The organism is Lysobacter sp. P5_B12, assembly GCF_056400425.1.
In genome coordinates, this window is record NZ_JBFULG010000008.1 from 1 (window position 1) to 55,203 (window position 55,203).

The 55,203-nt window shown below is 67.2% G+C and carries 51 protein-coding genes, 9 tRNA genes and 1 other RNA gene (1 of these 61 only partly in view); 41 read left to right on the plus strand and 20 right to left on the minus strand.

Going from position 1 to position 55,203, the window contains the following annotated elements:
- Positions 1-75 precede the first annotated feature (75 nt).
- The 3 genes from nfi to AC1DOM_RS12750 form a co-directional block, all read right to left on the minus strand.
- Positions 76-759 carry a deoxyribonuclease V gene (nfi, locus tag AC1DOM_RS12740; RefSeq protein ID WP_498963869.1) on the minus strand — a complete coding sequence of 228 codons (684 nt, stop codon included), beginning with the start codon at positions 757-759 and terminating at the stop codon, positions 76-78.
- Between the two features lie 80 nt (positions 760-839).
- Positions 840-4,340, minus strand: a complete 3,501-nt coding sequence (mfd, locus tag AC1DOM_RS12745; protein WP_498963871.1) for a transcription-repair coupling factor — start codon at positions 4,338-4,340, stop codon at positions 840-842.
- 79 nt (positions 4,341-4,419) lie between these two features.
- Complete coding sequence (locus tag AC1DOM_RS12750; protein WP_498963873.1) at positions 4,420-4,998, minus strand: GNAT family N-acetyltransferase; 579 nt, start codon at positions 4,996-4,998, stop codon at positions 4,420-4,422.
- A 126-nt stretch (positions 4,999-5,124) separates the two neighbouring features.
- Between AC1DOM_RS12750 and AC1DOM_RS12755 the strand changes: the two genes are divergently transcribed.
- Entirely contained in the window at positions 5,125-6,072 is a 948-nt protein-coding gene (locus tag AC1DOM_RS12755) for a cation diffusion facilitator family transporter (RefSeq protein WP_498963875.1), read from the plus strand.
- 1 nt (position 6,073) lies between these two features.
- On the opposite strand, the gene AC1DOM_RS12760 is transcribed toward AC1DOM_RS12755, so the two are convergent.
- On the minus strand, positions 6,074-6,928 hold the full coding sequence (locus AC1DOM_RS12760) for a 23S rRNA (adenine(2030)-N(6))-methyltransferase RlmJ (protein ID WP_498963877.1): 855 nt from the start codon (positions 6,926-6,928) through the stop codon (positions 6,074-6,076).
- Positions 6,929-6,966: 38 nt separating this feature from the next.
- Between AC1DOM_RS12760 and creB the strand changes: the two genes are divergently transcribed.
- The 3 genes from creB (at position 6,967) to creD (ending at position 10,479) form a co-directional block, all read left to right on the plus strand.
- Positions 6,967-7,632: a two-component system response regulator CreB gene (gene creB / locus AC1DOM_RS12765; RefSeq protein ID WP_498963879.1), complete on the plus strand. Its 666-nt coding sequence runs from the start codon at positions 6,967-6,969 to the stop codon at positions 7,630-7,632.
- Between the two features lie 6 nt (positions 7,633-7,638).
- The gene (gene creC / locus AC1DOM_RS12770) at positions 7,639-9,054 is read left to right on the plus strand and encodes a two-component system sensor histidine kinase CreC (protein ID WP_498963881.1); all 1,416 of its coding nucleotides are present in this window, start codon (positions 7,639-7,641) and stop codon (positions 9,052-9,054) included.
- 87 nt (positions 9,055-9,141) lie between these two features.
- On the plus strand, positions 9,142-10,479 hold the full coding sequence (creD, locus tag AC1DOM_RS12775) for a cell envelope integrity protein CreD (protein ID WP_498963883.1): 1,338 nt from the start codon (positions 9,142-9,144) through the stop codon (positions 10,477-10,479).
- Between the two features lie 240 nt (positions 10,480-10,719).
- Here the strand turns inward: creD and AC1DOM_RS12780 are convergent, their stop codons facing one another.
- Both AC1DOM_RS12780 and AC1DOM_RS12785 read right to left on the minus strand, forming a co-directional pair.
- Complete coding sequence (locus tag AC1DOM_RS12780) at positions 10,720-11,250, minus strand: phosphatase PAP2 family protein (RefSeq protein WP_498963885.1); 531 nt, start codon at positions 11,248-11,250, stop codon at positions 10,720-10,722.
- Positions 11,228-12,379, minus strand: coding sequence for a glycosyltransferase family 4 protein (locus tag AC1DOM_RS12785; RefSeq protein ID WP_498963887.1), 1,152 nt, complete (start codon positions 12,377-12,379; stop codon positions 11,228-11,230). The genes AC1DOM_RS12780 and AC1DOM_RS12785 overlap by 23 nt, the downstream gene beginning before the upstream one ends.
- A gap of 189 nt (positions 12,380-12,568) precedes the next feature.
- Here AC1DOM_RS12785 and AC1DOM_RS12790 point away from each other — a divergent pair, with 189 nt between their 5' ends.
- The 4 genes from AC1DOM_RS12790 to AC1DOM_RS12805 are packed head-to-tail and all read left to right on the plus strand — an operon-like array spanning position 12,569 to position 17,859.
- Positions 12,569-12,979, plus strand: coding sequence for a GntR family transcriptional regulator (locus tag AC1DOM_RS12790; protein WP_498963889.1), 411 nt, complete (start codon positions 12,569-12,571; stop codon positions 12,977-12,979).
- 26 nt (positions 12,980-13,005) lie between these two features.
- Positions 13,006-13,923: an ABC transporter ATP-binding protein gene (locus AC1DOM_RS12795; RefSeq protein ID WP_498963891.1), complete on the plus strand. Its 918-nt coding sequence runs from the start codon at positions 13,006-13,008 to the stop codon at positions 13,921-13,923.
- Positions 13,920-15,776: a hypothetical protein gene (locus AC1DOM_RS12800; protein WP_498963893.1), complete on the plus strand. Its 1,857-nt coding sequence runs from the start codon at positions 13,920-13,922 to the stop codon at positions 15,774-15,776. Before AC1DOM_RS12795 ends, AC1DOM_RS12800 begins: the two co-directional genes overlap by 4 nt.
- Before the next feature lie 16 nt (positions 15,777-15,792).
- Entirely contained in the window at positions 15,793-17,859 is a 2,067-nt protein-coding gene (locus tag AC1DOM_RS12805; protein WP_498963895.1) for a S9 family peptidase, read from the plus strand.
- On the opposite strand, the gene AC1DOM_RS12810 is transcribed toward AC1DOM_RS12805, so the two are convergent.
- The 5 genes from AC1DOM_RS12810 to AC1DOM_RS12830 all read right to left on the minus strand — a co-directional run bounded on the left by AC1DOM_RS12810 (position 17,860) and on the right by AC1DOM_RS12830 (position 25,304).
- Complete coding sequence (locus AC1DOM_RS12810; RefSeq protein WP_498964196.1) at positions 17,860-19,302, minus strand: Ppx/GppA phosphatase family protein; 1,443 nt, start codon at positions 19,300-19,302, stop codon at positions 17,860-17,862.
- A gap of 92 nt (positions 19,303-19,394) precedes the next feature.
- The gene (gene ppk1 / locus AC1DOM_RS12815) at positions 19,395-21,479 is read right to left on the minus strand and encodes a polyphosphate kinase 1 (RefSeq protein ID WP_498963897.1); all 2,085 of its coding nucleotides are present in this window, start codon (positions 21,477-21,479) and stop codon (positions 19,395-19,397) included.
- Positions 21,476-22,855: a phosphate regulon sensor histidine kinase PhoR gene (gene phoR, locus AC1DOM_RS12820; RefSeq protein ID WP_498963899.1), complete on the minus strand. Its 1,380-nt coding sequence runs from the start codon at positions 22,853-22,855 to the stop codon at positions 21,476-21,478. The genes ppk1 and phoR overlap by 4 nt, the downstream gene beginning before the upstream one ends.
- A 9-nt stretch (positions 22,856-22,864) precedes the next feature.
- Positions 22,865-23,554 carry a phosphate regulon transcriptional regulator PhoB gene (gene phoB / locus AC1DOM_RS12825; RefSeq protein WP_156641493.1) on the minus strand — a complete coding sequence of 230 codons (690 nt, stop codon included), beginning with the start codon at positions 23,552-23,554 and terminating at the stop codon, positions 22,865-22,867.
- Positions 23,555-23,723: 169 nt separating this feature from the next.
- Positions 23,724-25,304 carry a M48 family metalloprotease gene (locus AC1DOM_RS12830; protein WP_498964198.1) on the minus strand — a complete coding sequence of 527 codons (1,581 nt, stop codon included), beginning with the start codon at positions 25,302-25,304 and terminating at the stop codon, positions 23,724-23,726.
- 203 nt (positions 25,305-25,507) lie between these two features.
- Between AC1DOM_RS12830 and grxC the strand changes: the two genes are divergently transcribed.
- The 3 genes from grxC (at position 25,508) to AC1DOM_RS12845 (ending at position 27,291) form a co-directional block, all read left to right on the plus strand.
- Positions 25,508-25,771: a glutaredoxin 3 gene (grxC, locus tag AC1DOM_RS12835; RefSeq protein WP_498963901.1), complete on the plus strand. Its 264-nt coding sequence runs from the start codon at positions 25,508-25,510 to the stop codon at positions 25,769-25,771.
- On the plus strand, positions 25,768-26,163 hold the full coding sequence (locus AC1DOM_RS12840; protein ID WP_498963903.1) for a carboxymuconolactone decarboxylase family protein: 396 nt from the start codon (positions 25,768-25,770) through the stop codon (positions 26,161-26,163). The genes grxC and AC1DOM_RS12840 overlap by 4 nt, the downstream gene beginning before the upstream one ends.
- A 105-nt stretch (positions 26,164-26,268) precedes the next feature.
- Positions 26,269-27,291 (plus strand): isocitrate dehydrogenase, encoded by a 1,023-nt coding sequence (locus AC1DOM_RS12845; RefSeq protein WP_498963905.1) that lies wholly within the window; start codon positions 26,269-26,271, stop codon positions 27,289-27,291.
- Positions 27,292-27,384: 93 nt separating this feature from the next.
- On the opposite strand, the gene AC1DOM_RS12850 is transcribed toward AC1DOM_RS12845, so the two are convergent.
- Positions 27,385-28,143, minus strand: a complete 759-nt coding sequence (locus AC1DOM_RS12850; protein WP_498963907.1) for a Bax inhibitor-1/YccA family protein — start codon at positions 28,141-28,143, stop codon at positions 27,385-27,387.
- Positions 28,144-28,257: 114 nt separating this feature from the next.
- Between AC1DOM_RS12850 and AC1DOM_RS12855 the strand changes: the two genes are divergently transcribed.
- From AC1DOM_RS12855 to AC1DOM_RS12920, 14 genes are all read left to right on the plus strand, one after another.
- Positions 28,258-28,334 (plus strand) — tRNA-Pro (locus AC1DOM_RS12855).
- A 6-nt stretch (positions 28,335-28,340) separates the two neighbouring features.
- Positions 28,341-28,417 (plus strand) — tRNA-Arg (locus tag AC1DOM_RS12860).
- Positions 28,418-28,661: 244 nt separating this feature from the next.
- Positions 28,662-28,738 (plus strand) — tRNA-His (locus AC1DOM_RS12865).
- A 41-nt stretch (positions 28,739-28,779) separates the two neighbouring features.
- Positions 28,780-28,855, plus strand: a tRNA-Lys gene (locus AC1DOM_RS12870).
- A gap of 137 nt (positions 28,856-28,992) precedes the next feature.
- Complete coding sequence (locus tag AC1DOM_RS12875) at positions 28,993-29,307, plus strand: hypothetical protein (RefSeq protein ID WP_498963909.1); 315 nt, start codon at positions 28,993-28,995, stop codon at positions 29,305-29,307.
- Between the two features lie 52 nt (positions 29,308-29,359).
- Positions 29,360-29,441, plus strand: a tRNA-Leu gene (locus AC1DOM_RS12880).
- Between the two features lie 112 nt (positions 29,442-29,553).
- Complete coding sequence (tig, locus tag AC1DOM_RS12885; protein ID WP_498963911.1) at positions 29,554-30,849, plus strand: trigger factor; 1,296 nt, start codon at positions 29,554-29,556, stop codon at positions 30,847-30,849.
- 19 nt (positions 30,850-30,868) lie between these two features.
- On the plus strand, positions 30,869-31,495 hold the full coding sequence (gene clpP / locus AC1DOM_RS12890) for an ATP-dependent Clp endopeptidase proteolytic subunit ClpP (RefSeq protein WP_036167511.1): 627 nt from the start codon (positions 30,869-30,871) through the stop codon (positions 31,493-31,495).
- Positions 31,496-31,611: 116 nt separating this feature from the next.
- Positions 31,612-32,898, plus strand: a complete 1,287-nt coding sequence (gene clpX / locus AC1DOM_RS12895; protein WP_498963913.1) for an ATP-dependent Clp protease ATP-binding subunit ClpX — start codon at positions 31,612-31,614, stop codon at positions 32,896-32,898.
- 273 nt (positions 32,899-33,171) lie between these two features.
- Positions 33,172-35,598 (plus strand): endopeptidase La, encoded by a 2,427-nt coding sequence (gene lon, locus AC1DOM_RS12900; RefSeq protein ID WP_498963915.1) that lies wholly within the window; start codon positions 33,172-33,174, stop codon positions 35,596-35,598.
- A 268-nt stretch (positions 35,599-35,866) separates the two neighbouring features.
- Positions 35,867-36,139, plus strand: coding sequence for a non-specific DNA-binding protein Hbs (locus AC1DOM_RS12905; protein WP_156641506.1), 273 nt, complete (start codon positions 35,867-35,869; stop codon positions 36,137-36,139).
- Between the two features lie 16 nt (positions 36,140-36,155).
- Positions 36,156-36,230 (plus strand) — tRNA-Val (locus AC1DOM_RS12910).
- Positions 36,231-36,308: 78 nt separating this feature from the next.
- Positions 36,309-36,385: transfer RNA gene (locus AC1DOM_RS12915), tRNA-Asp, on the plus strand.
- A gap of 117 nt (positions 36,386-36,502) precedes the next feature.
- Positions 36,503-38,473 (plus strand): SurA N-terminal domain-containing protein, encoded by a 1,971-nt coding sequence (locus AC1DOM_RS12920; protein WP_498963918.1) that lies wholly within the window; start codon positions 36,503-36,505, stop codon positions 38,471-38,473.
- 84 nt (positions 38,474-38,557) lie between these two features.
- Here AC1DOM_RS12920 and AC1DOM_RS12925 read toward each other — a convergent pair whose 3' ends face one another.
- The 3 genes from AC1DOM_RS12925 to gloB all read right to left on the minus strand — a co-directional run bounded on the left by AC1DOM_RS12925 (position 38,558) and on the right by gloB (position 41,390).
- The gene (locus tag AC1DOM_RS12925) at positions 38,558-39,343 is read right to left on the minus strand and encodes an enoyl-ACP reductase FabI (RefSeq protein ID WP_498963919.1); all 786 of its coding nucleotides are present in this window, start codon (positions 39,341-39,343) and stop codon (positions 38,558-38,560) included.
- A gap of 65 nt (positions 39,344-39,408) precedes the next feature.
- Entirely contained in the window at positions 39,409-40,629 is a 1,221-nt protein-coding gene (locus AC1DOM_RS12930) for a lytic transglycosylase domain-containing protein (RefSeq protein WP_498963921.1), read from the minus strand.
- Positions 40,626-41,390 carry a hydroxyacylglutathione hydrolase gene (gloB, locus tag AC1DOM_RS12935; protein ID WP_498963923.1) on the minus strand — a complete coding sequence of 255 codons (765 nt, stop codon included), beginning with the start codon at positions 41,388-41,390 and terminating at the stop codon, positions 40,626-40,628. The genes AC1DOM_RS12930 and gloB overlap by 4 nt, the downstream gene beginning before the upstream one ends.
- A 45-nt stretch (positions 41,391-41,435) precedes the next feature.
- Here gloB and AC1DOM_RS12940 point away from each other — a divergent pair, with 45 nt between their 5' ends.
- From AC1DOM_RS12940 to dnaQ, 3 genes are read left to right on the plus strand one after another with little or no spacing between them, the layout of a single operon-like run.
- On the plus strand, positions 41,436-42,098 hold the full coding sequence (locus tag AC1DOM_RS12940) for a class I SAM-dependent methyltransferase (protein WP_498963925.1): 663 nt from the start codon (positions 41,436-41,438) through the stop codon (positions 42,096-42,098).
- A complete protein-coding gene (gene rnhA, locus AC1DOM_RS12945) occupies positions 42,095-42,550 on the plus strand; it encodes a ribonuclease HI (protein WP_498963927.1) in 456 nt (151 codons plus the stop codon). The genes AC1DOM_RS12940 and rnhA overlap by 4 nt, the downstream gene beginning before the upstream one ends.
- Positions 42,547-43,278 (plus strand): DNA polymerase III subunit epsilon, encoded by a 732-nt coding sequence (gene dnaQ, locus AC1DOM_RS12950; RefSeq protein ID WP_498963929.1) that lies wholly within the window; start codon positions 42,547-42,549, stop codon positions 43,276-43,278. Before rnhA ends, dnaQ begins: the two co-directional genes overlap by 4 nt.
- 54 nt (positions 43,279-43,332) lie before the next feature.
- Here dnaQ and AC1DOM_RS12955 read toward each other — a convergent pair whose 3' ends face one another.
- Both AC1DOM_RS12955 and AC1DOM_RS12960 read right to left on the minus strand, forming a co-directional pair.
- A complete protein-coding gene (locus AC1DOM_RS12955; protein WP_498963931.1) occupies positions 43,333-44,037 on the minus strand; it encodes a PP2C family protein-serine/threonine phosphatase in 705 nt (234 codons plus the stop codon).
- A gap of 148 nt (positions 44,038-44,185) precedes the next feature.
- On the minus strand, positions 44,186-44,593 hold the full coding sequence (locus AC1DOM_RS12960; RefSeq protein ID WP_498963933.1) for a DUF6165 family protein: 408 nt from the start codon (positions 44,591-44,593) through the stop codon (positions 44,186-44,188).
- A 115-nt stretch (positions 44,594-44,708) separates the two neighbouring features.
- On the opposite strand from AC1DOM_RS12960, the gene AC1DOM_RS12965 reads away from it, so the two are divergent.
- A tRNA-Ser gene (locus AC1DOM_RS12965) sits at positions 44,709-44,799 on the plus strand.
- A gap of 271 nt (positions 44,800-45,070) precedes the next feature.
- On the opposite strand, the gene AC1DOM_RS12970 is transcribed toward AC1DOM_RS12965, so the two are convergent.
- Positions 45,071-46,135: a glycosyltransferase family 9 protein gene (locus AC1DOM_RS12970; protein ID WP_498963935.1), complete on the minus strand. Its 1,065-nt coding sequence runs from the start codon at positions 46,133-46,135 to the stop codon at positions 45,071-45,073.
- A gap of 24 nt (positions 46,136-46,159) precedes the next feature.
- On the opposite strand from AC1DOM_RS12970, the gene AC1DOM_RS12975 reads away from it, so the two are divergent.
- From AC1DOM_RS12975 to AC1DOM_RS13030, 12 genes are all read left to right on the plus strand, one after another.
- Positions 46,160-46,924 carry a 3-deoxy-D-manno-octulosonic acid kinase gene (locus AC1DOM_RS12975; protein ID WP_498963937.1) on the plus strand — a complete coding sequence of 255 codons (765 nt, stop codon included), beginning with the start codon at positions 46,160-46,162 and terminating at the stop codon, positions 46,922-46,924.
- A gap of 1 nt (position 46,925) precedes the next feature.
- Positions 46,926-47,693 (plus strand): MBL fold metallo-hydrolase, encoded by a 768-nt coding sequence (locus AC1DOM_RS12980; RefSeq protein ID WP_498963939.1) that lies wholly within the window; start codon positions 46,926-46,928, stop codon positions 47,691-47,693.
- 23 nt (positions 47,694-47,716) lie between these two features.
- Positions 47,717-48,736 carry a GTP 3',8-cyclase MoaA gene (moaA, locus tag AC1DOM_RS12985; RefSeq protein ID WP_498964200.1) on the plus strand — a complete coding sequence of 340 codons (1,020 nt, stop codon included), beginning with the start codon at positions 47,717-47,719 and terminating at the stop codon, positions 48,734-48,736.
- 3 nt (positions 48,737-48,739) lie between these two features.
- Positions 48,740-49,228, plus strand: coding sequence for a cyclic pyranopterin monophosphate synthase MoaC (moaC, locus tag AC1DOM_RS12990; protein WP_498963941.1), 489 nt, complete (start codon positions 48,740-48,742; stop codon positions 49,226-49,228).
- Positions 49,225-49,470, plus strand: a complete 246-nt coding sequence (locus tag AC1DOM_RS12995; RefSeq protein WP_498963943.1) for a MoaD/ThiS family protein — start codon at positions 49,225-49,227, stop codon at positions 49,468-49,470. Before moaC ends, AC1DOM_RS12995 begins: the two co-directional genes overlap by 4 nt.
- Entirely contained in the window at positions 49,471-49,887 is a 417-nt protein-coding gene (locus AC1DOM_RS13000) for a molybdenum cofactor biosynthesis protein MoaE (protein WP_498963945.1), read from the plus strand. It abuts the gene before it with no gap.
- Positions 49,888-49,977: 90 nt separating this feature from the next.
- Positions 49,978-50,070 (plus strand) — tRNA-Ser (locus tag AC1DOM_RS13005).
- 55 nt (positions 50,071-50,125) lie between these two features.
- An RNA gene (gene ffs, locus AC1DOM_RS13010) (signal recognition particle sRNA small type) lies at positions 50,126-50,223 on the plus strand.
- Between the two features lie 34 nt (positions 50,224-50,257).
- A complete protein-coding gene (gene dnaX, locus AC1DOM_RS13015) occupies positions 50,258-51,973 on the plus strand; it encodes a DNA polymerase III subunit gamma/tau (RefSeq protein WP_498963947.1) in 1,716 nt (571 codons plus the stop codon).
- A gap of 32 nt (positions 51,974-52,005) precedes the next feature.
- Complete coding sequence (locus AC1DOM_RS13020; RefSeq protein WP_498963949.1) at positions 52,006-52,326, plus strand: YbaB/EbfC family nucleoid-associated protein; 321 nt, start codon at positions 52,006-52,008, stop codon at positions 52,324-52,326.
- A gap of 13 nt (positions 52,327-52,339) precedes the next feature.
- Positions 52,340-52,930: a recombination mediator RecR gene (recR, locus tag AC1DOM_RS13025; RefSeq protein WP_498963951.1), complete on the plus strand. Its 591-nt coding sequence runs from the start codon at positions 52,340-52,342 to the stop codon at positions 52,928-52,930.
- 11 nt (positions 52,931-52,941) lie between these two features.
- Positions 52,942-53,298, plus strand: coding sequence for a histidine triad nucleotide-binding protein (locus AC1DOM_RS13030; protein ID WP_498963953.1), 357 nt, complete (start codon positions 52,942-52,944; stop codon positions 53,296-53,298).
- 102 nt (positions 53,299-53,400) lie between these two features.
- Here AC1DOM_RS13030 and AC1DOM_RS13035 read toward each other — a convergent pair whose 3' ends face one another.
- Positions 53,401-53,889, minus strand: coding sequence for a Slp family lipoprotein (locus tag AC1DOM_RS13035; protein ID WP_498963955.1), 489 nt, complete (start codon positions 53,887-53,889; stop codon positions 53,401-53,403).
- Positions 53,890-53,953: 64 nt separating this feature from the next.
- A protein-coding gene (locus tag AC1DOM_RS13040) for a transglutaminase TgpA family protein (protein ID WP_498963957.1) crosses the window boundary here: on the minus strand, positions 53,954-55,203 show its 3' portion. Its footprint extends 709 nt past the window's final position; 1,250 of the gene's 1,959 nt are visible here — the last part of the coding sequence; the start codon falls outside the window, past its right edge; it ends in the stop codon at positions 53,954-53,956.

The window sequence follows — 55,203 nt, forward strand, 5'->3', positions numbered from 1 at the left end:
GCTTTACCCCACCCAAAAAGAAACCCGCCATGCGGCGGGCTTCTTTTTGACCTCCCCTGGAGGGGAGGTGGAGTCCTAAACGCGCATCCCCCGCGCCCCAAGATGCTGCGCCATCTGCACCGGCTCCGGCATCCGCTCCTCGGCGACGAACCGCTTCACCAGATCCGCAGCCGACGCCATCGCCACCCGATGCCCCGGCGAAACGATGATCGGCGACACCTCCGGCTTGCTTCGCAACACCCAACCGATCTGCTCACCGTGATCCCGCAGCGGCGTATACGCCCCGCGCACCTGCTGCAGATCCGCCGCCGTGCCCAGCAACAACTTGTTCCCGATCCCGATCGTCGGCAACCCCGACACCACGCCGAAATGCGACGCGATCCCGAACCGCTGCGGATGCGCGATCCCGTCCCCGTCGAACAACACCAGGTCCGGCGCCTGCGGCAACATGTCGAGCACCCGCAACAACGCCGGCATCACCTGGAACGACAGGAACCCCGGCACGTACTTCGTCGACGCCGACACATGCGCCACCTGCGCATCGATCAGGTCCATCGACTCGGCGTCGATCAACACCGCGACCGCCCGCGTGCGCGTGCCTTCGTCCTCCATCGCCACCGCGAACCCCGCGACGGCGCGCAAGGGCGAGCGGAATCCGTCGCGCAACAACACGCGTCGCGCCATCATGTCCTGCAGGGCGCGCGCCTGGGCGACGCTGCCGTCCCAAGGGTCGAGGGGGTTGTGATCGAGATTGGTCATGGGTCAGAGCATACCGGCCGCGCGCGAAGGTGCCGGCCAAGCGGCCGTCACGCAAGCCCCGCCCGGGCCCGGCCGCCGGCTCAAGCCGCCCGCTGCAATGCCGTCAGCAGCCCCCGCGCAGCCTGTACCCGCGCGGCGGCATCGGGCAGGTCCAGCTTCAGGCGCAACTTGTCGGGGCCGTCCATCGCGTAGTGCTGCGGCTGTTTCTGGATCATCCGGATCACCGTCATCGGGTCGACGTCGGGCTTGGATTCGAATTGCAGGCGCCCGCCCGCCGGCCCCAGGTCGATCTTGCGGATGCCGATGCGCGTGGCCTGCAGCTTGAGTTCGGCGATGGCGAACAGATGCTTGGCCGCATCCGGCAACAGGCCGAAGCGATCGATCATCTCGACCTGCAGGTCGCGCAGTTCGTCCGCCGAGCGCGCGCTGCTGATGCGCTTGTACAGCGTCAGGCGCGCGTGCACGTCGGGGAGATAGTCGTCGGGGATCAGCGCCGGCACGTTGAGCACGACTTCCGCGCCGCGATGCTCGAAGTTCGGATCTTCGTCCGGCAGCTTGCCTTGCTTGATCGAACGCACCGCGCGCTCGAGCAGCTCGGTGTACAGGCTGAAACCGACTTCCGCCATCTGCCCGCTCTGGTCTTCGCCGAGCAATTCGCCCGCGCCGCGGATTTCCAGGTCGTGCGTGGCGAGTGTGAAGCCCGCGCCGAGCTCATCCATCGATGCGATCGCCTCCAGGCGCTTGCGCGCATCGACGGTGATGCTGCGGTTGTCGGGCGCGACGAGGTAGGCGTACGCGCGATGGTGCGAACGACCGACGCGGCCGCGCAACTGGTGCATCTGCGCCAGGCCGAGTTTGTCGGCGCGGTTCATGATGATCGTGTTCGCGTTGGGGATGTCGATGCCCGACTCGATGATCGTCGTGCACAGCAGCACGTTGAAGCGCTGCTTGTGGAAGTCGAACATCACGCGTTCCAGTTCGCGCTCGGGCATCTGGCCGTGCGCGATGCCGATACGGGCCTCGGGCACGAGATCCTGCAGGTCGCGCTGCATGCGGCCGATGGTCTCGACGTCGTTGTGCAGGAAGTACACCTGCCCGCCGCGCGCGAGTTCGCGCTGATGCGCCTCGCGCAGCAGCGCGCCGTCCCAGGGCGTGACGAAGGTTTGCACCGCGAGGCGATGCGCCGGCGGCGTGGCGATGATCGACAGGTCGCGCAAGCCGGCCATCGCCATGTTGAGCGTGCGCGGGATGGGCGTGGCAGTCAGCGTCAGCAGATGCACGTTCGCACGCAGGGCCTTCAGGGCTTCCTTCTGGCGCACGCCGAAGCGTTGTTCCTCGTCGACGATCACCAGGCCGAGGTCCTTGAAGCGCACGTCCTTCTGCAACAAGCGATGCGTGCCGACGATGACGTCGATCTTGCCTTCGGCGAGCTTGTCGAGTTCGGCCTTGATTTCCTTGGTGGTCTTGAAGCGCGAGAGCACTTCGACCTTGAGCGGCCAATCGGCGAAGCGATCGCGGAAGTTGCGGTAGTGCTGTTCGGCGAGGAGCGTGGTCGGCACGAGCACCGCGACTTGTTTGCCGCCGGTTGCGGCGACAAATGCCGCACGCACCGCGACTTCGGTCTTGCCGAAGCCCACGTCGCCGCACACCACGCGGTCCATCGGCTGCGAAGAGGCGAGGTCGCGGATCACCGCTTCGATCGCCGCGTGCTGGTCGGGCGTTTCCTCGAAGGGGAAGGTCGCGGCGAAGGGCTCGTACAGGGCGCGGTCCACATCGAGCGCGATGCCCGCGCGCGCGTGGCGCTTGGCCTGGATTTCGAGCAGTTCGGCGGCGACGTCGCGCACCTTCTCGGCGGCCTTGCGCTTGGCCTTGGTCCACTGTTCGCCGCCGAGGTTGTGCAGCGGCGCGGTTTCCGGCGAAGCGCCGGAGTAACGCGAAATGCGATCCAGTTGCGCGACGGGCACGTACAGGCGGTCGCCCTTCGCGTATTCGATCTCGACGTATTCGGCCGGCGTGCCGCCGGCTTCGAGCGTGACCAGGCCACGGTAGCGGCCGACACCGTGGTCTTCGTGGACGATCGGCGCGCCTTCGCTCAACTCGCCGAGGTCGCGGATGATCTGTTCGGGTTCGCGGCCTGCGCGCTTGCGGCGGCGCGGTTGCGAGGCGCGTTCGGGGAAGAGTTGGCGTTCGGTGAGCAGCGCGACCGGCGTGCCGCCGACGAGGGCGCCATCGAGTGCGAACCCGTCTTCCAGCGGCGCGACCGCGATGGCGAAGCGCATCGTGCCGGCGAGGAAGGCCTGCCAGTCGGCGATCGTTTCCGGATTGACGCCCGCGGCATGCAACACGTCGAGCAAGGCTTCGCGACGGCCGGCGGAATCGGCGGCGATGAGCACGCGCCCCGGATACGTCGAGAGGAAGGATTGCAACGCGCCGGCGCCCGCTTCGCGCGCGGCGATGGGCAGGTCGGGCGCGGGCTGGTCGCCGAGGGCTTGCGCCTTGGCGGCCTTCGCATCTTCGCCGCCGACGACATCCACGCGCGGGCGTGCGTTCAGCGTTTCGCGCAACTGGTCGGGCGAGAGGTAGATCTCGTTCGGCGCGAGCAGCGGCCGTTCGATGTCGTGCCGGCGTTGTTCGTAGCGTTCGGCGGTTTGCGTCCAGAACACGTCCGCGCAGGCGAGCGCGCCTTCGGTCACGATGGGCAACATGCGATCACCGAGGTAATCGAACAGCGTCGCGGTCGTGCCTTCGCCGCGCGTGGCTTCGAAGAACAGGGGCAGGTAATACTCGATGCCGGCCGGCGCGAGGCCGACCTTCAGATCCTGGAACAGCGCGCTGCGGCGCGTGTCGATGTCGAAGCGATCGCGCAAGGCGTCCATCGCGCGTTTGCGCGCGTCTTCGTCGAGCGGCACTTCGCGACCCGGCAGCATCTGCACTGCATCGACCTTGTCGAGCGAACGCTGCGATTCGGGATCGAAGGCGCGGATCGAATCGATCTGGTCGTCGAACAGCTCCACGCGATACGGCTCGTGCGCACCCATCGGGTACACGTCGAGCAACCCGCCGCGCACGGCGAAGTCGCCGGGATCGAAGACCTGCGGCACGTTGCGATAGCCCGCGCTTTCCAGGCGGCGCTTTTCCGCATCCAGGTCGAAGACCTGGCCGACGCGCACGTCGAAGGTGTTGCCCACCACGTAGCGCACCGGCGCCACGCGTTGCAGCAGCGTCTGCACCGGCACGACGACGATGCCGCGCTTGATCGTCGGCAGGCGCAGCAGTGCGGCCAGGCGCTGCGAAACGATGTCGGCATGCGGGCTGATCTGATCGTAGGGCAGTGTTTCCCAATCGGGGAAGGGCAACACGGGCAGCGATGCGTCTTGGCCCAGCAGCGTATGCAGGTCGGATTCGAGCTGGTGCGCGCCGTGGTTGTCCTTCGCGACCACGAGCACCGGGCCGTCGTGCACGCGCGCGGCGCGCGCGATGTGGAAGGCGAGCGCGGAGGCGGAAGCGGGCGCGCGCCACCAGGCGCGCGATTGGCCGGCGCGGGGAAGGGGCGGGGTCGGGGAGTCGGTGATGTCGTTCATCGTGTCCGCGAAGAAAAGCAGCGCATCGCCCGGACGCTTTCGCGGCCAGCGGGAAGGAGGAGGGCGAGTTTACCGGGGCTCAGGCGGCTTGCGGTTCGTCGTGCACGTGCGTGTCGCGACTGGGCTGCAGGTCCAGCACCACGCGCACCAGTCCGGGCTGCTGCGTGGGTTCGCGACGGAACCCCAGGGACGTGGCGAGCGCCAACATCGGCTGGTTGTGTTCGAGCACGTCGCCCCACAGGCGTTCCAGGCGGCGGCCTTTCGCCCAGCGCACCAGACGGCGCATCAGGTGTCGGCCCAGGCCCAGGCCCGAGATGTAGTGGCTGACCAGGATCGCGAACTCCGCCTCGCGGCCCGATTCGGAGATCGATGCGCGCGCCACTGCGCCGACGAGGGCTTCGCCTGGCGGCAGGGGTTCGGCGGCGACGAGCGCGAATTCGCGCTTGGCGTCGGGCCGCGCGAGTTTCTCCGCCATCTCGGGCGTGAGTTCGCGCACCGCGTGCAGGAAGCGCTGTCGGATTTCATCGGGCTCGAGCAGGGCAAAGCCCTGCCGCAAGGGATCGGCGTCGGCCGGCCGGATCGGACGGATGAGCACCTCACGCCCATTGCTGAGCCGGATCTGTTCGTGCCACGGGGGAAGTCGGTTGCGGGCCGCCATTCAGCGACCTTGCCAGAGGTGAGGTGAAGCCCAGCTCTAGACGCGTGTTAAGCGGCGGCCAACACCGGGCCTAACGCGCCCGATTGTTATGCTTGCGCGCTCTCCCATTCATGTATCGAAACGCCAATGGCCGGTAGCGGCGACTCCAATCGCGCAATCCTCTTCGCCCTCGGGGCCAATTTCGCCATCGCCTGCGCCAAGGGCTTTGCGGCATACATGACCAATTCCAGCGCGATGCTCGCCGAGACCGTGCATTCGCTGGCCGACTGCGGCAACCAGCTGTTGCTGCTGCTCGGCCTCAAGCAGGCCAAGAAGCCGCCCAACAAGGATTACCCGCTGGGCTACGGCAAGGCCATCTACTTCTGGTCCTTCCTTGTGGCGCTGATGCTGTTCTCGGTCGGCGGGATGTTCAGCCTCTACGAAGGCGTGCACAAACTGCACGACCCCCAACCGATCCTGCACTGGTGGTGGGCGGCCGGCGTGTTGACCTTCGGCATCATCGCCGAGGGCATTTCGATGCGCGCATGCCTGCAGGAAGTAAACAAATGCCGCGGCGATCGCTCGCTGTGGCAGTGGTTCCATGAAAGCCGGCAGGCCGAACTCGTCGTCATCTTCGGCGAGGATCTGGCGGCGTTGCTCGGCCTGGTGTTCGCGCTGGTCGCGATCGGGCTCTCGGTGGTGACGGGCGACCCGACATGGGATGCGATCGGCACCATCGGCATCGGCGTGTTGCTGATCGTCGTCGCGGTGTTCGTGGCTGTCGAGGTGAAGGCCTTGCTGATCGGCCAGAGCGTGGATGTCAAAGTGCAGGCCGACATCCGCACGTTCCTGGAAGGGCGCCCGGAGATCGCGCGCGTGATCAGCCTGATCACGCTGCAGTTGGGCAACGAGATGATGGTGTCGGTGCATGCCGAGATGCACGAAACCGACAGCTCGCGCGCGCTGATCGACGGCATCAACGCGATCGAGAAGGACCTGAAGGCGCGTTTCCACACGGTGCGCTGGAGTTTCTTCGAACCGGAAATGCCGGGCTCGGGCACGCGCGACCAGGATTACGGGCCGGCGACGCTTTAGTTCACGCGGGCGCGCGCAACCACTCCATGTGCGCGTTGCCGCCCGCAGCTTCCTGCAGCGTGTTGCGCAGGGCGTTGAGCGTTGGCCGGAACTGCCTGTCGAATTGCCACGGCGCATTCAACACGAGCAAGCCGCTGCCGTTCATGCGCAGCGGCGAGTCGTCGGGGCGCACCAGCAACTCGATGACCAGCGCCGATTTCGCTTCCAGGGCCGCCGCCCGCCGATAGAACGGCGGCAGGGAGCGCCGCAATTTGATCGGATACCACAGCGCGAACATCCCCTGCGGCCAACGCTGCAGGCCATCGCGCAGGGCGGTGATCGCGAAATCGAATTCTTCCAGTTGCGCTTCGTACGGCGGATCGATCAGCACCAGGCCGCGCGAAAGACGCGTCTGGCCCGAACGCGGGGGCAACAGGGCCTTCATCGCCGCGTAGCCATCGCCCCGTTGCACGTTCACGCGCGGGTCGTCGCGGAACTCGATCCCCAGGATCGACGCTTCGTCGGGCTGCAATTCGCAGCAGGTGATGCGGTCCTGTTCGCGGAGGGCATGCGCGAGCAGCCAGGGCGAACCGGGGTAGGCGCGCGGGCCGTGCGCGGCGCGGCAGGCTTCGACGGCGGCCAGGTAACGGGTGATGTTGACGTCGCCGGTGGCGCGGAGTTTCGCGACGCCCCCCTCGGCCTCGGCCGTGCGCTTGGCGGCCACGGCATCGAGGGAATACAGGCCGCGCCCGGCGTGGGTGTCGAGCGCGAAGCATGCGGCGGGTTTGGCGCGCAGCGCCTCGCACAGGGACAGGAGGGCGACGTGCTTGAGCACGTCGGCGTGGTTGCCGGCATGGAAGGCGTGGCGATAGTTCATGGTGCGCAGGATACGCGTTGGGCGGCTATGCTCCGCGCATGCGCCTGCTGCTTGTGGAAGACGAGACCGCCATCGCCGACACCGTGGCCTACGCCTTGCGCGAGGACGGCTTCGACGTGCGCCATTGCCTGACCGCCGGCGACGCGCTGCGCGCCGCGGGACAAACGCCCTTCGACCTGGCGATCCTCGATGTCGGCCTGCCCGACCTGGGCGGCTTCGCGCTGTGCCGGGAATTGCGGCGTGGGGGCGACCTGCCGGTGATCTTCCTCACCGCGCACGCGGCCGAAGCCGAGCGCGTGCTGGGCTTCGAACTCGGCGCCGACGATTACGTCACCAAGCCCTTCTCGCCGCGCGAACTGGTGGCGCGCGTGCGCGCGGTGCTGCGGCGCGTGGCCACGCATCCGGAACCGGCGCCGGGCCACGGGTTCGCGCACGATGCCGAAGGCCATCGCATCCGCTGGCGCGGGCGCTGGCTCGACCTCACGCGCTACGAATACGGACTTCTCGCCGCACTGCTGCAGCGGCCCGGTGCGGTGCTCACGCGCGCGCAATTGATGGACCGCGTGTGGGGCGACGCGCTGGAAAGCGGCGATCGCACGGTGGACACGCACGTCAAGACGCTGCGCGCGAAACTGCACGCCTTCGATCCTTCCTGCGACCCGATCCGCACGCACCGCGGCATCGGCTATTCGATCGACGCCTGACGCCGCATGCGCATCGGCCTGCGCGTTTTCCTCGGTTACTTCGCGATCGTCGCGCTCGCGGCCTTGTTGCTCGCGCGCGTGTTCGTCGCCGAGGTCAAGCCCGGCGTGCGCCAGGCGATGGAGGACACGCTGGCGGAAACCGCAAACGTGCTCGCGGAGATCGCGACGGACGATTTCCTCGCCGGACACATCGCCGACGGTCGCTTCGCGCAACGCGTCGAGGCCGTGCGGTCGCGCGACCCGGGTGCGCAGATCTGGGGCTTCCAGAAACGCGCGGTGACCACGCGCATCTATGTGACCGATGCGAAGGGCATCGTCGTGTTCGATAGCGTCGGGCGCGACGTCGGCAAGGACTATTCGCGCTGGAACGATGTCTACCTCACCTTGCATGGGCGTTATGGCGCGCGCTCCACGCGCAGCGATCCCGCGGATCCGAACTCGACGGTCATGCACGTCGCAGCGCCCTTGCGCGATGCGAGCGGCCGCATCGTCGGCGTGCTCACCGTCGCCAAGCCGAACCAGACGCTCGCGCCGTTCATCGCACGCAGCCAGTCGAAGGTGATGCGCTGGGGCTGGTTGCTGATGGGTGTTGCCCTGTTGATCGGGCTGACGACGGCGTGGTGGTTCTCGCGACAGCTGGGCGCGTTGCAGCGCTATGCGCATGCAGTGACTGCGGGTGAGCGCGCGACGCTGCCCAATGCCGCTGGCGAGTTCGGTGATCTCGGACAAGCGCTGGAAACCATGCGCGTGCGCCTGGAAGGCAAGCAATACGTCGAGCAGTACGTGCACACATTGACGCACGAGATGAAGAGCCCGCTCGCCGCGATCCGTGGCAGCGCGGAGTTGCTCGAAGCGCCGATGGCGGAAGCCGATCGCGCGCGCTTCGCTGGCGCCATCCGCGCGCAGAGCGAGCGGCTTGCGCAGATGATCGACAAGTTGCTGGCGTTGGCCGCCGTCGAACACCAGCAGACGCTCGAAGTGCGCGATCGCCTCGCACTGAGCGACGTCGCCGAAGATGCGATCGCGCACTGCGCGAAAGGCGATGTCGAGATCCGCCTCAAAGGCGGCGCATGTCACGTGGAAGGCGATCCATTCCTGCTGCGCCAGGCCATCGTCAACATGCTCGACAACGCGGTGTCGTTCTCGCCGAAGGGCCGCCACGTCGATGTCGACGTTGCATCCGACGGGCAGGGCCGGTGCCACGTGCGGGTGATCGACGCCGGCCCCGGCATCCCCGACTACGCGTTGCCGCGCGTGTTCGAACGCTTCTACTCCCTGCCGCGCCCGGAAGGCGGCAGCCGCAGCAGCGGCCTGGGACTGTGCTTCGTCGCCGAGGTGGCCGCGTTGCACGGCGGCCGCGCGACGCTCGGGAACGCACCGGACGGCGGGGCGATCGCCACGCTCGATTTGCCCGAAGCCTGACTTCACCGCCGCCACACACACCCGCCATCGGCGCCGCACGCGCCGGCGCGAAGCTGCACGCATCCCAAGGCCAGGAAAGGACCTGCCATGCGCTTCGCCTTCAAAGCGGTCGTCGTTTTCTTCCTCACGCTCGGCTTGCTGATCCCATTGATGCTCATCCATCGCACCATCGAGGAGCGCGAGACCTATCGCGCGCAGGCGGTGGCCAACGTCGCGGCCACCAGCGCCGGCAGGCAGGCGGTGCTGGGGCCGGTGCTGGTGGTGCCTTATCTGGAACTCGTCGAACAGGACGAGGTGACGCCGCAGGGCACGCGCAAGGTCCTCAAGGAGCAAGCGGGGAGCTGGACTTTCTTCCCTGAAACGCTCGCGATCGACGGCACGATGAAGCCCGACACGCGCAAGCGCGGGCTGTATCGCGTGCCGGTGTACGAACTGGACATGCATGCGGTCGCGGCGATCCGCGCGCAGATTCCCGCCGATGGCGTGCATCCGCGACGCATCGGGCGTCCCTTCCTGAGCGTCGGTGCTTCGGACGTGCGCGGCTTCGTCGGCACGCCCACCTTGCGCTTGAATGGCAGGGCGCTGCCATTGAAGGCAGGTTTCGGCAGCCAGCCCATCGGCGGCGTGCATGCGCGCCTGGATGCACCGGTGGCTGGACAGACGCTCGCGATGAACCTGGCGTTCGACGCGGTCATCGGCGGCACCGAAGCGCTCGCGCTGGTGCCGATCGCACGCGACAACCGCTTCGCACTGAAGTCGACGTGGCCCGATCCGATCTTCGGCGGCAGTTTCCTGCCGCGCACGCGCACGGTGGATGCAAAGGGATTTCGCGCGCAGTGGGAGATCTCCTCGTTGGCGACCAGCGCGCAAACGTCCTTCCTCGATAGCAACGAACCGGCCAACCTGCTGCGGCTGGCGTCGATGCGCGGCGCGGATACGGCGACCTCGGGGATCGACGCGGTGGGGGTGACCTTGTTCGACGCGGTCGACAGTTACACGCTGGCCGATCGCGCGACGAAGTACGGGATCCTGTTCGTGTTGCTGACGTTCGTCGGCTTTTTCATGTTCGAGTTGATCAAGCAGTTGCCGATCCACCCGATCCAGTACGGGCTGGTCGGGTTGGCGCTGGCGATCTTCTTTCTGTTGCTCGTGAGTCTGAGCGAGCACATCCCTTTTGGTTCGGCCTACCTTGCGTCGGCTGCGGCGTGCATCGGGTTGCTCGGGTTCTACCTGAGTGCGGTGTTGCGGAGTGTCGTGCGCGGGTTGGGCTTTGCGGGGATGCTGGCGACGCTGTACGCGGCGTTGTACGGGGTGCTGGTGTCTGAAGACAACGCGTTGGTGCTCGGGGCGGGGCTGCTGTTCGTCGTGTTGGCGACGGTCATGGTGGTGACGCGCAAGGTGGATTGGTACGCGTTGCAGCGTTGACTTGGTACGGTACGCTCAGGTTCGCCTCGCCACTTCACGTGGCGAGGCGTGGGGCCTTCGTCATTGGCGCGCCGCCCGAACGTCGTGAGTTCCAAATTTTTTTGGGAAAAAAATTTGAAACTCACAACGCTGGGGCATCACCATTCGAACGTTGGCTCTCGATCAGGGGCTTCGCCCGGGCATTCATTCTGCCGGTGCGAAGCAAGCTTCGCACTGCCCCGATCTTTATCGAAGGGGCCGCTAGAACAACGTCACCCCGGGCACGCACCATAACGACAAGGACGCGATCCCCGTCCCGATCGCCGTCGCGGCCAACACATCGCTTGGGTAATGCAAGCCGAGCACCACGCGCGAGACTGCGACGGTCGATGCGAACGGCACCAGGATCCATGCAAGCACCGGGTAATACGCCAGCGCAACGAGCGTGAACGCTACGGCGTGCAAGGTATGCCCGGAGGGGAAACTGAACTCGTCGAGGGGCGCGACCCACGCGTGGATGCGCGCATCGGAAGCGAATGGGCGCGGCCGCTTCGTCCAGCGCTTCAGGAGCGCATACAACCCGACCGCGATGGCGCCGGTCACTGCCAGGTGCGCTGCGGCGAACAGGCCGTGGCCGCCATCGAAGATCACCATCGCCGCCATCAGCGTGTACCAGGCGCCGCCGTCTCCGAGGCGGCTGACCAAGGCGAAGACCGCGCGAACGCCGCGGTGTTCGCACCAATGATTGGCCTTCAGGCACCAGGCCGAGTCAATCCGGGGCAAGCTGGGCATCGGCGATCCTCCTGCGGGCGGCGAGCATCTGGAGCAGGGCGTCGAACTCCGCGGCGACCTGGTCTGGGTGCAAGTGTTCGATCGCGCCGCGCGCGGCGACGCGCATGCGGCGCAGGCCGACTTCGTCCCGCGCCAGGCGCACGGTGGCGGCGATGAACGCGGCGGCGTCGCCGTCGGGCACGCGCAGGCCGTGTTCGCCGTGGCGCAGGTGTTCGCGCGCGGCGCCGTAGTCGAAGGCGATCGTCGCCACGCCGCTGGCCATCGCTTCGATCGTGACGTTGCCGAAGGTTTCGCTGCGGCTGGGGAAGAGGAAGACGTCGCCGCTCGCGAAATGGCTCGCGAGGTTTTCGCCGCGTTGCAGGCCGGCGAAGATGAGATCGGGATTCGCCTCCGCGAGCGATGCGCGCAACGGTCCGTCGCCGACGAAGACCATGCGCGACTCCGGGCGCACGCGTTGCATTGCGCGGAAGGCCGCGATCGCCAGTGCGAGATTCTTTTCCGCGGCGATGCGGCCGACGTGGATCGCGACCAGCGTGCCGTCGCCCGCGCCCCAGGTCGCGCGCAGTTGCGCGTCGCGTTTGACCGGATGGAACAGCGTGCCGTCGACCGCGCGCGCCAGTCGCAACGGGTTGTCGAAGCGGCGTCGTGCGAGGTACTCCTGCAATTCCCGCGTCGCCACGATGGTCGCATCGCCCGCGTTGTGGAAGCGGCGCATCCAGCGCAGCGCGAGCGGTTCGAGGAATCCGAAACCGTAATCGCGCATGTAGTGATCGAAGCGCGTATGCAAGCCGGTGGCGACGGGCACGCCGATGCGTCGCGCGACGCGACGTGCGGCCCAGCCGAGTGGACCTTCGGTCGCGATGTAGACCGCATCGGGGCGTCGCGCATTCCAATGGCGCGTGAGTGCGCCTAGTGCGGGTGCACCGAAACGCAAGCCCGGGTAGCGCGGCAGCGGGAAGCCGCGGACGAGGAGGGTGTCGTCGAGTGCATCGCCGTCGCCCGGTTGGCGGGGACGCACCAGGTCGATCGCATGCCCGCGTGCGCGCAGGCCCAAGGCGAGCCCTTCGACGGTCAACGCGACGCCGTTGATTTCGGGCGGCCAGGTTTCGGTGACGATGGCGTAGCGCATGGGGCGCAGGGTGGTCGGCGCGGATGACGGGCCGATGGCTCGTTGGTGACAGTTGCGCGCCGAGTCGACTGAACCCCTCCCCGGCCCTCCCCTGCTCGCAGGGGAGGGGGACCGCTCGTCGGGTGGGTGCTTGACACCCACTCGGTGTTCGTACTGTACTAATCACCACAGTACACATAGGACACCTCCATGCCCCGCACCCGGGCCTTGATGCTGCAGATCGCCACCGGCGACCCCCGGCCGATCAGCAAGCAGATCGTCGACGCCGTGCGCATGAAGGTGGCGACCGCGGAGCTTTCGCCGGGCGACCAGCTGCCCAGCGTGCGCGGCCTGGCGCAGCAACTGACGGTCAATCCGAACACGGTCGCCAAGGCCTACGCCGAACTCATCGCCGAAGGCTGGTTGGAATCGCGGCAGGGCCTGGGCCTGTATGTCGCGCCGCCGCGCCAGCGCCTGAGCGATGCCGAGCGAAGCCGGCGCCTGGACGAAGCGATCCAGCGCTTCCTGCACGACGTGATCGCGCTCGACTTCCCGCCTGACGAGGTGCAGGCGCGCCTGATCCACGAATTTCTCGCGCTTGCGCCCCGCAAGTCCGCCTGACACGACTTCGAGATGAGCACACCGACATGAGTTCCAACGAATACGTCATCGAGACCCAGGCGCTGAGCAAGCGCTACGGGCGCAAGTTCGCGCTCGATCATCTCGACCTGCGCGTGCCGCGCGGCCGCATCCATGCCGTGGTCGGCGCCAATGGCGCCGGCAAGTCCACGCTCTTCCGCATCCTGCTCGGTTTCCTGCCGCCGACGGCCGGCACGGCGCGCATCCTCGGCGTGGATTCGCAGCGCCTCACGCCCGACGACCGCGGGCGCATCGGCTTCGTCAACGAAGAACACACCTTGCCCGGGTGGATGCGCATCGCCGCGGTGATCGACATGCATCGTCGCCAATACAAGCGCTGGAACGAAGCCGCGTTCCAGGGCGTGCTGGGCCATTACCACGTGTTGCCGGAACAGAAGGTCTCGCAGCTTTCGCGCGGCGAACGCGCGGGCTTCAACCTCGCGCTCGCACTCGCGCAGGGGCCGGAACTGCTGGTGCTCGACGAACCGACGCTCGGCCTGGACGTCGTGGCCAAGCGCGCGTTCCTCGAATCGCTGATGTACAGCAACGCCACCGACGACTGCACGGTGATCTATTGCTCGCACCAGATGGAGGAGATCGAGCGCGTCGCCGACAATCTCATCATCCTCGAACGCGGGCGTTTGATGCACATGTCGGCGCCCGACGATTTCTGCGCGCGCGTGACGCACTGGGTGGCGGACATTCCCTTCAAGGGCCCCGATCCGCAATCGGTGCCGGGCCTGCTGCAACTGCAACGGCTCGACGGTTTGCACCACTACCTGGTGCTCGACCAGGACGAAGACTTCGCGCAGTTCCTGCGCGCCAGCGGTGCGCGCTCGGTGCAGAGCATGCCGGTGAGCCTGGACCGCGCCGTCAACGGCTTCCTCGCCAAGAACCACGCCGCGCCCACGCAGGCGCACGCATGAAGCATCCGGAACAATTCCCCATGATCGATCTGTTCAAAGCCGAGTTGCTGCGCTTTCGCTGGTGGGCCATCGGATGCGCCGCCATCCAGCTCGTCGTGCTGGGCTTCCTCACGCGCGTGGTGGATCTGGCGCAGCAACCCGAGATGGTCTATCAGGTGTTCGCCATCGCGTACGGTGCAGTGGGCCTGTTGCTCGGCCTGTACCAGATGGGCGGATATCGCCGGCCGAACACGTGGCTCAACCTGCTGCATCGTCCGATCCCGCCGGGGAAGATCGCGCTCGCGCTCACCGGTGCGGGGGCATTGCTGCTCGCGATCGGCATCCTGCTGCCGGCGCTGGTGGTGGCCGGTTGGCAGGAATGGATGACGCCGCGTGTCGTCGATACGCGCCACGTGTTGCTGCTCGTGTCGGCCTGGTTGATCGCGACGTGTGCGTATCTGGCCGGGTGTTACGTGATGCTTTCGAACCGCCGCATCGGCTTCAGCGCCGGCGTGTTCCTGGCCTTGTTCGCTGCGTCCGAAGCCACGGGAACCGGCGCGCTGTTGCTGCAACTGTTGGCGCTCGCATGGTTGGCGGCGATGGTGTTCGCGGCGTTCAAGCCCGATCTGAGCGCGGCGCCGCGCGGCGTGGTGCGCACGGTGATCGTGGGCGCGCCGCTGCAGGTCGCGATGTGGATGGTGCTCGTGCTGGTGGGCTTCGGTGTCGAGTTCGTGTGGATCGCGCAGGGCTCGCATCCCAACAACGTCGAGGTGCCGAAGGCGGGCGGTGAGAAGGAATTGGAGAATGCCGAAGGCAAGGATGTGTTCCGGCTCGGTCTCGCGAACAGCCGCGATCCCGAAGCGGCGCTCTGGCGCGAACAGGCGCGGATCTCGGAAATCTTCGAAGTCGGGCCCAGCCTGCGCACCGTGCCTGCGCGCGGACAGTTGATGAACCTGGCGCCGATGGAGTTCGACGCGAAAGCGCCGGACAGCGAGCGCACGTTGCGCTGGGTCTTCAGCCACGACTCGATGCGCTTCGAAGGGTACCGGCTCAGCGACCGGCGGCGCGTGGGGACGCTCGGCGTCGCCGGCGACAAACCCTTCCCGGCACCGGTGATGCCCGGTCCGAAGAATCTGTTGTTCGATCGCGCGACGGTGTACCAGTATGACGAAGACGCGCAGCTCGTGCTGCCGCGCGTGCGGCTGCCGCAGGGCGAACGCCTGGCCGGTGTCGGCGAAGCGGGCGACGACGTCGCCGTGCTCAGCGATCGCGCGCTGTACTTCTACGATGCGCGGGAGTTGGAGAGCGACGACGGCGTGCTCGTGCCGCGCCAGCGCGTCGCGTTGCCCGGTGCGCCCGGCGACCTGCAGCGCGTGGATGCGATGGAGCTGCTCGATGGGTGGCTGCTTTCTTTCTCCTTCGTGCGCTCGTCCTACAACGCCGAAGGTGCGCTGCCGTTCCAGGAAATCGTGCGCGTCGACGACAAGGGCGGCGTCCATCCCGTCGCGCGGCGCGAAGTCGATCGCGATTACTTCGATGCGTGGCGCTACCAGAACTGGTTCCCGTCGCCCGTGTTGTACGCGGTGCAGAAGGCGGCGAAGAATGCGTTCGCCGGCGGCATGGCGCCGTTGCCCAAACATCCGGCACCCGTGCCGCCCGCGATGCAATGGCTCGCGGGTCTGCTGATGCTCGCATCGTTGCTCGGCGCGGTGTGGCGCACGCGACAGACGGACTTGTCGACACGCGCGCGCATCGCCTGGGTCCTCGTCTGCGGCATGGTGAGCCTGCCTGCGTTGATGGCCCTGTGGTTGCTGCATCCCAAGCGCGAGACGGTGGAAGACATCGCGATCGCCGCGCAGCCCGCCATCGCCTGAGTCCGGAGAACACACGATGATCAGGATCCCGAAGCGGTTCGGGCAGGTGCTGTTCGCCTTCGCGATGGCGGTTTGCGGCACCGCGACGGCGCAGGAGGCGCTCGACGTGCGCGCGTTGGAGGCCGCTGTCGCCGCCGAGCGTGCGCAGCCGCGCGCGCCGCAGATGCCGCGTATTGCTTTCCTCGCGACCTCCAGTCTCGACGGCGCGTGGTTGTCGCCCGATGGGCGCCGCGTCGCCTGGCTGCGCGATGAAGAGCGCAATCGTGCGCTGTGGATCGCCTCGACCAGCGGCGGTGCTCCGGTACGCACAATTGCGAACACCGATGCGCAGGCACTGGCGTGGTCGCGGGACGGGAGCTGGTTGTTCCTGCAATCGGCGCGACAAGTGTTCGCGCTGGCGATGGCGGGGCAGGGCGGTTCGGGCGCGATCGCGAAACTGGGTGGCCGTTGGCCGCGCACGATGCTCGGTGCCGATCCGGTGGTGCCTGCGGCGATCCTCGTCCTCGAAAGCCCGCCGGTCGTGTCGCGCCTGGAACGTCGCTGGCGCGTGTTCCGCATCGATGCGCACGGCAAACAATCCTTGTTGCGCGAGGACACGCAACAGATCGTCGACGTCGCCTTCGATGCGCGCGGGCAGCTGGCGTTCTTCACGCGCGTGGCCGATGCGCAGTACACGGTGTTCCGCGTGCGTGGTGCGCGGATTGCGCCCGCGCTGCGATGCGTCGACCTCGAACGCTGCACCTTGCTTGCGGCATCCGCGGACGGCCGCACCGCCACGCTGCTCACGGATGTCGGATCGAACCTGCGTCGCCTCGCGCGCCTGGAAGCCGACGACACGCTGACGACGCTGCACGTCGATCCTCGGGGCGTGGCCGACCTGCAGGATGTCGCGATCGACGCGCGCACGCAGCAACCGATCATCGCCGGCTACCGCACGCCGACCCCGGCAAACCATGGCCTGACACCCGACGCGCAACGCCACGTCGCACGCATCCAGGCGCGCTGGCCGCAGCGGAACCTGCGCATCGAGGTCGGGACCACGCGTTGGCTCGTACACGAGCGCGCGGGAACGATGAAGGGCGAGCGCCTGCACGTCTACGATTCGGCGACCGGCGCGTTCGGCGATCTGTTGAACAACACCGGCACGCTCTGGCGCGGCAAGCCCGCGCCTGCGCTGGCCGAACGCGCGTTGTCGCGCAAGATTCCCTTCGTCTACGGCGCCTCCGATGGCATGGCGATCCACGGCTATGTATTCGTGCCGCATGGCGTGGATGCGGCGCGCGCGCCCATCGTCGCGAATGTGCACGGGGGGCCGTTCGCGCACGTGGGGCCGGAGTTCTCGAGCGTTTCGCAACTGCTCGCCAATCGCGGGTATGTCGTGTTCGAACCCAACTTCCGCGGGTCGACCGGCTTTGGGCGCGCGTACATGCGCGCCGGCAAAGGCGACTTCGGCAACGGGCGCGTGCAGCAGGACATCGTCGAAGGCGTGCGTTTCCTGGCGGCGAACGGCATCGGCGACGTCTCGCGCGCGGGAATCGTGGGCGCGTCGTTCGGCGGCTACTCGACCTTGCTGGGCGTGACGTTCCAACCGGAACTGTTTCGCGCCGGCGTCGCGGCGGTGCCACCGGCCGACCTGGGATGGGTGCTGCGGTGGTATTCGCGCAGCGTCGACCAGATGGCGCCGGGCATTCCGATGTCGACGAGCATGCGTTTGCTCGACATGGATCCCGCCGATGCCGGCGTCGCCGCGCGTCTGCGTGCGCAATCGCCGATCGCGCATGCGTCGGAGTTGTCGCGCCCGGTGTTGCTGCTGGCCGGCGGCGACGACGAACGCGTGCCGATCCGGAGCGTGCTGCACTATGCAGCGGCGTTGCAGTCGCACGGCAAGGACGTGAGCCTGTTCGTCGACCAGGACGCGCGCCACTCGGTCGCCGATCCCCGCACGCGCGAGGCCTATCTGTATCTCATCGAACGCATGCTGCATCGCCGACTGGGGGGCGATGCGCCCGAGGCGCCGGATGCGGGGCTGCGCGCCACACTGGCGAAACAGATGCGTTTGAAGGGAAGCGACTTCCGCGATTGATCAATCCGCGCCGATGCGCAGCGTGATACCGAGATCCGCCGCATCCTTCGGTTCGCCGCTGATGTCTTCGCGCAGCAAGGGGCGCTGGTCCATCCAGCGCTTGTCGAGGGTGAGCAGCAGGTTGTCGCCGTTGGCGACGGCTTCCACGCGCGGGATGTCGTCGGGCTCGTGCGAGCGGTGCAGCAGCACGGCGATGCGCAGCAGCGCGGCGGCGCGCTTGGTGCGCGCGAGCAGGCGATCGGGAATCTGATCGAACGCCGATTTCGGGATGCCGCGCCGATGCGTGCGCACGAGCGATGCGAGGACGCGTTGTTCCTGTTGCGAGAAGCCCGAAATATCGGAGTGCTCGAGCACGTAAGCGCCGTGCACGTGGTACTGGCTGTGCGCGATGGCCAGGCCGAGTTCGTGCAGTTGCGCCGCGCGCGAGAGCATCGCGCGGGCTTCCATCGGCAGGTTCCATTCCGCGGCGACCTGGTCGAACAAGCTCAGCGCGGTTTCCTTCACGCGCGCCGCCTGCGCCGGATCGATGCCGTAACGCTGCATCAGCGCGGCGACCGAGGCATCGCGCGGATCGTCCGCGCCGCCGCGGCCGAGCATGTCGACCAACACGCCTTCGCGCAGCGCCGCCTTGCTGACCGCCATGCGCTCCAGGCCCAGCACGGTGAAGGCCGCTTCGAGGACGAGCAGGCCGCCTGCGATGATCGGCTTGCGTTCGGCCGAGAGCCCGGGCAGATCGATCTGGTCGATCGTTTCGGCCTGCAACAGGCGATCGCGCACCTGCGGCAAGGCCTGCGCGGTGACGGCGCCCTTGGTGAGTTTCATCGCCGCGCAGATCTCGCCGATCGCCTTGTTGGTGCCCGACGAGCCGAGCGCTTCGTGCCAACCCAGGGCGCGATAGGTATTCGAGAACTGCTGGAATTCGGCGGCGACTTCGGTCAGCGCCTTGTTCCACCGCTTGCGCGAGAGCTTGCCGTCGGGGAAGAAGCGCCGCGTGCTGGCGACACAGCCGGCCTGCAGGCTTTCGCGTTCGATCGCATCCATGCCCGAGCCGATGATGCATTCGGTGGAGCCGCCGCCGATGTCGATCACCAGCCGCAACTCGCCCGGATTGGGGGGCTGCGCATTCGCGACGCCGAGATACACCAGGCGCGCTTCCTCGCGGCCGGAGACGACTTCGATCGCATGGCCCAGCGCGGTTTCCGCCGGCAACAGGAACACCTGTGGCATCGCGAGTTGCCGTACGGTGTTGGTCGCGATCACGCGCACGCGTTGCGGCGGGATCTCGCGCAGGCGCTGGCCGAACTTCTCCAGGCTGACCAGGGCGCGCCGCAGCACGGCCGGATCCAGGCCGCCCTTGCCGTCGAGGCCTTCGGCAAGCCGCACCATGTCGCGGATGCGATCGACCACGCGCAACTGGCCGAGCACGTACCGCGCCACGACCATGTGGAAACTGTTGGACCCCAGGTCGACGGCAGCGAGCAGATCGCCATCCTGCAAGGGCAGGGCGGTGGCGCGGGGACGGGCGAGGATTTCGTTCACGTGCAGATTTTCGCCAGCAACCAGTTCTGCGCCGAATGCGGCATTTCATCGCCCTGCGCGCGAACGCGCTCGTAACGGCCGTCGGCGTCGAGCGTCCACGCGTTCAAATTGTCGGCCAGGTAGTTGACCAGCGCTTCTTCGCGCACGCGTTCGGCGAGATCGGGTGCAAGCACCGGGAAACCCGTTTCGATGCGCCGCAACAGGTTGCGTTCCAGCCAGTCGGCGCTGGAGCAGAACAGTTCCGGATCCCCGTCGTTGGCGAACCAGTACACGCGATGGTGTTCGAGGAAGCGGCCGACGATCGAGCGCACGCGGATGTTCTCCGACACGCCCGGCACGCCGGGGCGCAGCGCGCAGGCGCCGCGCACGATCAGGTCGATCTCCACGCCCGCCTGCGAAGCGACGTACAGCGCGCGAATGACCTGCGGCTCGTTGAGCGCGTTCATCTTCGCGACGATGCGCGCGGGTTTGCCGGCGCGCGCGTGCTTGGTTTCGCGATCGATGCGTTGCAGCACGCCGGCATGCAGGGTGAAGGGCGATTGCAGCAGGCGCTTGAGCTTGACCGCCGGCGCCAGGCCCGAAAGCTGGCGGAAGATCAGGTCGACGTCGTTGCCGATGTCCGGATCGGCGGTGATCAGGCCGAAGTCGGTGTACGCCCGCGCGGTGCCGGAGTGGTAATTGCCGGTGCCCAGGTGGATGTAACGCCGCAGCTTGCGGCCTTCGCGGCGCACGATGAGCAACATCTTGGCGTGCGTCTTGTAGCCCACCACGCCGTAGACCACTTGCACGCCCGCGTCCTGCAGGCGATCGGCGAGGCCGAGGTTGGCTTCTTCATCGAAGCGCGCGCGCAACTCGACGACGACCGTGACGTCCTTGCCGTTGCGCGCGGCCTGCACGAGCTGGTCGACGATCGGCGAGTCCTTGCCCGCGCGATACAGCGTCTGCTTGATCGCCAGCACGTTCGGGTCTTCGGCCGCCTGCTTGATCAACTCCAGCACCGGCGCGAAGGAATCGAAGGGGTGGTGCAGCAGCACGTCGCCTTCGGACACGCGTTCGAACATCGCGTCCATGTCGCGCAGGTTGCGCGGCTGGAAGGCGGCGTATTTCAGGTCGGCGCGTTGCACCAGGTCGTAGACCTGGATGACGCGATTGAGGTTGACCGGGCCGTTGATGCGATAGACCGCGTTCTCCGGCAAGTCGAAATTCACCAGCAGCGTGCGCACGATTTCGGTCGGGCACTGCTCGGCGATCTCCAGGCGCATCGCGCGCAGGTAGCCGCGGCCGACGAGTTCGTCGCGCAGCGCGAGCGCGAGGTTTTCCACTTCTTCCTCATCGACGATCAACTCGGAGTTGCGCGTCACGCGGAACTGGTAGGCGCCCTTCACCTGCATGCCCGGGAACAGTTCGTCGACGAAGGCCGACAGCACGGCGGAGAGAAAGACGAAGTCGGTCGGGCCGCCGGAGACTTCCGGCGGGATCTGGATGATGCGCGGCAACGAACGCGGCGCGCGCACGATCGCCAGGTGGCCCGCACGGCCGAACGCGTCCTTGCCCTTCAGCACGACGACGATGTTCAGCGACTTGTTGAGGATCTTCGGGAACGGATGCGCCGGATCCAGGCCGAGCGGCGAAAGCACCGGCAGGATTTCGTCGCGGAAGTAATCGCGCAGCCAGCGCGTCTGCCTTGCGCTCCATGCATCGCGCGGCGCGATGCGGATGCCGGCTTCGGTCAGTTGCGGGCGCAGCTCTTCGTTCCAGCAGCGGTATTGCGCGTCGACCAGGTCCTGCGCGCGCGCATGGATTTCCTTCAGCACCGTCGCCGGCGCCATGCCGTCGGGGCCGGGCGGCACGCCGAAGTCCTGCGAGTGGCGCACGGTGGCCGCGCGGATCTCGAAGAACTCGTCGAGGTTGGTGCAGGAGATGCACAGGTAGCGCAGGCGTTCGAGCAGCGGGACCTGCGGGTCGCGCGCCTGCGCGAGCACGCGGAAGTTGAAGTCCAGCTGCGAGAGCTCGCGATTGAAATACATCGCGGGGTCGCGGAGCGGGTCGACGTCCTGGGGTGTTTCGATGGCGGCGTTCATGGCTGCGTCGACGGGGCGTGCGTGGATTCTGCCTCAGCCGGGGCAGGGAAGCCGTCGTGGGGGTCGCGCGGCAGGACGCGATCGGCGGGGAAGTGGCCTGCGAAGGTACTGCCCTGGCCGACTTCGCTGTCGATCGAAAGGCGGGCGCCGTGCAGGTTCAACACGTGTTTGACGATCGCAAGGCCCAGCCCGGTGCCGCCGCTTTCGCGCGAGCGGCTGGTGGACACGCGATAGAAGCGTTCGGTGATGCGCGGCAAATGCGCGGCGGGGATGCCGTAACCGGTGTCGTTCACCGCGAGCACCGCGCCGTCGGCTTCCGGGGCGAAACGCACGGTGATCGTGCCGCCGACCGGCGTGTAGCGCACCGCGTTGCTGACCAGGTTGGAGAAGGCACTGTGCAGTTCCTTCGTCGAACCGCGCAGGTCGAGCGGCGTGCCGCGCGTCAGCGTCATGTCGTCGACGACGATGCGATGGCGGCCCTGGCTCAGCGCTTCGGCTTCGCGGCGCAGGGTGGCGAGCATCGAGGCCATCGACACCGGATCGTCGACGACGCCGTCCTGCGCTTCCAGGCGCGAGAGCGTCAGCAGGTCTTCGACCAGCTGCGTCATGCGCTGCGATTGGCGCTGCATCTCGGCGAGCATCGGTGCCCATTCGGGCTGGTCGGCCGGATCGAGCAGGTCGAGGTAACCGTGCACGACGGTCAGCGGCGTGCGCAATTCGTGCGAGACGTTGGCGACGAAATCGCGGCGCATGTGCTCCAGGCGCATCAGCTTGGTGACGTCGCGCGCGACGAGCAGCCACAAGTCTTCGGAGTACGGGATCAGGCGCAGGCTCAGGCGCGTGGTGGCGTCGACGGGCGAGGGCGTGTCCTGCAAGGGCTCGGCATTGCGGCCGGCGGCGAGCCAGCGCGACAGCGACATCGAATGCAGGCGTTCGCCCAGCGGCGCGCCGGCATCGCGCGGATAACGCAAGCCCAGCAGCGTCGTCGCCGCGGGGTTGAACCATTGCACGCGCTGGCTGTTGCGTTCGATCACGACCACCGCGTCGGGCAGGGCCATCGCCGCGGCGCGATACGCGCGCAGCATCGCGATCAGGCGGCGCTTGCGCGCGCGCACGTCGGATTGGCTGCGGTGCAGCTGGCGGTCGAGTTCGTTCCACACGCCTTCGCCCTGGGGCGGCGGCACGCGGCTGCCGGCGGAAAGACGGGAGAGCACGCCGTGGAGGCGGGTGTAATGCCAGGCGACGATGCCCAGCGCGGCGAGCGTCACCACCGGCCACGGATACCCGACGATCAGCCCGACGACCACCGCGCCACCGAGGACGGCGGCGAGCTGGCCGAGCGTGCGGGTCCAGGTCTGTCGTGCGCGCGGTGGCATGCCGCCAGTCTAGACCGCGGCGGAGAAGCGGTAGCCTGCGCCGCGCACGGTCTGGACCATGGGGTCGAGCTGGTGGGGTTCCAGCGTCTTGCGCAGGCGGCGGATGTGGACGTCGACGGTGCGTTCCTCGACGTACACGCTCCCGCCCCACACGTGGTCGAGCAGTTGCGAGCGGGTGTACACGCGCTCGGGGTGGGTCATGAAGAAGTGCAGCAGGCGATATTCGGTGGGGCCGATCTGCACCGGCGCGTCCTCGGCGAAAACGCGATGCGCCGCGCCATCGATGCGCAAACCGCCGACCTTGACGCTGCCGTCCTCGTCGTCTTCGCGCGAGCGGCGCATGACCGCGCGGATGCGGGCCAGCAATTCGCGCGCGGAAAACGGCTTGACGACGTAATCGTCCACGCCCGCTTCCAGGCCGCCGACGCGGTCGTTCTCCTCGCCGCGCGCGGTGAGCATGATGATCGGCACCTCGCGGGTGAGGTGTTCCTTGCGCCAGCGGCGGGCGAGTTCCAGGCCGCTGGTGCCGGGGAGCATCCAGTCCAGCAGGATCAGGTCCGGGACCTTGTCGGCGATGGCCGACTGGGCTTCGCGGGCGTCACCGGCATGGACCGGTTCGAACTCGGCCTTGCGCAGGGCGAAGGCCACCATGTCGCGGATGGCCGGTTCGTCGTCGACGATGAGGATGCGTTTGAGCATGGTGTTGGCGTCGGGGGCCCATGGAGCCCGCGTCTTGCGGGCCATGGTGCCAGTAGACGACGGTTTTGTGACCGTGGGGTGACATGGTCACCTGGGGCACGACGCGACCTGTTGGTCCCCACCCTTGCCCTCCCCCGCGGGGGAGGGAAATTGGTGTGCGCTACGCGCACTAATTTCTATCGACCTTGTCGTCTTTCACGCCCTGGCGGTGCAGTTCGAGCACCGTCGGGGTGATCTGCGCGATGCGCGCGTCGATGCGTGCGCGGGCGTAATAGTCGAGGTCGCCGCGCTTCTTGAGGTTTTCCAGCTGCACCAGCGCGCGTTCGGGACGGCCGTTCAGGTACTCGGATTCGGCGTGGGCTTCGCCGGCACGGATGGGATCGCCGGCCAGGTCGCTCGCGCGGGCGAAGGTCTCCTGGTAGACCGGATCGTCGGCGGCCACCGAGGCCAGGGCGCGCAGGATGCCCTGCGCTTTCTTGCCCGAGGCAGCGTCGCCGCGTTCGCCGAGGACCTGCGCGTAGGTGAGCACCACCGCGCGATTGCGCGGCATGCGGTCGACCAGGCGCTGGAAGCGCGCATCGGCATCGGCCTTCTTGCCGGCGCGGGCTTCCATTTCGCCCATCGCCAGTTGCAGCCAGGTGTCGTTCGGGAATTTCTTCAGCACCGGATCGAGATCGGAGATCGCGGCCGCCGGCTGGTTGGCCTGCAGGCGCGCGAGCGCCAGGCCGTATTGCTGCGCGTCGTCGAGCGGCGCCTTGTTGCGCATCTGCTCGTATTCGCGCACGGCCTCGGCGGGTGTGTTGGCGCTGAGCACGCGCATGCGTTCCTTCGCCCAGCCGAAGTTGCCGGTCCCCGCGGCGGAAAGCGAAGCCTGCGGCAGGCGGATGTTGCCCGGCAGCATCAGGTTGGCGGTGGTGGGCGCGGCGAAGTTGTTGGTGTCCTTCAGCGCAGCCGCGCGTTCCTTCGCTTCGCTGATGCGCGTGACGGTGATCGGGTGGGTCTGCAGGTAATCGGGCGTGCGTTCGCGCGAGCCGCCCTGGTTGGCGCGCACCCAGCCCTGCAGCGTGGTGAAGAATTCGGCCATCGCCTTCGGGTCGTAGCCGCTGCGCCAGAGCGTCTGCATGCCGACGCGGTCGGCTTCGGCTTCGTTGTCGCGGGTGTAATCGATCTGGCGCTGGTACATCAGCGCCTGGCCGGCGGACAGCGCGGCCATCGTCGCATCGTCGCTGGAATTGCCGCCGGCCTGCTGCGCGACGAGGATCGCGCCGAGCATCGCGAGCAGGATCGGCACGCTTTCGCGCTGCGCGCGTTCGACGCCGCGCAGCACGTGGTCCTGGGTGACGTGCGCGATTTCGTGCGACAGCACGCTGGCGACCTGGTCCTCGCGCGTGGCGGCGAGCACCAGGCCGGCATTCGTGCCGACGTAGCCGCCGAGCGTGGCGAAGGCGTTGATCTGCCGGTCCTTCATCAGGAAGAAGGTGAATTTCTGGCGCGGTTTGTCGCTGTTGGCCGCCAGCTTGTGGCCGACCGCCTGCAGCCAGTCCTCCAGGAGCGGATCGTCGAGGATGTAGCCGTAGTGGCGCAGCTGGCTGAGCGTCATCGCGCCGTATTCGGCCTGCTGCGACGGGCCGAGTACCTCGCCGGCCGACGAGCCGATGTCGGGCAGGCGCGATTTGTTGACGGTGTTCTGCGCCAGCAGGGGCGCGGCGAAGGACAAGGTGGCCAGCACGGCAAGGGCGAGCGGGGCCAGGCGAGGTCGGAATCGAAAGGGGGTCTGCACGCAGGCTTCCTCGCACGGGGCCGGTGAACCACCGGTTAATTCATCTAACCACGCTTCGGACCGCGGGCGCCTACGCAGTGTTGCACCCATGCGCCCCCCGAGGGGTGGAAATGCGAAGCGCGGCGTCCCATATTCCCGACCATCGCACAGCGCCACAAGTTTCCGGAGCCACCATGACCAACCCCATCATCACCATCTACAGCACGGCGATCTGCCCGTACTGCGTCGCCGCCAAGAACTTCCTGAAGAGCAAGGGCCTGGCCTGGAACGAAGTCCGCATCGACACCGCGCCCGGCGAGCGCGACAAGATGGTCGAGCGCACGCGCCGCACGTCGGTGCCGCAGATCTTCGTCGGCGATACGCACGTGGGCGGCTACGACGACATGATGGCGCTGCATCGCGCGGGCAAGCTCGAGCCGTTGCTGGTGGGCGCATGAGCGGCGAGGGCGGCGAGTCCGACCGCGTCCGCGAGTTCACCGAATTCCGCAAGCGGATGAACGAGCGGATCCTGGCCGAACCCAACCAGGTCGTGCGCCGCTTCTTCGCGCTCGACACGCAGACCTACCAGGCCGGCGCGCTCGACGTGAAGACCAAGGAGTTGCTCGGCCTGGTCGCCTCGCTGGTCCTGCGTTGCGACGACTGCATCAGCTACCACGTGGCGCAGTGCCGCGAGGCGGGCGTGAGCCGCGACGAGATGTTCGAAACCTTCTCGGTCGGTTTGGTCGTCGGTGGTTCGATCGTGATCCCGCACCTGCGGCGCGCGGTCGATTTCCTCGACAAGCTGGAGTCCGGTCAAGCCGCGTCCGCGTCCGCCCACGATCACGGCTGACCCTACGCTCCCGGACGGAGCCCCGCCCCGGTCTGGCATAATTGCGGGCTCCCACACCCCGACGGCACGCGCCTGCGTGCCGTCCGCACGTCCGGAACGCCTCCAATGACGCAGACCCCCGCACCGCACACCATCACCGTCCTCCGCGGCGACGGCATCGGCCCCGAGATCATGGAGGCCACGCTCCACGTCCTGGACACGATGGACCTCGGCCTGCAGTACGAGTTCGCCGAAGCGGGCATGACGGCGCTGGAGAAAGTCGGCGAACTGCTGCCGGCGGCGACGATGGATTCGATCCGCAAGAACCGCATCGCGCTCAAGAGCCCGCTCACCACGCCGGTCGGCGAAGGCTTCAGCTCGATCAACGTCGAGCTGCGCAAGCGCTTCGACCTCTACGCCAACGTGCGCCCGGCCAAGAGCTTCCCGAACACCAAGTCGCGCTTCCCGACCGGCGTGGACCTGATCACCGTCCGCGAGAACACCGAAGGCGCGTACATCGGCGAAGGCCAGTCCGTGTCGGAAGACGGCGAGACCGCGCTGCTCACGCAGAAGGTCACGCGCCGCGGTTCCGAGCGCATCGTGCGCTACGCGTTCGAACTCGCGCGCCGCACCGGTCGCAAGAAAGTGACGGTGGTGCACAAGGCCAACATCCTGAAGTCGACCTCGGGCCTGTTCCTCAAGACCGCGCGCGTCGTGGCGGCCGAGTATCCCGACATCCAGTGCAACGAGATGATCGTGGACAACACCTGCATGCAGCTGGTGATGAAGCCCGAGCAGTTCGACATCATCGTGACGACGAACCTGTTCGGCGACATCATCTCCGACCTGTGCGCCGGCCTCGTCGGCGGCCTGGGGCTGGCGCCGGGCGCGAACATCGGCACGGACGCGGCGATCTTCGAAGCGGTGCACGGCTCGGCGCCGGACATCGCGGGCAAGGGCCTCGCCAATCCGTGCGCGCTGCTGCTCGCCGCCGCGCAGATGCTCGACCACCTCGGCATGACCGACAAGGCGACGAAGTTGCGCGAAGCGATCATCGCCACGCTGGAGGCGAAGGATTCGCTCACGCCCGACCTGGGTGGCGAGGGCAACACGATGTCCTTCGCCAAGGCGATCGCCAAGCGCGTGTAATCACCTCCCCTCCAGGGGAGGTCAAAAAGAAACCCGCCATCGGCGGGTTTCTTTTTGGGTGGGGTCAAGCCACCGCGAACCTTGCAAGCAACCTTAGTCGCGCAACTTCGACAGCAAGCGCAGGAACTCGACGTACAGCCACACCAGCGTGACCATCAGGCCGAACGCGCCGTACCACTCCATGTACTTCGGTGCGTTGGCCTCCACGCCCGATTCGATGAAATCGAAGTCGAGCACCAGGTTCATCGCCGCGACCACGACGACGAAGAGGCTGAAGCCGATGCCGATCACGCCCGATTCGTGGATGTACGGAATGTCGGTGCCGAACAGGCGCATCACGATCGTGGCGAGGTAGATCAGCGCGATGCCGCCGGTGGCCGCGACGACGCCGAGCTTGAAGTTTTCCGTCGCGCGGATCAGGCCCGAGCGGTAGGCCATCAACAGTGCGAACAGCGTGCCCATCGTCAGCAGCACCGCCTGCATCACGATGCCGGGATAGCGCGCTTCGAAGACCGCGGAGATCGCGCCGAGGAACAGGCCTTCGGACAGCGCGTACAGCGGCGCGGTGACCGGTGCCCAGGTCTTCTTGAAGATCGTCGCCAGCGCGAACACCAGCCCGCCGACCGCACCGCCGATCAGGAAGATCGGAAGTTGGGGCGACATGCCGGCATCGGTGGGTGCGACGGCATTCCAGGCGTAGGCGCCCGTGAGCACCGCGAGCAGGAGCAGCAAGCCGGTCTTGTTGACCGTGCCGTTGAGCGTCATCGCCTGGTCGTCGCGCGTGACGACCGTGCCGCTGCCGATGTCGAGGAACGTGGAGTCCTTGAGCGCCGGATTTCCGCTGCGAAGCATGCCTCTTCCCCTTGTGTGGACGATCGATGGAGCATAGCGTGGACCGCCCGCGTTGACAGGCGGGGCCGCGGGTTCCCAGAATCCCGCGTCCCGGCAGCCCGGGCCGTCAAAATTCGGGGTATAGCGCAGTCTGGTAGCGCGCCTGCTTTGGGAGCAGGATGTCGGGGGTTCGAATCCCTCTACCCCGACCAATCGAAGCGCCCGTAGCTCAACTGGATAGAGCACCGGCCTTCTAAGCCGGCGGTTGCAGGTTCGATTCCTGCCGGGCGCGCCAAAWTGCGAAGCAATTTGGCGCGCGAACTTTTGCGCAGCAAAAGTTCGGGCTAAAGGTTGCAGGCCAAATACCCGCGCTGTCGCGCGCCCCTTTTACTAAAAGGGGCTGTTTCGACTTCATGCGTGCGTTGCGATCGGAAGTATCGCGATGGCGAAACAGGGCAGATCTGAGGCCGGCGGCTTGCATCCCCACGCCGACTCCTGAAGAATAGCCGGCCGCCCGCAGTGGATCGCGTGCGCCTGTGGTGGCTGTAGCTCAGTTGGTTAGAGTACTGGATTGTGATTCCAGATGTCGGGGGTTCGAGTCCCCTCAGCCACCCCATTCCGTTTCGCAGCCCGCACGTTTACAATGCGCGCCGCTACGGGCCGTTAGCTCAGTTGGTAGAGCAGTTGACTCTTAATCAATAGGTCCAAGGTTCGAATCCTTGACGGCCCACCAAAAAGAAGAGGGATCTGGCAGCGATGCCAGATCCCTTTTTCTTTGGCTCGAGTTCGCGACGCGCGGCACGGACGCGTCCGCCACGATCGGTAGCTTGCGTAAGAGTCCTTGAGCGCCTCCGCGCTTTGGAGGTTCCGATGCGCCGGCCATTGCTCATCCTGGGTTTGCTGCTCCTGGCCGCCTGTTCCGACGGGCGCCGCTTCTCGCCGGAGGCCTGGGCGCAGGAGGATCGGTTCCAGAGGCAGGCCTTCACCTCCGACCTCATCGCGCGGCGCCTGTTGATCGGCAAGGGCTGGGGCGAAGTGCAGCACATGCTCGGCCCGGGGCGTACGCGAGGGCACGAGGTCTCGACCTGGGACGTGGGGCTGGACGAGGACACCGGGGCGCCGATCATCCTCCAGGTCGATTTCAAGGACGGCGTCGCCACCCACGTGGCGGTCCATCGCGAATGACCGCTTGCCCACCGTGGCGCCGGGGCGCCGGCGGCGGGCACAATGCGGGCTCGCGAGAGTGGCGGAACTGGTAGACGCACTGGATTTAGGTTCCAGCGCCGCAAGGCGTGCGGGTTCGAGTCCCGCCTTTCGCACGTTCCGGACGGCCGCCGGGTGGCGGCCCGGGCCGCTTTCGGCCAAACTACCCCGTTCCGCCCGCCGCGCTCCCGCGCCGGGCCTGCCACTCATCACGAAGAGCTCCCAGCAATGCAAGTCTCGGTCGAAACCCTCGGCAACCTCGAACGCCGCATGACCTTCCGCCTGCCGGCGGAGCGAGTCGACACCCAGGTCGGTGGTCGCCTGAAGGAAATCGCGCGGACCGCGCGCATCAAGGGCTTCCGCCCCGGCAAGGTGCCGACCAAGGTCATCGAGCAGCGCTACGGCGACCAGGTCCGCCAGGAAATCCTCGACGGCATGCTGCGCGAAAGCTTCGACGGCGCCGTCCGCGAAAACGAGCTCCGCCTCGCCGGTGCCCCGCGCATCGAGCCGAGCAGCGACGTGGCCGGCGAAGGCGAGCTGGCGTTCGTGGCCACCTTCGAAATCGTGCCGGACTTCGGCGACGTCGATGTCACCGGTCTGGAAGTCGTGCGCCACACGTCGGAAGTCGAAGACGCCGACATCGATCGCATGATCGACAACCTGCGCATGCAGCGCCAGGGCTGGAACCGCGTCGAGCGCGCGGCGAAGGAAAACGACCTGGTGACGATGGAGAACTTCTCCGAAGTCGACGGCGTGCGCCGTCCGCCGGAAGGCGCCGAGAAGGGCAGCACCGTCGTGGGCTCCGGCGCGATGCTCAAGGAAATCGAAGCCGGCGTCGTCGGCATGTCGCCGAATGAAGAGAAGACCGTGCAGGTCGACTTCCCGGCCGACTGGCGCATCCCCGAATTCGCGGGCAAGACCGTGGCGATCACCGTCAAGGTGCTCGAAGTCTCCGAGCCGGTGCTGCCGGAAGTCGATGCCGCGTTCATCCGCAGCTTCGGCGTGAAGTCGGGCGAGCCCGAGCAGTTCCGCGCCGAAATCCGCAGCAACCTGGCGCGCGAGCTGAAGGGCGCGCTGATGCAGCGCCTGCGCAAGGAAGTGGGCGAGCAGCTCGTCGCCAAGTACGCGTCGGTCGAAATGCCGCCGCGCCTGGTCGAGGCCGAAGCGCGCTCGCTGGCCAACGGCATGGCCGACCAGGCCCGTCGCCAGGGCCAGCAGGTCGCCGTCGACCAGTCGCAGTTCATGGAGCCGGCGCGCAAGCGCGTGCTCGTGGCCCTGCTGGTGGGCGAGATCGCCCGCCGCAACGAGCTGCACCTGGACCAGCGCCGTTTGAACGAGACGATGCGTTTGATCGCATCCACCTACGAACAGCCGGAGCAGGTCATTGAGTTGTACCGCAACGACCCCCAGCTCATGGCAGGTCTGCAGAATCGCGTGATGGAAGAGCAGGTGATCGATTGGATCGCCGAACGCGCCACGCACACGGAGCAGGCACTATCCTTCCAGGATGCCATCCGCCAGTAACAACGAGAACCGGACACCCATGAGCCTCGAAACGAAAGCCCTGAACCTCGTGCCGATGGTGGTCGAACAGACCAGCCGCGGCGAGCGCGCGTACGACATCTATTCGCGGTTGCTCAAGGAGCGGGTGATCTTCCTCGTGGGTGGCATCGACGACCACGTGGCCAACGTGATCGTCGCGCAGATGCTCTTCCTCGAGGCCGAAAACCCCGAAAAGGACATCAGCCTGTACATCAACTCGCCGGGCGGAATCGTCACGGCGGGCATGGCGATCTACGACACCATGCAGTACATCAAGCCCGACGTGAGCACCATCTGCGTCGGGCAGGCCGCCTCGATGGGCGCGCTGCTGCTGGCTTCGGGCGCCAAGGGCAAGCGTTATGCGCTTCCCAATTCCCGCGTGATGATCCACCAGCCGTTGGGCGGCTTCCAGGGACAGGCCACGGACATCGACATCCATGCCCGCGAAATCCTGACCCTCCGCCAGCGCCTGAACGAGATCCTGTCCCGCCATACCGGCCAGGCCCTCGAGACCATCGCCCGCGATACCGAACGCGACAACTTCAAGAGCGCCGAGGCCGCGCGTGAATACGGCCTGGTCGACCAGGTCCTCGAACGCCGTCCCGACGATTCGATCCAGGCCGCCTGAGTCGGGCCCGGCCTCCTGATCGTGGAACCAAATCATTGCACCTTCGGCTCGGTGGACAACCGGGCCGCGGATGCTATTCTCGGGCCGCTACCGTGTGGCCGAAGCAGGTGTGGGGAATGAGCGAAGACCGTCAAGGCCGATCCGGCGACAGCAACAAGATCCTGTATTGCTCGTTCTGCGGGAAAAGCCAGCATGAGGTCCGCAAGCTGATTGCGGGCCCGAGCGTGTTCATCTGCGATGAATGCGTCGAGCTGTGCAACGACATCATCCGCGAGGAGCTCGAGGAGAAGGCGCAGTCGGCACGCAGCCACCTGCCCAAGCCCCGCGAGATCCTGGACGTGCTGGACCAGTACGTCATCGGCCAGTCGCGCGCCAAGAAGACGCTGGCCGTGGCCGTGTACAACCACTACAAGCGCATCGAGAGCCGGCAGAAGAACGACGACGTCGAACTGGCGAAGTCCAACATCCTGCTGGTCGGTCCGACCGGTTCGGGCAAGACGCTGCTGGCCGAAACGCTGGCGCGCCTGCTCAACGTGCCGTTCACCATCGCCGATGCGACGACGCTGACCGAAGCCGGCTACGTCGGCGAGGACGTCGAGAACATCATCCAGAAGCTCCTGCAGAAGTGCGACTACGACGTCGAGAAGGCGCAGCAGGGCATCGTGTACATCGATGAGATCGACAAGATTTCGCGCAAGAGCGAAAACCCGTCGATCACGCGCGACGTGTCGGGCGAGGGCGTGCAGCAGGCGCTGCTGAAGCTCATCGAAGGCACCGTGGCCAGCGTGCCGCCGCAGGGCGGCCGCAAGCACCCGCAGCAGGAATTCCTGCAGGTCGACACGCGCAACATCCTGTTCGTCGTGGGTGGTGCGTTCGCCGGCCTGGACAAGATCATCCAGCAGCGTTCGACCGAAGCCGGCGGCATCGGCTTCGGCGCGAAGGTCAAGAGCGCCGAGCGCAAGACCGACATCGGCAAGGTGTTGTCGGAAGTCGAGCCCGAAGACCTGATCAAGTTCGGCCTGATCCCCGAGTTCGTCGGCCGCCTGCCGGTGGTCGCCACGCTCGAGGAACTCGACGAGCCGGCGCTGGTGAAGATCCTCACCGAGCCCAAGAACGCGATCAGCAAGCAGTTCCGCAAGCTGTTCGAGATGGAAGGCGTGGAACTGGAAATCCGCCCCGACGCGCTCAACGCGATCGCCCGCAAGGCGCTCAAGCGCAAGACCGGCGCGCGCGGCCTGCGCACGATCGTGGAGTCGGTGCTGCTCGACACGATGTACGAACTGCCCTCGCTGGAAAACGTCAGCAAGGTGGTCGTGGATGAGTCGGTCATCGAGCACAAGTCCGAGCCCTACCTGATCTACCAGACGCCGCCCGCCACGCCCAAGGCCGCAGGCGCCGAATGAGTCCCGGACCGGCGTGGAACCCGCCGGTCCCTTCCACCGCCCACCGCGCTCGCCCATCCCCCGGATGGGCGCGGCCGCCGCTTGTCCGGACAGCTGTCTGAACGCGTTCGGACACGGTCACGATTGCGCCTACGGGCGCTTGCATCCCCGTCTTTCGCGCCCCATAACCGAGGCTACGGCGCGGGGTGTGCGCCGCCTTGACTCGCTCCCCGGTAAGGTCCGGGGACGGTCGCGCCGAATTTCGTCCATCGCGTTTTTCTTGCCGGAGATCCCATGACCCAGACCGCCGAAACCTTCGACCTGCCGGTGCTGCCGCTGCGCGATGTCGTGGTGTTTCCGCACATGGTCATTCCCCTGTTCGTCGGCCGCGACAAATCCATCCGCGCCCTCGACCAGGCGATGGAAGCCGACAAGCGGATCCTCCTCGTCGCGCAGAAGTCCGCCGACACCGATGCGCCGGGTGCGAAGGACCTGCACGAGATCGGCACGCTGGCGCAGGTGCTGCAATTGCTGAAGTTGCCCGACGGCACGATCAAGGTGCTGGTCGAAGGCCTGTCGCGTGCGCGCGTGACCGATGTCGAAGAACACGACGGTGCGCTGAAGGGCACCGGTACGGTGGTCGAATCCGAATCTGCGCGCGAAACGCGCGAAGTCGAAGCGATCGCGCGCTCGCTGTTGTCGCTGTTCGAACAGTACGTCAAGACCAACCGCAAGCTGCCGCCGGAATTGCTGCAAACCCTCAGCGGCATCGACGATCCCAGCCGTTTGGGCGACACGATTTCCGCGCACCTGGGCGTGCGCATGTCCGACAAGCAGAAGCTGCTCGAAGCGCTCGACATCGGCGGTCGCCTGGAATTGCTGGTGGGCCTGGTCGAAGGCGAGATCGACGTGCAGCAGCTCGAAAAGCGCATCCGCGGCCGCGTGAAGTCGCAGATGGAGAAGAGCCAGCGCGAGTACTACCTCAACGAACAGATGAAGGCGATCCAGAAGGAACTGGGCGAGATCGACGAAGCGCCCAACGACCTGGACGAACTCGCGCGCAAGATCGCCGAAGCCGGCATGCCCAAGCCGGTCGAAGCCAAGGCGCGCGCCGAACTGGGCAAGCTCAAGCAGATGTCGCCGATGTCGGCCGAGGCCGCGGTCGTGCGCAACTATCTTGATTGGCTGCTCGGCGTGCCGTGGAAGAAGAAGACCAAGGTGCGCAAGGACCTCAAGGTCGCGCAGGAAGTGCTCGACGCCGACCACTACGGTCTCGAGCGCGTCAAGGAACGCATCCTGGAATACCTCGCGGTGCAGGCGCGCGTGCAGAAGTTGCGCGGCCCGATCCTGTGCCTCGTCGGCCCGCCCGGCGTGGGCAAGACTTCGCTCGGCCAATCGATCGCGAAGGCCACCAACCGCAAGTTCGTGCGCATGTCGCTCGGCGGCGTGCGCGACGAAGCGGAGATCCGCGGGCATCGCCGCACCTACGTCGGTTCGATGCCGGGCCGCATCGTGCAGAACCTCAACAAGGTGGGCAGCAAGAACCCGCTGTTCGTGCTCGACGAGATCGACAAGATGTCGATGGACTTCCGCGGCGATCCGTCGTCGGCGTTGCTGGAAGTGCTCGATCCCGAACAGAACAGCGCGTTCAACGATCACTACCTCGAAGTCGACCTCGATCTGTCGGAGGTGATGTTCGTCGCCACCTCCAACTCGCTCAACATTCCGGGCCCGCTGCTCGATCGCATGGAAGTGATCCGCATCCCGGGCTACACCGAGGAAGAGAAGCTCAACATCGCGCTGCGTTACCTCGTCACCAAGCAGTTGAAGGCCAACGGCCTGAAGGAAGACGAGCTCAAGATCTCCGAGAACGCGATCCGCGACATCGTGCGTTACTACACGCGCGAATCGGGCGTGCGCAACCTCGAACGCGAAGTGGCGAAGATCGCGCGCAAGGTGGTCAAGGAACTCGCGCTGGCCGGCCCGAAGCGGAAGGCGAGCACGGTCACCGTCACCTCGAAGAATCTCGATAAATATCTCGGCGTGCGCCGCTTCGATTACGGCCGCGCGGAGCAGGAAAACGAGATCGGCTTGGTCACGGGCCTGGCGTGGACGGAAGTCGGCGGCGACCTGCTGCAGATCGAATCCACGCTCGTGCCGGGCAAGGGGCAGTTGATCCTCACCGGCCAGCTCGGCGATGTCATGAAGGAATCGGCGTCGGCGGCCCTGTCGGTCGTGCGCGCGCGCACCGATCGCTTCGGCATCGACCTGGATTTCCTCACGCGCTACGACGTCCACCTGCACGTGCCCGAAGGCGCGACGCCGAAGGACGGCCCGAGCGCCGGCATCGCGATGGCGACCGCGCTGGTGTCGACGCTCACCAAGATCCCGGTCAAGGCGGATGTCGCGATGACCGGCGAGATCACCCTGCGCGGCAAGGTGCTGGGCATCGGCGGCCTGAAGGAAAAGCTGCTGGCCGCCATGCGCGGTGGCATCCGCACCGTGATCATCCCCGAGGAGAACCGCAAGGACCTCGCGGACATCCCCAAGGCGGTGACCTCGGGCATGAAGATCGTGCCGGTGAAGTGGATCGACGAAGTGCTCGACCTCGCCCTGGAACGCCCGCTCTCGCCCAACACCGCCGCCACCCCGGCCGGTGCGAAGACCGAGGTCGCGCCGCCCGCCACGCCGCCGTCGCAGCAGCACGACATCACCCACTGACGGCGCCAGGACTGAACCGCGCGCCACTGAACATCGGTTCACCAATCGGCCATTGACAATCGGCGTATCCCGGAAACCGCGCAGTTGCGCGGTTTTCCGGTTGCTCGGGCCATACCCCGCTGGTATAACGACCGCGTCCGCCGCCAATGCGTGAAGCGCATTGCGGCTCGTCGACCGGGGAACGCCAGCCAGGATGCCCGCGCAACCCGCGCGCGCATCGGCCTGCCCCGGTCCCCATCCGCGGTTTATTTCCGGGAGTTCCCAAAGCATGAACAAAGCCGAATTGATCGATGCCGTCGCCGAAGGCGCAGAACTGACGAAGGCCGATGCCGGCCGCGCGGTCGATGCCGTCATCGCTGCGATCACCAAGGCCCTGAAGAAGGGCGACACCGTCACCGTCGTGGGCTTCGGCACCTTCGCGGTGCGCAAGCGCGCCGCGCGCGAAGGCCGCAATCCGCGCACGGGCGAAACGATCAAGGTCGCCGCGTCGATGAACCCCGCGTTCAAGGCCGGCAAGGCGCTGAAGGACGCGGTCAACTGATCCAAGCGTTCGGGACGGGTGCTTAGCTCAGCGGTAGAGCGTCTCCTTTACACGGAGAGGGTCGGGGGTTCGATCCCCTCAGCACCCACCACCCGATGCCGATGCGTGTTGTTGTTCGATCGAAGTGTTGCAGGAACGAACTCAGCTCTTGTATCATTTCGGGCTCAGCGGAGTGGTAGTTCAGTCGGTTAGAATGCTGGCCTGTCACGCCGGAGGTCGCGGGTTCGAGTCCCGTCCACTCCGCCACTAGTTCCAGACCAAAGCGCCCGAAAGGGCGCTTTTGTTTTGCGCGCATCAGGCATTCCGGCGCACGCAGGCCGAAGCGGCTAAACTGCCCGGCTCACGAATCCCTCACCGCCGACCATGCTGCAGAAACTCCGCGACAAAACCTCCGGCTGGATCGCATCGGCCATCCTCGGCCTGCTGACGATTCCCTTCGCCTTCTTCGGCGTCGAGCAATACATGCAGCAGCAGAACGAAGACTGGGTCGCGAAGGTGGAAGCGCCGCCGACGTGGTGGGCGGGCGCGCCCAACGTCTGGCCCGTCTCCTATCTGTGGGCGAAGGACGAAATCAATTCGCGCGACTGGCGCCAGCAGCTGGAGCGCGTGCGCGCCGAACAGCGCCAGCAACTGGGCGACAACTACGATCCGCAGGCCTTCGACACCGTCGACAACAAGCGCGCGATCCTCGAACAACTCATCGACCAGCGCGTGCTGAAGATGGCCTCCGGCCGCGCCGGCGTCGCGGCGAGCGATGCGCAGGTCAAGCGCGCGATCCTGGCCATTCCGGCCTTCCAGGTGGACGGCAAGTTCAGCCCCGAGCGCTACCAGATCGCGCTGGCTTCGCAGAACCTCACGCCGAAGGGCTTCGAGAACGAAGTGCGCGAAAGCCTGCAGGTCGACACCTTGCCGCAGGGCCTGGCCCAGTCGGCGTTCGTCACCAATTCCGAAATGGATCGCCTGCTCAAGTTGCTCGCCGAAGAGCGCAGCGTGGCGTGGGTGCAGTTGCCGGCGCCGACGCCGGACACCGGCCCGGTGTCGGGCAAGGAAATCGATACGTATTGGGCGTCGCATCGCGCCGAATTCCGCGCGCCGGAACAGGTGACGATCGAATACGTCGACATCGACGCCAACGCACTCACCGTGCCGCCGGCGGACGAAGACACGTTGCGCAAGCGTTTCGAAAACGAAAAGAGCGGCCTGGGCAGCGGTGGTGAACGCCTGGTCTCGCAAATCCTCGTCGCGGTGCCGGCCGATGCCACGCCTGCGCAGCAGCAGGCTGCCGAAGCGAAGGCGAAGAAGCTCGCCGAACAGGCGAAGGCGCCGGGTGCGGATTTCGCGGCGCTCGCGACCGCCAACTCCGACGACGCCCTGTCCAAGGTCAAGGGCGGCGACATGGGTTGGATCCGCAAGGGCGGGTTGGAGGAAAAGCCCTTCGAAGATGCGGTGTTCGCGATGCAGGGCGGCCAGGTCGCAGGCCCGGTGCGTACGCAGTACGGCTGGCACGTGTTGCAGGTGCGCGAGGTCAAGGGCGCGACCGAAGCGAACTTCGATGAAGTGCGCGCACGCCTGGCCACCGAGCAGGCCGACGCCGATCGCGAACGCATCTTCAACGACCTCTCCACGAAGATGGTCGACCTGGTCAACAAGAATCCGACCGCGCTCGATCCGGCCGCGAAGGCGTCGGGCCTGCAAGTGAAGACGCTCAGTCCGTTCCCGCGTGGCGGCGGTCCCGGCATCGCCGGCAACCGCGCGGTGCAGCGCGCCGCGTTCGCCGATTCGGCGATCCAGGACGGCTTGGTCAGCGACACCATCGAAGTCGGCACCGACCACGTCGTCATGTTGCGCGTCACGCAGCATGTGCCCGCGCACGAACTGCCGGCGGCGCAGGTGCGCGGCCAGATCGTCGCGGCGATCCGCGTCGAGCGTGCGCAGAAGGCGTCGCAGGCCGTCGCCGATGCGATGGTCGCCAAGCTCAAGGCCGGCACGCCGCTCAACGCCGTCGCCGCCGAACGTGGCCTCGCGCCCACGGCGATGCCGAGCGTCCCGCGTGGCGCGCCGTTGCCGGCGCGCGAAGCTTCGGAAGCGTATTTCGCCGTGCCGGCCCCGGCCGCGGGCAAGGTTTCGCCCGGCAGCGTCCGTCTGTCCGACGGCAGCCATGTCGTGTTCGTCGTCGACAAGGTCATCGCCGGCGATCCGGCGAAGGCGACCGCCGAAGAACGCGCGCAGCTGCAGCGTCAGCTCGCGCAGTCCGGTGGCACCGACGACGCGAAGGCTTATGTCTCGACGATGCGCAAGTCGATGAAGGTGCAGGTCGCGGAAGAGCGGATGTAAGTCAGCGCGGATGTAAATCCATCGCGCGGCGAAACAAAAAAGCCCGGCAATCGCCGGGCTTTTTTTATCGCGAACTGCGCGCGATCACTCGATCCCGGTCATCCCGAGAATGTTGTAACCCGCGTCCACGTACGTCACTTCGCCCGTCACGCCCGCGGCCAGATCCGAGCACAGGAACGCGGCGACATTGCCGACGTCCTCGATCTTCACGCTGCGGCGCATCGGTGCATACGCTTCGACGTGGCCGAGCATCTTGCGGAAGTTCGCGATGCCCGCGGCGGCGAGCGTCTTGATCGGGCCGGCGGAGATCGCGTTGACGCGCGTGCCTTCCGGTCCGAGGTTGAGCGCGAGATAACGCACCGTCGCTTCCAGGCTCGCCTTCGCCACGCCCATGACGTTGTAGTTGGCCAGCGCGCGTTCGGCGCCGAGGTAGCTCAACGTGACGATGGCGCCGTTGCGGTGGGCCATCATCGGGCGTGCGGCCTTGGCCATCGCCGCGAGCGAGTAGGCGGAAATCTCGTGCGCGATGTTCCAGGTCTCGCGCGTCAGGCCGTCGAGGAATTCGCCTTCGATCGCTTCGCGCGGCGCATAGGCGATCGCGTGCACGAGGATGTCGAAGGAATCCCAGTGCTTCTTCAATTCGTCGAAGCAGGCTTCGACCTGCTTGTCGTCGGCGACGTCGAGCGGAATGACGATGTCGCTGCCGTATTCCTTCGCGGCGTCTTCCACGCGCGACTTCAGTTTTTCGTTCTGGTAGGTGAAGGCGAGCTGCGCGCCTTCGCGATGCATCGCCTCGGCGATGCCGCTGGCGATGGAGCGCTGGCTCGCGACGCCGGTGATCAGCGCGCGTTTGCCCTGCAGGAAACCCATGGAACCTCCGATGTTGCTGCGCGCCGGCGGGGCGGCGGGGGCGACAAGTGTGCCTGTGCCGCGCCTCAGGGGCCAGCCGCCGCGGTCGCCGGCGCGTTTTCCGCATCGATCCGCAGCACCATGCCCGGGCGTATCTTCGCGCCCTTGTCGAGCTTGTTGCGCGCGATGAGTTCGCGGGTTTCCAGGCCATAGCGGTGGGCGATGGTCCACAGCGATTCGCCGCGCGCGACCGTGTGCGAGCGCTGCTGCGATGCCGCCGGCGCCGACACTTCACCCACGATGGGGGCGGGCGTCGCTGGTGCGGTGGCCTTCGCGGGCGCATCCAGCGCGACGCGCACGCCGTCGTCCATCGGCACCGGCGCGAGCACGCGCAAGGGGCCGTCCTTGCGCGCCATGACGCGGCCGCCTTCGAACGCGGGATTGAAGCGGCGCAGCTGTGCCGCATCGAGCCCACGCATCTGCGCGAACGCATCGAGCGACTTCACGCCGGCCGGCAGCACCTGCGCATCGAGATGCGCGACGGGCCGATCGAGCGAATGCAGCCATTCCTCGCGGTCGTCGGCCTGTTCGAGCAGACACGAGAGCGCGCGCAACTTCTGCACGTACGCGTGCGTGATCGGCGAAAGGCCGGGCAATGTTTCCGGCTTGGCGTTGCGCGCGTTCTGGCCCGCGCGGCGCAGCGAACCGAGCACGCGATATTCGCCGGCGTTGTACGCCATCACCGCCAGGCGCCAATCGCCCGCGAACATGCCGTGCAAAGTCTTGAGGTAACGCACCGCCGCGCGCGTGGCATCCACGGGCGACAGGCGCCCGTCGTAACCGGCGCGCATGGCGATGTCGTGGTTGCGCGCCGTGCTCTGGATGAATTGCCACAAACCCGCGGGGCCGCTGGGGCTGCGCGCGCCGGCCTTGTAGCCGCTCTCGACGAAGGGAATCAGTGCGTATTCGGTCGGCAGGTCCGCTTCGCGCACGGCGTCGACGACGTAGCCGAACAAGGGCAGGACGTCGTCGTTCGCGCTGGCCATGCGGCGCGGCGCGTTCGCGAAATGTTGCTTCCAGCGTGCGTTGCCGCCGGACGGACAAGTGGGATCGGCCAGGCCTTCGCGGAAACTGGCGTAGATGTCGCGGCCGCTCCGCGTGTTGCGCGCTGCGACGACGTCGTCGACCGGTGCCTGCTCGGCGCGCGGCGGGGTGCGGGGGATTTCCTGCGAGGCCGCCGATGCGTTCGACGCCGCGAGCGCGAGGCTCGCGGCAACACCGAACGCCAGGCGCCGGCGCAACCTCATGCGCGGAACCCGTCTTTCCAGCGCCGCAATTCGGCGAATGCATCCACGCGATCGAGCAGCGCGCGGCCGACGTGTTTCGACACCGCACCGCGGACGTCGGGCACGTCGATGCGCAGGAACGGATTGGTGGCCCGTTCGTCGTCGAGCGTGGTCGGGACCGTCGGCTTGGACGCCAGGCGCAGGCGATGCGCTTCGGTGCTCCGATCCTGCAAGGCGGCGTTCGACGGCTCGACCGTCAGCGCGAACGCAGCGTTCGCGACGGTGTACTCGTGCCCGCAGCACACCCGGGTCGAACCGGGCAGCGCGGCCAGGCGATCCAGCGAGTCCAGCATCTGCATGGGGGTCCCTTCGAACAAACGGCCGCAGCCGAGGCTGAAGAGGGTGTCCCCGCAAAACAAGACTTGATGGCCGTGGAATGCGATGTGGCTCACGGTGTGGCCCGGAATCTCATGGACCTCGAAGACCCAGTCGCCGATGCGGGCGGTGTCCCCGGCACCGACACGCTGGGTGGCGGTAGCGATCCGTTCGTCGTGCGGGCCGATCACCGGCAAGTCGGGCTGCTGGGCCAGCAGGTCGGGCACGCCGCCGATGTGGTCGTTGTGGTGGTGCGTGAGCAGGATGCCGCGCAGCGACAGGCCTTCGCCGACGGCGCGCAGGACCGGCGCGGCCTCGCCCGGGTCCACGACCAGCGCGCTGCCGTCGTCGTCGACCAGCGCCCAGATGTAGTTGTCCTCGAACGCCGGCAGCGGTCGCAATCGCATCGATGGCCTCTCCACGCGGAAGGGGCATCCCGCAGAATAGGGACCATGCCGCTCCCCGGAACGCCCCGTCAACCTGAACAAGCCTCGCCCGCCGGCGCCTGGTTCGCCAGCGTTGCCGGTCGCGCCGTGCTCGACAGCGAGGACGAGATCGTCCGCAAGGCCGCCGCTGAACGCCCCGGCCAGCCCTGGCTGCGCCTGATGCCGGTCGAAGGGCTGGCCGCGGTCGGCGAACGCGAGCTGCCGTTCCACGTCGCCGACGGCGCGTTCCACGGGCCGGTGCGGTGCGCGCTGCCGCTGCCCTTCGCCTCCGAGGCGATGGGCACGGTCGTCGTCCAGCACGTCGCCGACGGCGCTGTGCTGCCGGCGGCGCTGCTCGAGGAAATCGCGCGCATCCTCGTGCCCGGCGGCCGGCTGTGGCTGTTCACGCTCAACCCGCTGGCGCCCTATCGCATGCGTTGGCTGCGACAAGGGCCGTCGGCTTCCGAACCCGTCCGCTGGCGCCGCCGCCTGCGCACCGCCGGCCTCGAGCCCGAAGCGGTGTCGCAAGGCGTGGGACCGCGGTGGAATCCCATCCCCAACGCGTCCCTGCAACAGGGCGCAGGCATGCGCGCCGCCTTCCTGCTGCGCGCGGAGAAAAGAGTCGTGCCCTTGATCCCGATCCGCCCCCGTCCCGTCGTGCGCCTGTCCAACGGTGTCCCTGCCGCATGACGACCAAGCAGGTGGAAGTGCATACCGATGGCGCGTGCCTCGGCAATCCCGGTCCCGGCGGCTACGCGGCTCTGCTGCGCTACAAGGGAAAGGAACGTGAGGTCGTCGGCGGCGAAGCGCACACGACGAACAACCGCATGGAACTGATGGCCGCCATCAGCGGCCTGGAATCGCTCAGCGAGCCGTGCACCATCGTCCTGTTCACCGACTCGCAATACGTGCGCCAGGGCATCTGCGACTGGATGCCCAACTGGGTGCGCCGAAACTGGAAGACAGCGGCAGGCGATCCGGTCAAGAATCGCGACCTGTGGGAGCGCCTGCATGCCGCCACCCAACGCCATACGATCGACTGGCGCTGGGTGAAAGGGCACAGCGGCGATCCGGACAACGAGCGCGTGGATCAACTCGCACGCGACCAGGCACTGAAGTTCAAGGGGATGGCGACGCAATGAGGCAGGTGGTGCTCGATACCGAAACCACGGGCTTGTCCTGGGACAAGGGCAACCGCGTGGTGGAAATCGGTTGCGTCGAACTGGTGGAGCGCCGCCCCACCGGCCGCACGTTCCAGCGTTACCTCAAGCCCGATTGCGTCTTCGAACCCGGCGCGCAGGAAGTCACCGGCCTGACGCTGGAGTTTCTCGCCGACAAGCCGACGTTCGAAGAGGTCGTCGACGAATTCCTCGCCTTCATCGACGGCGCGGAGCTGGTGATCCACAACGCCGCCTTCGACCTGGGATTCCTTGATTACGAGCTCTCGCGCATCGGCACGCACCTGGGTTGCGTGCGCGATCGGTGCAACGTCGAGGATTCGCTCGCACTGGCGCGGCAGCGTTTCCCCGGGCAGCGCAATTCGCTCGATGCGCTGTGCCGCCGCCTCGGTGTCGACAACTCGCATCGCCAATTGCACGGCGCCTTGCTCGACGCCCAGTTGCTCGCCGAGGCCTACCTTGCGCTGACCTCCGGCCAGGGCGAGATCGGCTTCGCCGCCGCCGAGGATCCGGCCCGCGCCGTGGTCGCCGAATTCGCCGCCAGCGGCGGCCCGCGCCCGCGCATCACGGCCACGGTCGAGGATCTGGCCGCGCACGATGCGCGATTGGCGACGCTTCGGAAGAAGGCCGGGCGTGCGGTGTGGGATGTGTTGCTTGAGGAGGACGCGCCTTTGGAGGCCGTCCCGGCGTGAGGTCGTGCGCAAGGGGGCAGCGCCCCCTTGCAACCCCATGGTGATGCGCTGCGGTCAGTGCCTGCGGACGAGTACCACGGTCACGTTGTCCGACCCACCGCCGTCCAGCGCCGCCGCCACCAGAGTGTCGACGCACTCCTGCGCGCTGCACTCGTCGTGCCCGAGCACGTCGGCGATGTTGCCGTCCTCGACTTCCTCGGTCAGCCCGTCGCTGCACAACAGCAACTGCATGCCCGGGCGCAATTCGCCGGTCATGGTTTCGACGTTGAGCTGGTTGGGATCGGTCACGCCCAGCGCCTGCGTCACCACGTTGCGGTGCGGGTGGCTGCGCGCCTGCTCGGCGGAAATCGCGCCCTGCGCGATCAACTCCTGCACGTAGGAATGATCCTGCGACAACTGCGCCAAATGCCCTTCGCGCCAGATGTACACGCGGCTGTCGCCGACCCACGCCACTTCGAAGCGATTGCCGGAAATGCGCGCGGCCACGACGGTCGTGCCCATGGGCAGCGCATCGTTGCGGCGGCGCGAGGCGCGGATGATTTCTTCGTCGGCGATGCGGATCGCCTGCGCGAGCGGCGTGCCGTCGCGCACTTCGCGCACGATGGTCTCGCGCGCCAGGGCACTGGCGACTTCGCCGTATTCGTGGCCGCCCATTCCGTCGGCAACGAGCCACAAACCCAGCTCGCTGTCGCCGTAGTAGGTGTCCTCGTTCAATTCCCGACGCAGGCCGACGTGGGTCAGGTGTCCGAATTCGATCATGGCGGATGACGAGGAGGGAGGGCCCGCAAGGGGAGTTGCATTCATCAACGGCATGATCGTTGCGATCCGGCCGTGCATGCCACGCGAACCTCCGGATCCGCGGAGGCGGTCACGTTGTCCGTACGCCACCCCACGGAGCAGGGCCGCTTCAGGGTGCAGCGCCGGTGCGGTAGTCCTGGTACGACTTCTCCTCGACGTAGGCCGAGCCCAGCGCGAGGTTGATGTCCTTCTTGATCCGCGCGCGTTCGTCGTTCTCGAAATACACGCTGCGCGCCAGGCGCACGAATTCAGCGTCGAAGGCCTGGTCCTTCTCCTTCACCCGGATGTCATCCTCGATCACCCACAGGCGCTCGTTCACGGCCTTGAGGTCGGCGCGCAGCTTGGCGACGTCGCCGCCGGCGGCCGGATGCGCCATCCAGGTTTTCTCGAGCGCGGACAGTTCGTTGCGGACGTTCGCCAGTTTGGCGGGGTCGGTCATGCGCTCGGACTTGATCTGCAGGATCGCGATCTTGTCGAGGAGTTCGCCGTAGGAGACCGGGACCAGGAGTTCGGACATGGGCGCGCCGCGATGAGGGAACGGGGGCGCACAGTCTACCCGCGCTTGTCCCGCGGGAGGCACGCCCGTATCATGCACGCCCCGCAGCCCAGTCCATCGGGCACGCCCGCTTCCAGGAGAGGTGGCAGAGCGGTTGAATGTACCTGACTCGAAATCAGGCGTGCGTTTATAGCGCACCGAGGGTTCGAATCCCTCCCTCTCCGCCATGCAAAGAAAAACGCCCCTGAACGGGGCGTTTTTTTTTGGCCGTCTTTGGGTTGGAAAGGCAAAGCCGCTTCTCGACAAAGATCGGGTCAGTGCGAAGCTTGCTTCGCACCGGCAAGTGACTGCTCGGGCGAAGCCCCCAGATCGAGAGCCAACGTTCGAAAGGTGATGCCCCAGCGTTGTGAGTTTCAAATTTTTTTCCCAAAAAAATTTGGAACTCACAACGTTCGGGCGGCGCGAAAGCGGAGGGTGTAGCTCCATCGGCCCAAGACGTTAATACCGCCCCGCGCGACGATCGGAGCAAAACCGATCAAACGCCTGCACCGCATCGTCCACGGTAATCAGATCCATCGCCCCTTCGCGTTCGATCTTCGTCCCCCAGGGCAACTCGTCGCCCGACTTGCCGAGGAACTTGCGCGCAGCATCGTCATAACGATCCACGCAATACCGCAGATCCGAATAGGGCCCACTGCGGCGCGGATTGCTCGGCGCATGCAGCCCCAACACCTTCGTCCCCATCGCATTGGCGATGTGCGTCGGCCCCGAGTCCGGCGTCATCACCAGATCCGCGCGCGCGAGCAACGCCGGCAACTGCTTCAACGTGTCCTTGCCCACCAGGTCGAGCGCCGGCGTTTTCATCGCCGCGAGAATCAAGTCGGCGACCGAACGCTCCAGCGCACTGCGCCCGCCGCACAGCACGACGCGCCAACCCTTCGACGCCGCATGATCGGCCACCGCCGCGTAACGCTCCGRCCGCCAATTGCGCAACACGTGGCTCGAACACGGCGACACGATCAAGGTCGGCGTCCCGTCTTCCTCCCATTGCGCCCGCGCCCACGCATGCGCCGATTCGGGCACCGGCATGTTCCAGACCACTTCGTTCTGCACGATGCCCAAGGGTTCGCAGAAACTCCCGATCGCATCGAGTACGTGGATGCCCGGCCGATCGGGAATGCGCTCGTTCACGAACAACCCGTGCAGATCCTTCGAACGCGCCGCGTCGTAACCGATGCGGCGCTCGGCCGGAATGCACGCCGAAAGCAGGTTCGCGCGCATCGCCACCTGCATCTGCAGCAAGGCATCGAACTTCCGCGTCGCGAGGGCCCGGCGCAAGGCCAGCATGCCGCCCAACCCGCTGCGCTTGTCGTAAACGAGGAACTCCACGCCCGGCAGGCCCTCGAGCAATTTGAACTCGCCCGTCCCGATGACCCAGGTGATCGCCGTCTCCGGCCAGGCCTGGCGCAGGGTTCGCACCAGCGGAACCACGTGCGTCACATCGCCCAGCGCCGAAAGGCGCAGCAGGCAGAGCGAGCGGGGCGGGGGCGACGTTGCGGGCACGATGCTTGCTAGACTCGTTTGGACATGGCCGCGTTCGACGCCAATGAAAGCCTGACGCCGTTCCGCGAAGGGATGGGGTATGGGGCGATTCTGTTCGACCGCACATACCTGCGGCAAGCAGGCGTGGAACACGCCGTGCCCGAATGGTTCGATCCGCAGCACTGGGGCAGCCACGCGCACCCGGTTTCATCGGGCGGGCGCGGCGCCGCGTGGTTCGTCGATGGGCCCTTCGGCGGTGCGGTATTGCGGCATTACCTGCGCGGCGGGCTCGCCGCGCGCATCAGCCGCGACCGCCATTTGTGGCGCGGCAACGCCCGCGTGCGCAGCTTCGCCGAGTTCCGCCTGTTGCGCGAACTGCGCAAGAAGCAGTTGCCGGTGCCCGTGCCGATCGCGGCGTATTACGTGCGCAAGGGCCACCGCTATCGCGCGGCGATCCTGCTCGAACGCATCGAACACGTGCATTCCCTCGGCCACCGCGCCAACACCCCCGGCGATACCGCACCCTGGGAAGCGGCCGGCCGCCTGGTTGCGCGCTTCCATCGCGCCGGCCTCGACCACGCCGACCTCAACGCCCACAATCTGCTCTTCGACGATGCGGGCAACGGCTGGATGATCGACCTGGACCGCTGCGTCTTGCGCATCCCCGCCACCAAGTGGCGTGAACGCAACCTCGCGCGCCTGAAGCGATCATTGCTCAAGCTGCGCGGCGAGCGCGGCACCGAAGATGTCGAACGCGACTTCCAGCGCCTGCTCCAGGCCTACGAAGCGCAATGGAACAAGGGCTACTGAAATGACGGCCGCGGCATGGTCCCTGCGCCTGCAGGGTGTCGGCAACGCCTTCGCCACCGAACTGGGTTCGGCGATGGCGACCATCGAACGCGACGGCGCGCCGTGGCTGGCGATCGACTGCGGCAGCGACGGCCTCACCCATTACCTGGCGCACTACGGCACCGCGCCGCGCGCGGTGTTCATCACGCATGCGCACCTGGACCATGTCGGCGGGTTCGAACGCCTCTTCGGCGCCAGCTACTGGGACGATGCACGGCGCGGCCGCGTCGCCCTGTACATCCCCGCGCCGCTGGTGCCGATCCTGCAGCAGCGCATCGCGTCGTACCCGAACGTGCTGGCCGAAGGCGGCGCGAATTTCTGGGATGCCTTCCACCTCGTGCCCGTCGGCGATCACTTCTGGCACGACGGCGTGCGCCTGGAAGTCTTTCCCACGCGCCATCATTGGCCCGACACCAGTTTCGGCCTGCGCCTGCGCGGCAGCATGGTGTGGACGGGCGATACGCGGCCGATCCCGGAGCAGCTCGCGAAATTCGCCGATCACAAGGAAATCGTCTTCCACGATTGCGCCTTGCACGGCAATCCGTCGCACAGCGGCATCGAGGATCTGGAGCGCGAATATCCCGCCGAACTGCTCGCGCGCTGCTGCCTGTACCACTACGCGAGCCAGACCGACGGTGCGCACCTGGAAGTGCGCGGGCATCGCATCGCGCGCGCCGGCGAGGTGATCGCGCTGGCACCGACGACGGCGACGATGGCGCCGATGCGATGAGCGCGCAGGTGCCCTTCGCGCCGATGCGCGCGCCCCAAAAAGGCACGCAGCCGCTGGATGCGCTCGGCCGCCCCTTGCGCGATCTGCGCCTGTCGGTGATCGACGCGTGCAACTTCCGTTGCCCGTATTGCATGCCGGCCGACCGCATTCCCGACGATCACGGACTGGATGCGGCGGCGCGTTTGTCCTTCGACGAAATCGAAACGCTGGTGCGCGGGTTCGTGCGCCTGGGCGTGCGCAAGTTGCGCCTGACCGGCGGCGAGCCGCTGTTGCGCAAGGGTTTGCCGGATCTCGTGCGGCGCCTGGCGCGCATCGACGGGCTCGAAGATCTGGCGCTGACCACCAACGGCAGCCTGCTCGCCGCGCATGCGCAAGCCTTGCGCGAGGCCGGCCTGCATCGCATCACGGTGAGCCTGGATGCCTTGTCGCCCGGAATGTTTTCCGCGATGTCCGGCGGGCGCGGCCGCATCGAGACGGTCCTTGCGGGCATCGATGCCGCGCGCGCGGCGGGCTTCGCGCCGATCAAGCTCAACTGCGTCGTGCAGCGCGGCGTGAACGAAGGCGAAGTGTTGCCGCTCGCGGAATTCGCGCGCGAAAACGGGCACGTGCTGCGCTTCATCGAATACATGGATGTCGGCACGTGCAATGGCTGGCGTCGCGAAAACGTCGTGCCCTCGGCGCAGTTGCGCGACTGCCTGCATGCACGCTGGCCGATGCGCGCGCTGGACCCGAATTACCGCGGCGAAGTCGCGGCGCGTTACGCCTACGACGACGGCGCCGGTGAAGTGGGATTCGTGAGTTCGGTGACCGTTCCGTTCTGCGGCGATTGCCATCGCGCGCGCGTGTCGGCGGACGGCACGCTGTACACCTGCCTCTTCGCCGCCGATGGCCAGCCCTTGCGCACGGTCGCGCGACAAGGGGAAGCAGCGGTCGTTGAAGCGCTCGCGCAAGCCTGGTCGCGCCGCGCGGACCGCTACAGCGAAATCCGCGGCGCGGCGACGGCGTCGCGGCGCCATGTCGAAATGTATTTGGTGGGTGGCTGAACGATGGCGCGCAAGCAATCCTTGACGCATGTGTCCGCCGCCGGTCGCCCCGCGATGGTCGACGTCGCCGACAAGGCGGTCACCGCGCGCGTGGCCAGCGCCGAATGTCGTGTGAAATTCCCCGCCGACGTCGCGCGGCAATTGCGCGCGAACGGCCTGCGCAGTGCGAAGGGCGCGATCGTCGACACCGCGATCATCGCCGGCACGATGGCGGTGAAGAAAACCTGGGACCTCATCCCGTTCTGCCATCCCTTGCCGATCGATGGCTGCAACATCGCGATCGACTGGTCGCACGCCAGCGAACTCACCATCACCTGCACGGTGCGCACCACGCATCGCACGGGCGTGGAGATGGAAGCGATGACCGGCGCGACCGTCGCCGCGCTCACCGTCTACGACATGTGCAAGGCGCTCTCGCACGCGATCGTCATCGGCCCGGCGAAGCTGACGGTCAAGCGCGGCGGCAAGCGCGACGTGGGAGACGTCGGATGAGCGCCCAAGTGACGGTGCTGTACTTCGCCTCCCTGCGCGACCAGGCGCAGGTCGACCACGAAACCTTCGATACGAATGCACCGGACCTGCGCGTGCTGTATCTCGAACTGCGCGCACGCTACGGCTTCGCGCTGCCCGTGGAACGCCTGCGCGTGGCGGTCGACGGCGCCTTCGCGCGCTGGGAAGACGTGCCGCGCGATGGCAGCGAGATCGCATTCATCCCGCCGGTGTCGGGCGGCTAGATGAATCGGTTCGCGCTGTCGGAGACCCCGTTCGACGTCGCCTCGCTGCGGGCGCAATTGCTGGACGCGCGCGTGGGCGGCTACGCGAGCTTCGAAGGCTGGGTGCGCGACCACAATGCCGGGCGCGCCGTCGTCGGTTTGCGCTACGAGGCCTACGCCGCGCTGGCGGAGGCGGAAGGCGAACGCGTGCTGGTCGAGGCCTGCGAACGCTTCGCGATCCTCGACGCGCGCTGCATCCACCGCACGGGCGATCTGGCCATCGGCGAACTCGCCGTCTGGGTCGGCGTGGCGGCCGCGCACCGCGACGCCGCCTTCGCCGCCTGCCGCTGGATCATCGACGAGGTGAAGCAGCGCGTGCCCATCTGGAAGCATGAACGCTACGCGCAGGGCGATGCGGATTGGCTGCATCCGGAGTGAACCCGGAACGCCCGCGCTTGTTCGGCGCAGGGGCGGGGGCTAGAATTCGCGGCCCGAACGTCGGCCGCAAGCCGCCCCAGGGGTTCCAGCGGAGAGGTGTCCGAGCGGTTGAAGGAGCACGCCTGGAAAGTGTGTAAGCGGCTAAACCCCGCTTCGCGGGTTCGAATCCCGCTCTCTCCGCCACATTCGGCAACGGCCCGCCCGGCGGGCCGTTGCGCTGAACAGTCCTATGGTGGCCCCGTCGGCCCCTCGCGACGCTAGATCGAAAATCCCGCCAGGGCCGGAAGGCAGCAACGGTATCGGTCGATGCGGGTGCCGAGTCAAAGCTGGCGGGGTCATCGCCTATCTGGCGACGTGGCATCATTCGCCCATGTCTTATCTCGTCCTTGCGCGGAAGTGGCGGCCCCGGCGGTTTGCGGAGCTCGTCGGTCAGGAACATGTCGTGCGGGCGCTCACCAATGCGCTCGATTCCGGGCGGGTCCACCACGCCTTCCTCTTCACCGGCACGCGCGGGGTGGGGAAGACGACGATCGCGCGCATCTTCGCCAAGTCGCTCAATTGCGAGCGCGGCACCTCCGCCGAACCGTGCGGCGAGTGCAACGCGTGTCGCGACATCGACGCGGGCCGCTTCGTCGACCTGCTCGAGATCGACGCGGCCAGCAACACCGGCGTGGACGATGTCCGCGAGTTGATCGACAACGCGCAGTACATGCCCAGCCGCGGCCGGGTGAAGGTCTACCTGATCGACGAAGTCCACATGCTGTCGAAGTCGGCCTTCAACGCGCTGCTCAAGACGCTGGAGGAGCCGCCGGGCCACGTGAAGTTCCTGCTGGCGACGACCGATCCGCAGAAACTCCCCGTCACCGTCCTCTCTCGCTGCCTGCAGTTCAACCTCAAGCGGCTGGACGAGGCGCAGATCACCGGCCAGATCACGAAGATCCTCGAAGCCGAAGCGATTCCCGCGCAGCCCGGCGCCATCCGCCAGCTCGCGCGCGCCGCCGACGGCAGCCTGCGCGACGGTCTCTCGCTGCTCGACCAGGCCATCGCCTACACCGGCAGCCAGCTCGACGATGCCGCCGTCGCCGCGATGCTCGGCACCGTGGATCGCACGCAGGTCGCCGGCCTGCTCGACGCACTCGCCGATGGCGATGGCGCGCGCATGCTCGAGATCGTCGGCACGCTCGCCGAGTTCTCGCCCGACTGGAACGGCGTGCTCGATGCGCTGGCCGATGCCTTGCATCGCGTGCAGGTGCGCCAGCTCGTGCCAGGCGCGGAAATCGACGAGGACAGCGTGCCGGTCGACGTGCTCGCGGCGAAGCTGCGGCCCGAACTCGTGCAGCTGTGGTACCAGATGGCCTTGAACGGCCGCCGCGATTTGTCGCTCGCGCCGAGCCCGCGCGCCGGGTTCGAAATGACGGTGTTGCGGATGCTGGCGTTTCGGCCGGACGCAACCTCGGGCGACAGCGGAAGCGGAAAGACGGGTGCATCGACGGGCGGCGAAGTGCGTGGGCCGAAGGCCGCGCGCGAAGCGCTTGCGATGGACGCGCCGCCAGCGCGTGCCCCGCAAGCTGCGCCGCCGTCGCCTCCGCCGCCTCGCCCGTCGGCCCCGCAACCGATCGCGCCCGTGCGCGAACCAGAGCGCCGCGTCGAGCCTTCGCCACCGGTTCCCCAATCCGTCGCCACGTCGAGCACGCTCCTCGACGCCACCACCTGGCCCGACCTCGCCGCCAATCTCGGCCTCGGCGGCCCCGCGAAAGAACTCGCGGCGCACGCAGGCTTCATCGCGTACGAGGACGGCATCCTGCGCCTCTCGCTTTCGCCGGCCGACGATCACCTCAAGGCCGACGGCCTGGTGAAGCGGCTCGCCGATGCGCTCGCGCGCACGCTCGGGCAAGCGCCGCAGATCCGTTTCGAATCGGAAGTGGCGCGCGGCGAAACCTTGCACCAGCGCACCGCGCGCGAACGCGACGCACGCCAGGTGGCCGCGGAGGAAGCCTTCCTCGGCGACCCCGACGTGCAACGCCTGATGCAGCGCCACGGCGCGAGCGTCGTGCCCGATTCCATCCGTCCCTTCGACGACGCCTGAGCGCGCCGTCGCCCACACGAGAGAACGCCCCCATGCGTGGAAACATCGCCCAGCTCATGCAGCAAGCGCAGAAGATGCAGGAAAACATGCAGCGCGCGCAGGAAGAACTCGCCAAGCTCGAAGTCACCGGCCAGTCCGGCGGCGGCATGGTGAACGTGACGATCAGCGGCCGCATGGAATGCCGCAAGGTCCGCATCGATCCTTCCGTGATGGCCGATCCGGAAATGGCCGAAGACCTGATCGCCGCCGCCTTCAACGACGCGGTGAACAAGGTCAATGCCGAATCGCAGTCGCGCATGTCCGCAGCGACCGCCGGCATGCCGATTCCCCCGGGCATGAAGATGCCGTTCTGATCGGCGCCGCTGCGTGGCACTGATCGACCAACTCATCGAAGCCTTGCGCGTACTGCCGGGCGTGGGCCCGAAGTCGGCGCAGCGCATGGCCTACCACGTGCTGGAGCGCGAACGCGTCGGCGGCAAGCGCCTGGCCGACGTGCTCGCACAAGCCGTCGAACAGATCCGCCATTGCGCACGCTGCCGCGACTTCACCGAAACCGAAGTCTGCGCGATCTGCGCGAGCGCCTCGCGGGACGCGCACCTGCTGTGCGCCGTGGAATCGCCGGCCGATCGCCTCGCGATCGAACAGGCGACGGGCTTCCGCGGCCTCTACTTCATCCTGCAGGGCAGGCTGAGCCCGCTCGACGGCATCGGCCCGCGCGAACTGGGCCTGGACCAACTCGACGCACGCATGGGCGAGGGTGAAGTGCAGGAACTCATCATCGCCACCAACCCGACCGTGGAAGGCGAGGCCACTGCGCATTACCTGGCGCAACTCGCCCGTCGCCACAACGTTCGGCCGAGCCGGCTCGCCCACGGCGTTCCGTTGGGTGGCGAACTGGAATACGTCGACCGCGGCACGCTGTCGCACGCCTTCGGAACGCGGAGCGAGATGCCTTGAAGGAGCCTGGGATGAGCAACGAAGACACGATTTTCCATCGCATCGCGCGCCGCGAGATCCCCGCGGACATCGTGTACGAAGACGACGAGGTGTTCGCGTTCCGCGACATCGCGCCGCAGGCGCCGGTGCACGTGCTGTTCGTGCCGAAGGAATCGGTGCGCACGCTGGATGCGATGAAGCCCTCGCAGGCGCAGATCGTCGGCAAACTGGCCTACGCGGCCGCGGAATATGCGCGGCAGGAAGGCTTCGCCGAGGACGGATATCGCGTGGTCATCAACTGCAACGCGAACGGCGGACAGACCGTGTTCCAGCTGCATCTGCATTTGCTGGCCGGCGCACAACTCGGGCGCTTCGGCACGCCGAAGTAACGCTGCTTCTCCGACAACGATCGGCGCAGTGCGAAGCTTGCTTCGCACCGGCAAGTGACGCTCGGGCGGCGCGAAAGCGGAGGGTGTAAGGCCCCTTTCGAATTACCAGTAACCCCACCAAGGCCAGGGCGCCGGATACGTCAACACATCCACGCGCTCCCGGATCGGCCACAGATAAACGACATCCGCCGCCACGCGCGGAAAACGATAATCGTGGTCGCCGATCTTGCGCACGTCGAACGCCTCGATGCGGCCGGTGAAGGTGACCTCGCGATTGGGCTCGAACACCGCCGGATCGTAGAACCCGTTCCGGCACGCGATGAAACGACCGTCGTCGGTGTCGGAGTTGTAATGCGGACGCGCACTGGAATCCAGCGGCGTGGCCAACACCTCGAAACACGTATTGTTGTCGCGCGGCAAAGTCTGCACGATCCGCCCGCCCCAACGCACGACCGAACCGGTCTGCTGCGCCGCCGCCGCATCGCGCGGCGTCATCGCCAGATAATCCCCTTGCAAGGGCACGGGCTGTGTCACGCAGGCCGCGAGCAGGACACCCGCCACGGCCAGCGCCGCAAATCGAAACGATGTCATGGCACGTCTCCAGGAACTCCGCCCGCCCAGGGCTCGATGATGCACAAGATACGCGCAGCCGGCGTTACGGGCGGTGTGCGCGCAGGTCCCGGAGCAGGGCGTTCAGCGATTCGTCGGCTTGCCCCGGCCCGCGCCCGTACCGCCAGCGGCTGAAACGCACCCCGAGGGCCCGCAGCCCCTCGTCGCCCCCGGCCCGCGCGCGGTGGACCCGCTCGGCCCAGTCCAGCGCGGGCTCGTGCGGCGCACGGCCCAGGCCCAGTTTTCCGTAACGGCCCGCGAGGCGATGCCAGGCCCGCAGCAGGGGGTCGCGCTCCCGCACGTCGCGGCTCAGGAGCCACACCGTGGCGGCCAGGCACGACAGCGCGACCAGCGAGAACAACATCAACAACATCTCGGTGTCGATGTCGCCCAGGCCGAAGGGACGGAACAGGGCCCGCTGCCGATCCGCGTTGAACCCAAGCACGAAGTCGTTCCAGCCATTCAACATCCAGTCGCCGACATTCCACACCGGTTGCAGCGAGGCCAGCAGGTCGCCCGCGCCCGCGCGATCGGCGAGCGTGTCGAACACGCGCTCGGGCGCCACCGCGGCGGTGGGATCCATGCGCACCCACCCGCGGCCGGCCAGCCAGACTTCGGCCCAGGCATGGGCGTCGGAGCGGCGCACGATCCAGTAGTCGCCGACCGGGTTGTAGTCCGCGCCCGCATACCCGCCCACCACGCGCGCCGGAATCCCCGCCGCGCGCATGAGCACGACGAACGACGAACTGAATTGCTCGCAATACCCGCGTTTGTCGACGAACAGGAACTGGTCGACCGCGTTGCGCCCCGCGAGCGAGGCGGTCAGCGTGTAGCCGAACTCCTTGCGGAACCAGCCGAGCGCGCGGCGGACGATCGCCGCATCGTCGCTGCCCGCGTCCCGCCGCCATTGCTGCGCCAGCGCGACCGCGCGCGGATTGAAGCCTTCCGGCAACCGCAGGTTGCGGACGCGCACGAACGGGGCGAGCGACTGCGCCCCGAACTGCGTGACGTTGCCCGATCGCATGCGCCAGCGCGTCACCGAATCCAGCGCCCGCTCCACGCGCAATGCGCGGTCTTCCCCGAAGGACGCATTGGCCGGCGCCGACAGCGGCACGTCCAGTGCGATCAGTTGCCGACGGTCGGTCGGTTCCATCGACAACTCGTAGTTCCACTGCACGCGCGTGCCGTCCACCGGTGCGGCCGGATACCCCGACGCCCACGCCCCGCGCGACCAGGTGCGCCCGTCGAAGTCGCTGAACACCGGCCCGCGGAAATACATCGCGTCCTTCGGCGGCG

Bases quoted from the DNA above. Each gene is read 5' to 3' on its own strand.
- creD (WP_498963883.1), top strand. From the start codon at position 9,142: ATGCGCTTCGCCTTCAAAGCGGTCGTCGTTTTCTTCCTCACGCTCGGC.
- AC1DOM_RS12840 (WP_498963903.1), top strand. From the start codon at position 25,768: ATGAGCGGCGAGGGCGGCGAGTCCGACCGCGTCCGCGAGTTCACCGAA.
- lon (WP_498963915.1), top strand. From the start codon at position 33,172: ATGACCCAGACCGCCGAAACCTTCGACCTGCCGGTGCTGCCGCTGCGC.
- AC1DOM_RS13000 (WP_498963945.1), top strand. From the start codon at position 49,471: ATGAATCGGTTCGCGCTGTCGGAGACCCCGTTCGACGTCGCCTCGCTG.
- AC1DOM_RS12905 (WP_156641506.1), top strand. From the start codon at position 35,867: ATGAACAAAGCCGAATTGATCGATGCCGTCGCCGAAGGCGCAGAACTG.
- mfd (WP_498963871.1), bottom strand. From the start codon at position 4,340: ATGAACGACATCACCGACTCCCCGACCCCGCCCCTTCCCCGCGCCGGC.
- AC1DOM_RS12795 (WP_498963891.1), top strand. From the start codon at position 13,006: ATGAGTTCCAACGAATACGTCATCGAGACCCAGGCGCTGAGCAAGCGC.
- phoB (WP_156641493.1), bottom strand. From the start codon at position 23,554: ATGCTCAAACGCATCCTCATCGTCGACGACGAACCGGCCATCCGCGAC.
- AC1DOM_RS12790 (WP_498963889.1), top strand. From the start codon at position 12,569: ATGCCCCGCACCCGGGCCTTGATGCTGCAGATCGCCACCGGCGACCCC.
- AC1DOM_RS12875 (WP_498963909.1), top strand. From the start codon at position 28,993: ATGCGCCGGCCATTGCTCATCCTGGGTTTGCTGCTCCTGGCCGCCTGT.
- AC1DOM_RS12955 (WP_498963931.1), bottom strand. From the start codon at position 44,037: ATGATCGAATTCGGACACCTGACCCACGTCGGCCTGCGTCGGGAATTG.
- phoR (WP_498963899.1), bottom strand. From the start codon at position 22,855: ATGCCACCGCGCGCACGACAGACCTGGACCCGCACGCTCGGCCAGCTC.
- AC1DOM_RS12805 (WP_498963895.1), top strand. From the start codon at position 15,793: ATGATCAGGATCCCGAAGCGGTTCGGGCAGGTGCTGTTCGCCTTCGCG.
- AC1DOM_RS12980 (WP_498963939.1), top strand. From the start codon at position 46,926: ATGACGGCCGCGGCATGGTCCCTGCGCCTGCAGGGTGTCGGCAACGCC.
- AC1DOM_RS12940 (WP_498963925.1), top strand. From the start codon at position 41,436: ATGCCGCTCCCCGGAACGCCCCGTCAACCTGAACAAGCCTCGCCCGCC.
- AC1DOM_RS12755 (WP_498963875.1), top strand. From the start codon at position 5,125: ATGGCCGGTAGCGGCGACTCCAATCGCGCAATCCTCTTCGCCCTCGGG.
- AC1DOM_RS12920 (WP_498963918.1), top strand. From the start codon at position 36,503: ATGCTGCAGAAACTCCGCGACAAAACCTCCGGCTGGATCGCATCGGCC.
- clpP (WP_036167511.1), top strand. From the start codon at position 30,869: ATGAGCCTCGAAACGAAAGCCCTGAACCTCGTGCCGATGGTGGTCGAA.
- dnaX (WP_498963947.1), top strand. From the start codon at position 50,258: ATGTCTTATCTCGTCCTTGCGCGGAAGTGGCGGCCCCGGCGGTTTGCG.
- AC1DOM_RS12960 (WP_498963933.1), bottom strand. From the start codon at position 44,593: ATGTCCGAACTCCTGGTCCCGGTCTCCTACGGCGAACTCCTCGACAAG.
- AC1DOM_RS12760 (WP_498963877.1), bottom strand. From the start codon at position 6,928: ATGAACTATCGCCACGCCTTCCATGCCGGCAACCACGCCGACGTGCTC.
- AC1DOM_RS12845 (WP_498963905.1), top strand. From the start codon at position 26,269: ATGACGCAGACCCCCGCACCGCACACCATCACCGTCCTCCGCGGCGAC.
- AC1DOM_RS12800 (WP_498963893.1), top strand. From the start codon at position 13,920: ATGAAGCATCCGGAACAATTCCCCATGATCGATCTGTTCAAAGCCGAG.
- AC1DOM_RS12930 (WP_498963921.1), bottom strand. From the start codon at position 40,629: ATGAGGTTGCGCCGGCGCCTGGCGTTCGGTGTTGCCGCGAGCCTCGCG.
- AC1DOM_RS13030 (WP_498963953.1), top strand. From the start codon at position 52,942: ATGAGCAACGAAGACACGATTTTCCATCGCATCGCGCGCCGCGAGATC.
- clpX (WP_498963913.1), top strand. From the start codon at position 31,612: ATGAGCGAAGACCGTCAAGGCCGATCCGGCGACAGCAACAAGATCCTG.
- grxC (WP_498963901.1), top strand. From the start codon at position 25,508: ATGACCAACCCCATCATCACCATCTACAGCACGGCGATCTGCCCGTAC.
- tig (WP_498963911.1), top strand. From the start codon at position 29,554: ATGCAAGTCTCGGTCGAAACCCTCGGCAACCTCGAACGCCGCATGACC.
- dnaQ (WP_498963929.1), top strand. From the start codon at position 42,547: ATGAGGCAGGTGGTGCTCGATACCGAAACCACGGGCTTGTCCTGGGAC.
- AC1DOM_RS12785 (WP_498963887.1), bottom strand. From the start codon at position 12,379: ATGCGCTACGCCATCGTCACCGAAACCTGGCCGCCCGAAATCAACGGC.
- AC1DOM_RS12850 (WP_498963907.1), bottom strand. From the start codon at position 28,143: ATGCTTCGCAGCGGAAATCCGGCGCTCAAGGACTCCACGTTCCTCGAC.
- AC1DOM_RS12925 (WP_498963919.1), bottom strand. From the start codon at position 39,343: ATGGGTTTCCTGCAGGGCAAACGCGCGCTGATCACCGGCGTCGCGAGC.
- AC1DOM_RS12995 (WP_498963943.1), top strand. From the start codon at position 49,225: ATGAGCGCCCAAGTGACGGTGCTGTACTTCGCCTCCCTGCGCGACCAG.
- AC1DOM_RS13020 (WP_498963949.1), top strand. From the start codon at position 52,006: ATGCGTGGAAACATCGCCCAGCTCATGCAGCAAGCGCAGAAGATGCAG.
- moaA (WP_498964200.1), top strand. From the start codon at position 47,717: ATGCGCGCGCCCCAAAAAGGCACGCAGCCGCTGGATGCGCTCGGCCGC.
- AC1DOM_RS12750 (WP_498963873.1), bottom strand. From the start codon at position 4,998: ATGGCGGCCCGCAACCGACTTCCCCCGTGGCACGAACAGATCCGGCTC.
- AC1DOM_RS12780 (WP_498963885.1), bottom strand. From the start codon at position 11,250: ATGCCCAGCTTGCCCCGGATTGACTCGGCCTGGTGCCTGAAGGCCAAT.
- AC1DOM_RS12975 (WP_498963937.1), top strand. From the start codon at position 46,160: ATGGCCGCGTTCGACGCCAATGAAAGCCTGACGCCGTTCCGCGAAGGG.
- creB (WP_498963879.1), top strand. From the start codon at position 6,967: ATGCGCCTGCTGCTTGTGGAAGACGAGACCGCCATCGCCGACACCGTG.
- creC (WP_498963881.1), top strand. From the start codon at position 7,639: ATGCGCATCGGCCTGCGCGTTTTCCTCGGTTACTTCGCGATCGTCGCG.
- nfi (WP_498963869.1), bottom strand. From the start codon at position 759: ATGACCAATCTCGATCACAACCCCCTCGACCCTTGGGACGGCAGCGTC.
- ppk1 (WP_498963897.1), bottom strand. From the start codon at position 21,479: ATGAACGCCGCCATCGAAACACCCCAGGACGTCGACCCGCTCCGCGAC.
- moaC (WP_498963941.1), top strand. From the start codon at position 48,740: ATGGCGCGCAAGCAATCCTTGACGCATGTGTCCGCCGCCGGTCGCCCC.
- AC1DOM_RS12810 (WP_498964196.1), bottom strand. From the start codon at position 19,302: ATGGTCGTGGCGCGGTACGTGCTCGGCCAGTTGCGCGTGGTCGATCGC.
- rnhA (WP_498963927.1), top strand. From the start codon at position 42,095: ATGACGACCAAGCAGGTGGAAGTGCATACCGATGGCGCGTGCCTCGGC.
- gloB (WP_498963923.1), bottom strand. From the start codon at position 41,390: ATGCGATTGCGACCGCTGCCGGCGTTCGAGGACAACTACATCTGGGCG.
- AC1DOM_RS13035 (WP_498963955.1), bottom strand. From the start codon at position 53,889: ATGACATCGTTTCGATTTGCGGCGCTGGCCGTGGCGGGTGTCCTGCTC.